At 62.1% G+C, this 43,695-nt stretch carries 41 protein-coding genes and 2 pseudogenes; 23 read left to right on the top strand and 20 right to left on the bottom strand.

Going from position 1 to position 43,695, the window contains the following annotated elements; genetic code table 11:
* The 11 genes from V5B40_RS24420 to V5B40_RS24370 form a co-directional block, all read right to left on the bottom strand.
* A partial coding sequence (locus V5B40_RS24420; protein ID WP_332356971.1) for a transposase family protein occupies positions 1 to 1,237 on the bottom strand: 1,237 nt, incomplete at its 3' end.
* Positions 1,234 to 2,136, bottom strand: coding sequence for a DUF4338 domain-containing protein (locus V5B40_RS24415; RefSeq protein ID WP_332352692.1), 903 nt, complete (start codon positions 2,134 to 2,136; stop codon positions 1,234 to 1,236). The genes V5B40_RS24420 and V5B40_RS24415, both read right to left, overlap by 4 nt.
* Before the next feature lie 184 nt (positions 2,137 to 2,320).
* A complete protein-coding gene (rluB, locus tag V5B40_RS24410) occupies positions 2,321 to 3,295 on the bottom strand; it encodes a 23S rRNA pseudouridine(2605) synthase RluB (protein ID WP_332356970.1) in 975 nt (324 codons plus the stop codon).
* Entirely contained in the window at positions 3,285 to 3,875 is a 591-nt protein-coding gene (gene scpB / locus V5B40_RS24405) for an SMC-Scp complex subunit ScpB (RefSeq protein ID WP_332356969.1), read from the bottom strand. The genes rluB and scpB overlap by 11 nt, the downstream gene beginning before the upstream one ends.
* Positions 3,853 to 4,698, bottom strand: a complete 846-nt coding sequence (locus V5B40_RS24400) for a segregation and condensation protein A (RefSeq protein WP_434735912.1) — start codon at positions 4,696 to 4,698, stop codon at positions 3,853 to 3,855. Before V5B40_RS24400 ends, scpB begins: the two co-directional genes overlap by 23 nt.
* Before the next feature lie 23 nt (positions 4,699 to 4,721).
* Positions 4,722 to 5,924 (bottom strand): tryptophan--tRNA ligase, encoded by a 1,203-nt coding sequence (locus V5B40_RS24395; protein WP_332356968.1) that lies wholly within the window; start codon positions 5,922 to 5,924, stop codon positions 4,722 to 4,724.
* 17 nt (positions 5,925 to 5,941) lie between these two features.
* On the bottom strand, positions 5,942 to 6,595 hold the full coding sequence (locus V5B40_RS24390) for a site-2 protease family protein (RefSeq protein ID WP_332356967.1): 654 nt from the start codon (positions 6,593 to 6,595) through the stop codon (positions 5,942 to 5,944).
* Between the two features lie 10 nt (positions 6,596 to 6,605).
* The gene (locus tag V5B40_RS24385) at positions 6,606 to 7,232 is read right to left on the bottom strand and encodes an L-threonylcarbamoyladenylate synthase (RefSeq protein WP_332356966.1); all 627 of its coding nucleotides are present in this window, start codon (positions 7,230 to 7,232) and stop codon (positions 6,606 to 6,608) included.
* Between the two features lie 15 nt (positions 7,233 to 7,247).
* Positions 7,248 to 8,171 carry a 3',5'-nucleoside bisphosphate phosphatase gene (locus tag V5B40_RS24380; protein WP_332356965.1) on the bottom strand — a complete coding sequence of 308 codons (924 nt, stop codon included), beginning with the start codon at positions 8,169 to 8,171 and terminating at the stop codon, positions 7,248 to 7,250.
* 276 nt (positions 8,172 to 8,447) lie between these two features.
* Positions 8,448 to 8,858: a universal stress protein gene (locus tag V5B40_RS24375; protein ID WP_332356964.1), complete on the bottom strand. Its 411-nt coding sequence runs from the start codon at positions 8,856 to 8,858 to the stop codon at positions 8,448 to 8,450.
* A gap of 520 nt (positions 8,859 to 9,378) precedes the next feature.
* Complete coding sequence (locus tag V5B40_RS24370) at positions 9,379 to 10,212, bottom strand: class I SAM-dependent methyltransferase (protein ID WP_332356963.1); 834 nt, start codon at positions 10,210 to 10,212, stop codon at positions 9,379 to 9,381.
* A gap of 283 nt (positions 10,213 to 10,495) precedes the next feature.
* Here V5B40_RS24370 and V5B40_RS24365 point away from each other — a divergent pair, with 283 nt between their 5' ends.
* The 8 genes from V5B40_RS24365 (at position 10,496) to V5B40_RS25365 (ending at position 16,656) form a co-directional block, all read left to right on the top strand.
* The gene (locus V5B40_RS24365; RefSeq protein WP_332356962.1) at positions 10,496 to 10,768 is read left to right on the top strand and encodes a uroporphyrinogen decarboxylase family protein; all 273 of its coding nucleotides are present in this window, start codon (positions 10,496 to 10,498) and stop codon (positions 10,766 to 10,768) included.
* Between the two features lie 357 nt (positions 10,769 to 11,125).
* Positions 11,126 to 11,350, top strand: coding sequence for a hypothetical protein (locus tag V5B40_RS24360; RefSeq protein ID WP_332356961.1), 225 nt, complete (start codon positions 11,126 to 11,128; stop codon positions 11,348 to 11,350).
* A 239-nt stretch (positions 11,351 to 11,589) separates the two neighbouring features.
* Entirely contained in the window at positions 11,590 to 11,754 is a 165-nt protein-coding gene (locus tag V5B40_RS24355; protein ID WP_332356960.1) for a hypothetical protein, read from the top strand.
* Positions 11,755 to 12,374: 620 nt separating this feature from the next.
* Positions 12,375 to 12,743: a hypothetical protein gene (locus V5B40_RS24350; protein ID WP_332353784.1), complete on the top strand. Its 369-nt coding sequence runs from the start codon at positions 12,375 to 12,377 to the stop codon at positions 12,741 to 12,743.
* Positions 12,740 to 14,242: an IS21 family transposase gene (gene istA / locus V5B40_RS24345; RefSeq protein ID WP_332353785.1), complete on the top strand. Its 1,503-nt coding sequence runs from the start codon at positions 12,740 to 12,742 to the stop codon at positions 14,240 to 14,242. Before V5B40_RS24350 ends, istA begins: the two co-directional genes overlap by 4 nt.
* Positions 14,229 to 14,975: an IS21-like element helper ATPase IstB gene (gene istB / locus V5B40_RS24340; protein ID WP_332353481.1), complete on the top strand. Its 747-nt coding sequence runs from the start codon at positions 14,229 to 14,231 to the stop codon at positions 14,973 to 14,975. Before istA ends, istB begins: the two co-directional genes overlap by 14 nt.
* A 117-nt stretch (positions 14,976 to 15,092) precedes the next feature.
* Positions 15,093 to 16,022 carry a hypothetical protein gene (locus V5B40_RS24335; protein ID WP_332356973.1) on the top strand — a complete coding sequence of 310 codons (930 nt, stop codon included), beginning with the start codon at positions 15,093 to 15,095 and terminating at the stop codon, positions 16,020 to 16,022.
* Positions 16,023 to 16,446: 424 nt separating this feature from the next.
* Entirely contained in the window at positions 16,447 to 16,656 is a 210-nt protein-coding gene (locus tag V5B40_RS25365; protein WP_434735911.1) for a LysR family transcriptional regulator, read from the top strand.
* Between the two features lie 84 nt (positions 16,657 to 16,740).
* On the opposite strand, the gene V5B40_RS24325 is transcribed toward V5B40_RS25365, so the two are convergent.
* A complete protein-coding gene (locus tag V5B40_RS24325) occupies positions 16,741 to 17,496 on the bottom strand; it encodes a hypothetical protein (RefSeq protein ID WP_332356959.1) in 756 nt (251 codons plus the stop codon).
* A 173-nt stretch (positions 17,497 to 17,669) separates the two neighbouring features.
* On the opposite strand from V5B40_RS24325, the gene V5B40_RS24320 reads away from it, so the two are divergent.
* Positions 17,670 to 19,511 carry an IS1634 family transposase gene (locus V5B40_RS24320; protein WP_332356701.1) on the top strand — a complete coding sequence of 614 codons (1,842 nt, stop codon included), beginning with the start codon at positions 17,670 to 17,672 and terminating at the stop codon, positions 19,509 to 19,511.
* An 83-nt stretch (positions 19,512 to 19,594) separates the two neighbouring features.
* Here the strand turns inward: V5B40_RS24320 and V5B40_RS24315 are convergent, their stop codons facing one another.
* From V5B40_RS24315 to V5B40_RS24305, 3 genes are read right to left on the bottom strand one after another with little or no spacing between them, the layout of a single operon-like run.
* Positions 19,595 to 20,734 (bottom strand): efflux RND transporter periplasmic adaptor subunit, encoded by a 1,140-nt coding sequence (locus V5B40_RS24315; RefSeq protein ID WP_332356958.1) that lies wholly within the window; start codon positions 20,732 to 20,734, stop codon positions 19,595 to 19,597.
* 8 nt (positions 20,735 to 20,742) lie between these two features.
* On the bottom strand, positions 20,743 to 23,106 hold the full coding sequence (locus tag V5B40_RS24310; RefSeq protein WP_332356957.1) for an FtsX-like permease family protein: 2,364 nt from the start codon (positions 23,104 to 23,106) through the stop codon (positions 20,743 to 20,745).
* Between the two features lie 19 nt (positions 23,107 to 23,125).
* Positions 23,126 to 23,851: an ABC transporter ATP-binding protein gene (locus tag V5B40_RS24305; RefSeq protein WP_332356956.1), complete on the bottom strand. Its 726-nt coding sequence runs from the start codon at positions 23,849 to 23,851 to the stop codon at positions 23,126 to 23,128.
* 175 nt (positions 23,852 to 24,026) lie between these two features.
* Between V5B40_RS24305 and V5B40_RS24300 the strand changes: the two genes are divergently transcribed.
* The 9 genes and pseudogenes from V5B40_RS24300 to V5B40_RS24260 all read left to right on the top strand — a co-directional run.
* Entirely contained in the window at positions 24,027 to 24,662 is a 636-nt protein-coding gene (locus tag V5B40_RS24300) for a TetR/AcrR family transcriptional regulator (RefSeq protein ID WP_332356955.1), read from the top strand.
* Positions 24,663 to 24,742: 80 nt separating this feature from the next.
* The gene (locus V5B40_RS24295) at positions 24,743 to 25,993 is read left to right on the top strand and encodes an efflux RND transporter periplasmic adaptor subunit (protein WP_332356954.1); all 1,251 of its coding nucleotides are present in this window, start codon (positions 24,743 to 24,745) and stop codon (positions 25,991 to 25,993) included.
* An 80-nt stretch (positions 25,994 to 26,073) separates the two neighbouring features.
* Positions 26,074 to 29,214 carry an efflux RND transporter permease subunit gene (locus tag V5B40_RS24290; protein WP_332356953.1) on the top strand — a complete coding sequence of 1,047 codons (3,141 nt, stop codon included), beginning with the start codon at positions 26,074 to 26,076 and terminating at the stop codon, positions 29,212 to 29,214.
* A 4-nt stretch (positions 29,215 to 29,218) separates the two neighbouring features.
* Positions 29,219 to 30,562: a TolC family outer membrane protein gene (locus tag V5B40_RS24285; protein WP_332356952.1), complete on the top strand. Its 1,344-nt coding sequence runs from the start codon at positions 29,219 to 29,221 to the stop codon at positions 30,560 to 30,562.
* Positions 30,563 to 30,648: 86 nt separating this feature from the next.
* The gene (locus V5B40_RS24280; protein ID WP_332356951.1) at positions 30,649 to 31,755 is read left to right on the top strand and encodes an HlyD family secretion protein; all 1,107 of its coding nucleotides are present in this window, start codon (positions 30,649 to 30,651) and stop codon (positions 31,753 to 31,755) included.
* A pseudogene (locus V5B40_RS24275) lies at positions 31,756 to 32,889 on the top strand (ATP-binding cassette domain-containing protein); the annotation flags it as partial.
* Positions 32,890 to 33,050: 161 nt separating this feature from the next.
* Entirely contained in the window at positions 33,051 to 33,953 is a 903-nt protein-coding gene (locus tag V5B40_RS24270) for a DUF4338 domain-containing protein (protein WP_332352692.1), read from the top strand.
* A complete protein-coding gene (locus V5B40_RS24265; protein ID WP_332352691.1) occupies positions 33,950 to 35,470 on the top strand; it encodes a transposase family protein in 1,521 nt (506 codons plus the stop codon). The genes V5B40_RS24270 and V5B40_RS24265 overlap by 4 nt, the downstream gene beginning before the upstream one ends.
* A 224-nt stretch (positions 35,471 to 35,694) precedes the next feature.
* Positions 35,695 to 36,639, top strand: a pseudogene (locus V5B40_RS24260) (ABC transporter permease); the annotation flags it as partial.
* A gap of 120 nt (positions 36,640 to 36,759) precedes the next feature.
* Here the strand turns inward: V5B40_RS24260 and V5B40_RS24255 are convergent.
* The 4 genes from V5B40_RS24255 to V5B40_RS24240 all read right to left on the bottom strand — a co-directional run bounded on the left by V5B40_RS24255 (position 36,760) and on the right by V5B40_RS24240 (position 39,744).
* A complete protein-coding gene (locus tag V5B40_RS24255; RefSeq protein ID WP_332353729.1) occupies positions 36,760 to 36,960 on the bottom strand; it encodes a hypothetical protein in 201 nt (66 codons plus the stop codon).
* Positions 36,957 to 37,751, bottom strand: a complete 795-nt coding sequence (locus tag V5B40_RS24250) for an ExeA family protein (RefSeq protein WP_332353730.1) — start codon at positions 37,749 to 37,751, stop codon at positions 36,957 to 36,959. The genes V5B40_RS24255 and V5B40_RS24250 overlap by 4 nt, the downstream gene beginning before the upstream one ends.
* Position 37,752: 1 nt before the next feature.
* Positions 37,753 to 39,081 (bottom strand): DDE-type integrase/transposase/recombinase, encoded by a 1,329-nt coding sequence (locus V5B40_RS24245; RefSeq protein ID WP_332353652.1) that lies wholly within the window; start codon positions 39,079 to 39,081, stop codon positions 37,753 to 37,755.
* 129 nt (positions 39,082 to 39,210) lie between these two features.
* Positions 39,211 to 39,744 (bottom strand): DUF6431 domain-containing protein, encoded by a 534-nt coding sequence (locus V5B40_RS24240; RefSeq protein WP_332353731.1) that lies wholly within the window; start codon positions 39,742 to 39,744, stop codon positions 39,211 to 39,213.
* 29 nt (positions 39,745 to 39,773) lie between these two features.
* Here V5B40_RS24240 and V5B40_RS24235 point away from each other — a divergent pair, with 29 nt between their 5' ends.
* From V5B40_RS24235 to V5B40_RS24220, 4 genes are all read left to right on the top strand, one after another.
* Positions 39,774 to 40,601, top strand: coding sequence for an ABC transporter permease (locus V5B40_RS24235; RefSeq protein WP_332356950.1), 828 nt, complete (start codon positions 39,774 to 39,776; stop codon positions 40,599 to 40,601).
* 2 nt (positions 40,602 to 40,603) lie between these two features.
* Positions 40,604 to 40,984 carry a hypothetical protein gene (locus V5B40_RS24230; RefSeq protein ID WP_332356949.1) on the top strand — a complete coding sequence of 127 codons (381 nt, stop codon included), beginning with the start codon at positions 40,604 to 40,606 and terminating at the stop codon, positions 40,982 to 40,984.
* Between the two features lie 40 nt (positions 40,985 to 41,024).
* Complete coding sequence (locus V5B40_RS24225) at positions 41,025 to 41,723, top strand: ABC transporter permease (protein WP_332356972.1); 699 nt, start codon at positions 41,025 to 41,027, stop codon at positions 41,721 to 41,723.
* Between the two features lie 347 nt (positions 41,724 to 42,070).
* Positions 42,071 to 42,193, top strand: a complete 123-nt coding sequence (locus V5B40_RS24220; protein ID WP_332356948.1) for a hypothetical protein — start codon at positions 42,071 to 42,073, stop codon at positions 42,191 to 42,193.
* A 116-nt stretch (positions 42,194 to 42,309) separates the two neighbouring features.
* Here V5B40_RS24220 and V5B40_RS24215 read toward each other — a convergent pair whose 3' ends face one another.
* Positions 42,310 to 42,681: a VOC family protein gene (locus V5B40_RS24215; protein WP_332356947.1), complete on the bottom strand. Its 372-nt coding sequence runs from the start codon at positions 42,679 to 42,681 to the stop codon at positions 42,310 to 42,312.
* 304 nt (positions 42,682 to 42,985) lie between these two features.
* On the opposite strand from V5B40_RS24215, the gene hpnC reads away from it, so the two are divergent.
* A partial coding sequence (gene hpnC, locus V5B40_RS24210; protein WP_332356946.1) for a squalene synthase HpnC occupies positions 42,986 to 43,695 on the top strand: 710 nt, incomplete at its 3' end.

Raw genomic sequence — 43,695 nt, 5'->3', positions numbered from 1 at the left:
AGCGGTGGCGGGCCCCGAGGTTGCAGCGCTCATGGACATTGTCTTGGCTGAGCGGTTGGCTGGAGAGCCAGGCGTGGCGCGATGTTTCGGTGACGGTCCTGGCCTGTTCATCGATCTTCTCCCAGCTTTCCTCACAGACCACCAGATTCAGCTTGAGACGCTGACGCCCGTTGGCAGCGAAGGCGTAGTCGATGTCGTTGACCCAGCTGAAGTGTTGTCGGCGTCTTCCCCAACCGCGCTGCACAACTTGTGGCTTCAGGGCGTGGAGCGCGCGGAACTCCTGCCAGACCGTGGACAAATCCTTGTCCTTGAGCACGATCATGAACTGCCAGTGGGCGCGCAAGCAGCGCCGCATCACCGGCCCGTTGGCGTAGAGGCCGTCGAGCAGGAGCAGGATCGGCAGGCGGGGGAACAGCGTCTTGAGCCGGTCGCTCAAGCGCACAAAGCCGCGCAGCTCGCAGTCCTGCTTTTGCGCTTCGGGTTCGCCCAGCGCGTGTTCGAGGAACTCGCTGAGCAGTGGGATGACCAGGCCGTTGTGGAAGGCAAAGCTGGCCTCGAGGACGTAGACGAAGTACTGGGTGTGACGGGTTTCGTCCTTGCCGACGGTACGTTGCAGGAGTTCCTCCGTCCAGAGGGTGTCGCCAGCGAGCTTCTGTGAGCCGTCGATGGCGATCGGATAGCAGTGGTCGATCAGATAGCGGCGAAAGTTCTTGCCGCGAATCAGCCGCCTCACCAGATCGACGTGGGCCTGTTCGAGCTGTTCAAGGTCAATGTCGCGCAACAGCCGAAACAGGGTGTCGGCGTGTGGCAGGGTATCGATCTCCGGGAACAGCAGGTGGAGGTTGGCCATGAACTGGGGACGGGATATTTCGCGGTTGGTCTCGCGCCGGGAGGAGAACTGAAAGACGAACATCAGCAAGCCGTAGAGCAGAAGCACGGTCAGCTTGTGCCGGCGCTTTTTGGGATCTCTCGGGTCGGGAATTTGTTCCAGTTGAGCGAGCAAGGCGGGCAGCTCTTTGCGCAGGAGGCGCATCTGTTTGCTCACGGCGTCCTCGCGGGCCTTTTGTTCCTCGTCGACGGTCGCGAAGGCCGAGCTTCTGTTGGGCAATGGAGCGGCTGAGTGGGGGACTTGTCCCGTTGCGCGCAGCTTCGCGTTCAGTACCTTCTCCTGCCGTTTCTTCTCTGAGCGCAGCTTCTTGATGGCCACGCGTGTCGGGCGACGGCAAGGTTTGCTCATGACCGCGGGCTCCCCGGCGCGGCACACAACGAGGCGCAAGCATCCGAGGTCAGCGCTTTGACCCACACCTGGCGGGGCGTGCTGTGATAGGACTGGCCAGGGCGGGCCAGCCCGCGCCCGCTGCTTGCCCCAAGCAACTGCCAACCGGCGGCACGGTAGCAGGTGCCGGCATAGTGACGCGGATCGACGAAGGTCTCCAGCAGCAGGGGCTCGAAGCCCCAGTGTTCGAGCCAGTCCGCGCGTGTGCGGCGCGCGAGTTGCCCGAGCACATGACTGGCCAGATGCGGCACCCGGACGTGCGGAAAGATCAGGAAGCGGCTGTTGTTCACCACCCGCGCCAGGTTCTCGCGGCGGGCCTGGGCCGTCCAGCCGATCCACTGATCGCGCACGGCCACCGCGCGGGCAGCACCGGACAGCAGGACGCAGCCCAGCCGCCGGTCGCCCGCCGTGATAAAGTAGCGCAGCCGGTAGCCGAAGGCCCCCTGGAAACCCAGCGGGTGCCAACGCGCCACCAGCGCATCCCACTGCGCCACCCGGGTCGCGTCGCGAACCACTTCCAGGGACACCGGCGCGAGCGCCGACAGGGCGCAGTGCACCGCCGGCTCGGCAACGGGGGCGACGGATGCCGAGGGCGGCGCGCAACGGCGCGGCGGCGAGGGCCTCAACGCAGGCAGTACCAGCAATCCGGCCGCCTGCAAACGCTCCAGGAAGTCCAGGCAGGCGCTGATCTTCGCCGTCCCCGTCAGGGTGGTCCAGCCCAGGTGCTCGCAGACCGTCGCCGCCAACTCCTTGCGTGCCAATCCCGGCAGCCACGCGACCGTCGCGCAGAGCTCGGCAATCTCCGTCGCGCTGAACACGCGACCACAGTGCACCCATTCCCCCGCACTCGTTGCAAGCATCGCAAAACCTCCGACTGAAGCGCAGATTGATTACGCTCCACCTATCCTGCCAGAAGTCCGCCCGGCTGTCTAGCCCTCTTGTGCGAAGGTTTTTTTTGCCTGCCCACCGCAACGCCTTGCCACTACTGGGCCGGCGTCGTCATGCTTCAGCGCTGCGAGCTGACAGAGCTCTCGCGCGGCGTGCTCATCGCTCGCGGCTGCGCCGCGGCGGGCGATCGCCTTCCGGGTTCTCCATGTCGAAGCCCGCCAGCAAGCGCTTCACCTCGCCTTCGGCAAGTTCAAGGACCTGCCCGCGCTTCAAGCTCGGCGGCAGCGCAAGTGGACCGTAGCGAACGCGCATCAGGCGACTGACGAAGACACCGACGGCTTCGAACATGCGCCGCACCTCACGGTTACGGCCTTCGAAGAGCGAGACGCGATACCAGCGGTTGGCACCTTCGCCGCCGGCCTCCTGAAAACTGGCAAACTGCGCCGGCCCATCGTCGAGCTCGACACCCTCGAGCAAACGCTGGCGAGACTCGTCCGTAACTTCGCCGAGAATACGCACCGCATACTCGCGCACCAACTGATAGCGCGGATGCATCAGGCGGTTGGCGAGTTCCCCGGAGGTGGTCAGCAACAGCAGACCACTGGTGTTGAAGTCCAGCCGGCCAACCGCCACCCAGCGTCCGGTGGCGAGGCGTGGCATCGAGGTAAACACCGTCGGGCGATGATTGGGGTCGTTGCGTGAAACGATTTCGCCTTCGGGCTTGTGATAAAGGATCACCCGCGGCAGACGATTGGAAAAGCGCAGACTCACGAGTTTCCCGTTGACCTTGACCCGGTCGCCGGGGCTGACCGTCTGCCCGACGTGCGCCGGCTGGCCATTGACGTTGACCCGCCCGGCGACGATCAGCTCTTCCATCTCCCGCCGCGAGCCGATGCCGCTTTGCGCCAACGCCTTGTGCAGGCGCTCCGGCTTGCTGGGAACGTCCTGGTGGCGGCCACGTTTTGACGGATCAAGGGCCGGGCTCGGCGCCAGCCGGCGACGAGCGCCCTCCTCGGTGGCCGCAGGCGCGGGCGACGCAGCATCGATCGGATGTCGCCGAGGAGCGCCGGCTGCCGCCGGGCGCGGGGAACGAGAAGGGGCGGCAGGCAATCTGCGCTTGCTATTGGCCATCAGCGAGGTCCAGTGTTGAATTGATTTGTTGCAGAGGCGGCAACTCGGCCAGACTGCGCAAGCCGAGGTCGTCGAGAAATTTTCTGGTCGTCGCCAGTAATCCTGGCCGTCCCGGGGTGTCGCGATGACCGACGACATCGACCCAGCCACGTTCCTCGAGCAGCCGGATGACCTGCGTGGCGACGGTGACACCGCGGATATCCTCGATATCGCCGCGCGTCACCGGCTGACGATAGGCAATGATGGCCAGAGTTTCGAGGACGGCGCGCGAATAGCGCGGCGGCTTTTCCGGGTTCAGTCGCTCGAGATAGGGCATGAACTCGGCGCGCGTACGAAAGCGCCAGCCACTTGCCACCTGCAGCAACTCCAGGGGGCGCATGCTCCATTCCTGGCGCAACTCGTCGAGCAGCGCGCGCAGCAGGTCGGCGCCGATCCGCTCGTCAAACACCTTGCCCAGGTCAAACATCGACAAGGGCGTGCGGGTGCTCAAAAGCACTGCTTCGAGCACCCGCTTGAGGTCGGCGGGAGTGCCCGGCAGTGCGTCAGTGCTCGGCGGCTTATCGAGATTCGTTACGCTCATCGCTCAACCTCAGGTAAATCGGCGCGAAGGCTTCGACCTGCGTCATTTCGAGCAGGTGCTCGCGCGCCAGTTCGAGCAGCGCCAGAAAGTGCACCACCAGCACCGGGGCCCCCTGTTGCGGGTCGAAAAGATCGACGAACTCGACGAAGCCGCCGGCGTCGCGCAGATGACGCAGAATCAGCGTCATGTGCTCGCGCACCGACAATTCCTCGCGCTGCACCCGGTGATGCGAGTGCAGCCTCGCCTGGCGGAGAATGCCCCGCCAGGCATTCTGCAAATCCAGCACGCTGACCTCGGGCAGGCGCCGCAACAAGGTCTTCTCGACCCACACCTCGACCCACTCGAAATCGCGCTCGGCCTGTGGCAGCTCGTTGAGCCCATGCCCTGCCAATTTCATCTGCTCGTACTCGATCAGGCGGCGCACCAGTTCGGCGCGCGGATCGTCGGCCTCGTCGTCGGCGTCGACCTTTGGGCGCGGCAACAACATGCGCGACTTGATCTCGATCAGCATGGCCGCCATCACCAGATAATCGGCAGCCAGTTCGAGATTGTGCGTGCGCATCGCTTCAACGTAGAGCAGATACTGTGCGGTCAGCGGCGCCATCGGAATGTCGAGGACATTCACATTGGCCTTGCGGATCAGGTACAGCAGCAGATCGAGCGGACCCTCGAAGGCGTCGAGCATCACCGCCATCGCATCTGGCGGGATATACAGGTCGAGCGGCAACTGCGTCAGCGGCTGGCCGTAGATGCGGGCCAGCGGACTCAGCACTTCAGGAGGCGAAGGCTGTTCTGCTGCGGCCATGGTCGCGCTATCGCTCATTTCCGTGCGCCTCGAAACGGTGCTCAGCTGTAGTTCAAGCCCATCGCGTCGCGCACGTCGCGCATCGTCTCGCGAGCGAGCTGGCGCGCCTTGTGGTTACCTTCGGCGATGATCTCCTGCACCAGGCGCGGGTCGTCCAGGTACGGCTGCGCGCGCTCGCGCATCGGTGCCTGCTCGGCGAGAATGCCATCGATCACCGGCTGCTTGCAGTCCAGACAGCCAATAGCGGCACTGCGACAACCCTGCTGCACCCAGGCCTGGCAGGCCGCGTCCGAATACACCTGATGCAATTGCCAGACCGGACACTTGTCCGGATCACCCGGGTCGTCGCGACGCACGCGCGCCGGGTCGGTTGGCATGCGCCGTACCTTGTGTGTCACCGACGCCGCATCTTCACGCAGGGTGATCGTGTTGCCATAGGATTTCGACATTTTCTGGCCGTCGAGGCCGGGCATCCGCGACGCGGCAGTGAGCAGCGCGCCGGGCTCGACGAGAATCGTTTTGCCGGTGCCTTCGAGATAGCCACAGAGCCGCTCGCGGTCGGCGTGCTCGAGACCGGGAACTTCGTCGAGCAGCGCGTGCGCACGCTCGATGGCCGTCTTGTCACCGTTCTGCTGAAAATAGGTGCGTAGCTGCGTATAGGAGCGGGCGCGCTTCGACCCCAGCTTCTTGACCGCCTCCCTGGCCTTGTCCTCGAAGCCCGCTTCGCGTCCGTAGAGGTGATTGAAGCGCCGCGCCAACTCCCGCGAGAACTCGATGTGCGGCACCTGATCCTCGCCCACCGGCACCTTGTCGGCACGATAGATCAGGATGTCCGCCGACTGCAGCAGCGGATAACCGAGAAAACCGTAGGTCGACAGGTCCTTGCTCTCGAGCTTTTTCCTGCTGGTCCTTGTAGGTCGGCACCCGTTCCAGCCAGCGAGCGGGGTCATCATCGACAGCAAGAGATGCAATTCGGCGTGTTCGGGCACCTGCGACTGGATGAACAGCGTCGCTCGTTGCGGATCGACACCGGCCGCCAGCCAGTCGATGACCATGTCCCAGGATGCGGCGACGATGCCTTGTGGATCGTCGTACTGGGTGGTCAGCGCATGCCAGTCGGCGACGAAAAACAGGCAGGGATGCTGGTGCTGCAGCTCGACCCAGTTCTTGAGCACGCCGTGGTAGTGGCCAAGATGCAGGCTGCCGGTCGGGCGCATACCGGAGAGGACTCGTTCTGCGTACATGTTCGCTCTCTGGACGTTCAGCCGGAAAATTGAAAAATGAAGTAAATCATGCCCATCACGGCACCCATCACCGGCATCAGGAGCTTGCTCAAAATGCCGGTAAACAACAACAGCAGCAGGATCGGGAAGCCGAAGCGCTCGAGCTTCGCGAAGCGCCAGGCGAGATCTCGCGGCAACAGGCTGACCGCGATACGACCGCCGTCGAGCGGTGGCAATGGAAAGAGGTTGAGCACCATCAAGGCCAGGTTGACCAGGATGCCGACTTCCGCCATGCGCGCCATCGGTACGCTGAAGAAATGGATCGGCAGTGTCACGGCCAGCTTCATCAGCGTCGCCCAGAACAACAGCATGACCAGATTGGCGGCCGGCCCGGCGGCGGCGACCCACAGCATGTCCTGCTTGGGGTGGCGCAAGCGGCCGAAATTGACCGGCACCGGCTTGGCCCAGCCAAACAGGATGCCACCGGTAGACAGCAGCAGAATGATGATCGGTACCAGGATCGTGCCCACCGGATCGATGTGCTTCAGCGGGTTGGCCGTGATGCGCCCCTCCTGCCAGGCCGTCGGATCGCCGAAATGGCGCGCCGCGTAGCCGTGCGCCGCCTCGTGCAGAGTGATCGCCAGAATCACCGGCAAGGCGGCGATGGCGACGGTCTGGATCATTTCTTGCATGGAGACTTCCTCAATCGAGGCCGAGGGGCGCCAAAGGCCCCAGTCCGGCGCGGACCAAGGTCGGCAGCGCAGCGGTCAGATCGACAACGGTCGTCGGCTCGATGCCGCAATTGCCGCTGTCAAGGATGAATTCGAGCTGGCTTTCGAGCCGCTCCTGAATTTCCCAGCCTTCGGTCAGCGGTCCTTCGTCGCCGGCAATAATCAGCGTCGAAGTCAGCAGCGGCTCGCCAAGCGCTTCGAGCAAGGCCAGGGTGACGGCATGCGCCGGCACGCGCAGGCCGATGGTCTTCCGTTTCGGGTGCAGAACGCGCCGTGGCAACTCCCGTGTTCCTTCGAGAATGAAGGTGTAGCTGCCCGGCGTCGTCGCCTTGAGCAAGCGATAGGTGGCATTGTCAACGCGTGCGAACTGACCAATCTGCGACAGGTCGCGGCACATCAGCGTCAGCAGATGGCGCTCATCGACACCACGGATACCGCGAATTCGCTCGACCGCCGCCTTGTCGCCGAGTTGGCAACCGAGGGCGTAGCTGGAGTCGGTCGGCAAGGCGATGACGCCGCCCTGGCGAATAATTTCCGCCGCCCGCTTCAGGTGTCGCTGCTGCGGGTTATCGGGATGTATCGAAACGTACTGCGCCATCGCTCTCTCCCCGGCTCAAAACGCTTTCCAGATGGGTTTCAGCCCATCCGGCAAGGCAGCCAGTTGCCCCAGATCAAAATAGCTCTCGCCCGGTCCGTGGAAATCGGAGCCCCGCGAGGCCAGAAAGCCATACTCCCTGGCGTAGCGCCCGAAAATCTCGACGTGCTCCTGCGTGTGGCTGCCCGACACGACTTCGATCGCCTGCCCGCCGAGATCCTTGAACTCGGCCAGAAAGCGACGCATTTCGGCACGCGAAAGCTTGTAGCGCCCGGGATGCGCCACCGCCACCAGCCCCCCGGCGGCATGGACCCAGGCCAGGGCATCGGCGAGAGTCGCCCAGCGGTGATCGACATAACCCGGTCGACCGGGAACCAGATAGGACTCGAAGACGCTGCGCAGATCCTTGGCCGCGCCGGTCTCGACCAGAAAGCGTCCGAAATGCGCACGACTGATCAGGCTGGGATTGGCCGCGTAGCGCATCGCACCGTCGAACGCGCCCGCAATACCTATTTTCTCGAGCTCGGACGACATCCGCTGTGCACGGTCCACGCGCCCTGCGCGGATACTTTCCAGACCGGCGTTGAGCGCCTGATGGCTACTATCGAAAGCGTAGCCAAGAATATGAATCTGCAGCGCCTGCCACTCGATCGAAATCTCGACGCCGTTGACGAAACCCATGCCGGCCGCTGCCGCTGCCGACCGCGCCGCCAGCAAACCTTCGAGCGAATCATGGTCGCTCAGCGCCAGCAGGTCGACGCCGTTGGCGGCCGCCCGAGCGGCGACATCAGCTGGCGCCAGAAGGCCGTCGGAGCAGGTGGAATGGCAATGAAGATCGCAGTTGAACACGGCAGGAGATAGGCCCAGGCAGCGCAAAATCGTAAACCACGCATGATAGCACAGCCGCCGGATGGCTCCCCGCGCCGGGCTCGCCTTGTCCATCCAGGCACCCACTGCCGAGCGGCCTCGCGCCGCTTACACGCCGCTTTTACGCCGCAATCCCAGGCCAAACAGGTGGCCACTTGCCCTTGCAGTGCCGATGATTTCTGGCGCACTACAGGCTATGCCCGGGACACCCTAAGCGCAGCTCCGGAGGCTACCTTTAGCTTTGATGTGTTTTCCCCCCGCGAGAGGAAGACAGCAAACCGGGCTCCGGATTTCAGTAGGTCGGGAGCCGGTTCTCGAGATCCTGGAGCGACGCCAGGACAAGAAACGGGTCTAGCGAACCACCAGTACCGAACAGTTCGCGTGACGCACTACCTTGGCCGCGGTCGAGCCGAGAAAGTAATCCTGGAAGCCGGGTCGATGTGACGCGATGATGATCAAATCGACGTTTTTCTCCTTGGCCACCTTGAGAATGGTGTCGTAGGAATGGCCGACTCTTACATCAACATCCATGTGCATGCCGCTGGCTTTGGCTATCACTTCCAGTTCGGTTTTCGTCAATTCGACTGATTTCTCGAACTGACCTGCCGGCAGGTCGATTGCTGCCCAGTACGGAATGTCTTCCACCACATTCAGCAAAATGACCTTCGAGCCCTGCGCGCAGTGGCTCGCGGCAAGATCGACGTTGGCCGTACCTTCGACGACGTGCGCCATGTCGATGGGTACCAGAATAGTCTTGTACATGTTGATGTTCCTCTTCTTTTCGGCCTGAATGAACCTGCGAATAGACGCGCATGCCAGCTTCACCGGCAAGTATTGCCGACGCAAGGCGCCGAAGTCAATCACTTCACGGATTGAGGACATGAAAGCGTCAGAAACCGCCAGAAAAACTTCCCTGCCTCCCCGAACACACGCCAACCAACAAGGGGAGCGCCGTGAGCGTAGATGGCGCTGTGAAGGACGGCGCCCGGCGAAGCATGGCTGTTACGGCGTCCGAGACGCTAACGGTCATGACATGTCGGGATACCCCGGATCATGAAAGTCATGACCGTTTCCCCCTCCACTTGCAGTGCGCATTCCGGCTTGCACGCCGGAATCGTTCGACGAGCAGGGAGCATGCTCCCTGAATTCCACGTCTCACCCCCGACCCTTCTCCCGCGAGGGGAGAAGGAAGGTTCGTGAGTCGCTTGCGCGACTTTCACGTTAATACCCGCAACGGCTTTGGGGTATCGCCATGGAGGAATGGCCATCCGGACCGCGCGCGCTAAAACTGATAGACATCATAACGAATCAGCCGGCTTTCCAAAAAATATCGCGGCTTGTCAAACAGCGGTTCAGCTTTGCGAGGCCTCTTAATAACCAGCCTTGCGACTTTCACTTCGGCAGCCCGTTTTGCAACATCAACGGAATCCAGATCCGGGCCCACAAGCTCTCGAAAAATCTGCATTTCCTTTTTTGGAAGCGCATCTTTTTTTGTTTCTGGAAACATGGGATCAAAATAGAAACTTTGTTTCCTGAGCTCCGCTTGCGACAACCGGGAAAGCACATTCAGACTGTTCTCATTAATAAACTGAATCGTTTTCACCTCTGGTCTCGTCGACAGTTTTTGTGCTTCCACAAGCATATACCACAAGACCGCGCACCGCTCATAGGCCTGAACCTGAAAGCCCAACTGTGACAAGAGCACTGAATCGCGGGACAATCCACAACTGAGGTCCACGACTCTAGTGATACCTTTTTCTATTCCCAGCGCCCGGGCAAGGAGGTTTTTTCTTCCAATTTCTCGTTTTCGATAATTAATCTGATCAAGATCGAAGTCAATCTCGAAGGCCAGCCCGTTCTTGTTATCAAGCCGCAACCTTTCTCCGACAATCAAATATAAACCTGTTCCCAGGCTGGAAGCAGATTCCAACAGCTGACTTGGCTCGTCCCCAGAAAGACAAACAAAACCTAGAGCTTTACTGAAAAGCTCGGCTTTTGATTGCCAAATCGGCGACGCTGCCATGATTAGCGGAGAGTTCATTGAAAAAACACTTTTAACAAGATAGAAGAAAATTTCTTCGGTGATCGACAACGCGACTGCCAGAACAAAAATCAACTAAGCTTCGTCCCTGACCGTTGTTGTTCCTGACGCCGCAAGAATCCAACGCTGCCAACCAGAGTATATGAGCCTTCATCAAGCGCCGGCAATCCGGCATTTGGGTCCGGGAGTCCGTGAAAAGTCCTGCGACCACAGGCACGAGTTCTCGCACGACGGACGATGAGCGCTCGTCTTGCTTGAACCTGGACCTCGGCGCATTGGTAGCTACCAGCAGGCAAATGCACTGGTTAACAATTCGTGCTCCGGCAGCGGTTGGGGCTGCGCTTCGTCCTCGCGCAGGATGGCGCCCTGGCCCTGGCTCTCCCAGAGCGGGAGCGCACGGAGTCCCGATTGGAGCATCGACATTGGTGAAGCGCGCCGGCGCGTCGGCCACAAGCTCGCGCTGCAAGGCAAGATCGATCTCAATGGGCCCTTTGCCTCGCCGGACAAGATTGGCGGCGAAGCGCAAAAAATTCTCGACGGCTATGGTTCCGGGAATACCGGCCCCGTCGTCAACCGCCAACCGACAACCGCGGGCACGGCATTTCACAACTTTCCCCGCCTGTATGTGTAACAGCGCTCGTCGAAACGGTGCACCGCTACAGCAAGATTCTGAGAGCAGGAACGTAAACCTTTACACGCCCCCTTGACTTATGCACAGAAAGTGATTCGTCGTAACAGAACCGACACAAATCCTTTCCAAATCAGCAGCTTATTTTTATCTAGTTGATTAATAACAGTAAATTATGTGCCTTATTTTACGGCCAAGTAAGCCGCCACCTTGCTATCAGGGCGTTTGAAGGGTTTTTGGGCAACTACTTCACAGACTTATCCACAGAAAATGTGCACAACTGCGAATAAATTCATGAGCCTGTCCGTCCCGGGTCCGCTGATCAGCCGCGAGCAGCTGTAGCGGGGAGAGCTGCAACAGATGCTGCGCGAGATGGCCAGTCGCGAATACGCCATTCCTGGCACTCGTCGGCGGCATCTGAGCGAGAAGACGATTCAGGCCTGGTACCTGGCGTTCTGCGACGGTCGGATCGACGTCTCGCGCCATGACGAGCGAGTCCGCGCTAGCGTCCGCGGCAACATCCATGCGCGCGATGTCGGCCTGGCGCTGCAGGCGCAGATCAGGGCCGTCGCGCTGCTTGCGTAAAATTTTCCCAACGAGCCCTCAGGCCAGGCTGGAAGCGATGCGCCTTCGCGGTGCAGAAAATACCGTGTCCGGGCCCGCGATGCACCTCCCGGGAGCATACCTGGCAGCGCCGCACCTGCTGAAGAAAATTTATCGTATAAAAGCAGTGCAGTAGGAGTTGTGAAAATCCGTAGCAAGCCGTGCAACACGAGCATGATTCTTGCTGCAGGTCTGATAACCGTCTTCTGGAAGTCAGCCCGATGAACAATGTATACCGCCTCGAACCTGCCTCGACCTGTGCGCAACTGCCGACGGAGGGAACGCGACGAGTCATCGCCGACGAAGAACGTGTGCTCTATGTCGCGGCCAACCTGAAACTGGTCGCCACCGGCGGACATGAAACTGGATTTTCTTGGGTTTCTTGATGTTCTTCGAGGGCTTGATCTAGAGCTGGTTTTTCTTCGCTGCTTGGGTCTTCTTTGGTTTTCTTTCCAGATCGTGTAGTAGCCCGTCCTGTGATGAGGCAGGAGGGGACGCGAGATGGACAGAGAGAAGCAGGACCCCTGCGTGAATTGCGGTCAGGCGTTTGTGCCGGACAGGCGTAACGCGCGGCATCAGCGTTATTGCGGGTCCGCGGCGTGCAAGGCAGCGAGCAAGCGGGCCAGCCAGGCGAAATGGCTCGCCAAGAACCTCGACTATCATCGCGGACCAGAAGCCGTGGCGCGGGTCAAGGCCTGGCGACAGGAGCATCCTGGATACAGCCACCGTAAGCCGGCACCGCTGATCGAGTCCGCGATACAAGACACCTTGCTGTTCGAGCCCGACGCCTCGGCGCCCCTGCCAGCCGAGGCCTCGCTGCCCCTGAAGAAATCTTGTAACGCTTCCACGACGGAACTGGCGCCACCGTTACAAGATTTCTTGAACGCCCAACCCACTGTTCTTATTGGCTTAATCGCCCATATCTGGGGCAGCACGTTACAAGATGACATCGCCTCGGCCGTGACCCGGCTGCTACAACTGGGACAGGACATTCGAGGAGGCTCGTATGAACAGTCCGACGAAGCGACTATTGAATCCGCAACGTCAGCGGCAGGTGCCCGCGCACTTCAGCTGGCTCGATCATCGGCTGGTGCGGGAACACTACATCGAGAAGGCTGACGTTGGCGCCTGGGCGCTGTACCTGTTTCTCGTCACCGTCGCTGATGCCTGCGGTCTTTCCTACTACAGCGAGGCCAGCCTCTGTCGGCGTCTGCAGATGGATGCCGGTCGCCTGGCCCGCGCCCGCCGGGATTTGATCGCCCTCGACCTGATCGCCTACGATCCACCTTTGTACCAGGTCCTGAGCGTGCCCGAGTACGTGCCGGTCGACACCCGTCTGGCGCGGCTGCGCGCTGTTCTGGAGGGCCGGCCATGATCGACTATGCCACGTGGTGCGCCATTCGCGAGGGGGTGGCCAGTCATCTGACGGCCCCCCAACTTGCCGATAGCCTGGACCTGGACGTCAAGACCGTCCGCCACTGGATGGACCGCCCGTATGCGCCGCGGGCGCCCGTGCCGCGAACCAGCAAGCTCGATCCCTACAAGGGGCGCATCGTCGGCTGGCTCGATGCGCATCCGCTCACCGCCCAGCAGGTGTTTCAACGCCTGCGGGATGCTGGCTACGAGGGCGGCATCAGCATCGTCAAGGACTACGTCCACAAGATCCGCCCGCCCCGGCGCGAAGCCTTCCTGACCCTGGCCTTCGCCCCGGGAGAAGCGGCCCAGGTCGACTGGGGAGAATACGGCACGATCTGTGTGGGCAACACCCGCCGCCGCCTTTCCTTCTTCGTCATGGTGCTGGCCTGGAGCCGGAAGATGTACGTCGAGTTCACGCTCTCGCAAACGATGGAGCAGTTTCTGGCGGCACACATCAACGCCTTTGCTGCCCTGGGGGTGTCGCGCAAGGTCATGGTCGATAATCTGCGCAGTGCGGTCTTGCGTCATGTGCGTGGCGAACCGGTGCAGTTCAATCCCCGCTATCTCGATTTCGCCCGCCATTACGGCTTCGAAATCGTCGCCTGTGCGCCGAGAAAAGGAAATGAGAAGGGACGCGCGGAAAGGGGCGTCGCTTATGTCAAAACCAATTTCCTGGCCGGCCTGGAGCTGCCAAGCTTCAGCGCGCTCAATGCGGCCGTCAGGCTGTGGCTGGAGACGGTGGCCAACGTCCGCCTGCATCGCGAAACGCAACGCCGGCCGGAAGATCTCTGGGTCGAGGAGCGCGCTCATCTGCAGCCGGTCAATCCCCGGCTGTTCGATGTCGGTCGGGTCCTGGCCGTTCGTGCCAACCGACAGTTCCGGGTCACGCTCGAGAGCAATCGCTATTCCGTCCCCGCCCGCCTGGCGGGACGACCGGTGACGATGAAGGTCTATCCGGATCGCGTCTGTGTCTATCACGACGGCGAGTTGGTCGCCCGCCATGGTCGTTCGTTCGAGCGCCATCAGGACATCGAGGACCCCGATCATCCGAAGGCCTTGATCGCTCAACGCCGGCATGCCCGCGATGCGCTGGTACTGAAGCGCTTTCTGGGTCTGACGCCACTGGCAGAGAAGTATCACGCGGGCTTGCTCGATCGCCGGGGGAATGCGATGGCGCATGTGCGCAAGATCGTGGCGCTGGTCGAGATCCATGGCGACGACGCCGTCGTGCGGGCGATGACCGACGCCCTGGCCTTCGAGGCCTTCAGCAGCGAATACATCGCCCATCTGATTGATGCACGTCGCCGCCAGTTGCCCGAGCCGAGCCCGCTTCATCTTATCCGCCGGCAGGATCTGCTGGAGATTGAACTGCCACCGGCGGACTTGTCTGCTTATCCGGACATCCCCACAGGAACTCATCCGCAAGACAATTCAGGAGGCGATCATGACCATGACTGAGGCGGTTCTGGCGAAGCATCTGGGTCGTTTGCAGCTGCCGTATTTCGTCCAGCACGCGCCGGACTTGATGACTCAGGCGGCCCGCGAGTCGTGGTCTCATGGTCGCTTTCTGGAAGGCCTGGTGGCCGGCGAGGTCGCTCGCCGCGATGAGGCGCTGATTGCCCGCCGCATCCAGGCCGCGCGCTTGCCCGGGATCAAGACGCTCGACGGCTTCGACTGGTCATGGCCGAAGAAGATCAATCGCGCGCAAATCCAGCATCTGTTTCGGCTCGACTTCGTGCCGCCGCATGGCAACGTGATCCTGCTCGGCGCGGTCGGCGTCGGCAAGACTCATCTGGCCATTGCCCTTGCTCATGCGGCCTGCCTGCAGGGCCTGACGACGCTGTTCACCACCGCCGTCGATATCGTCAATGCGCTGGCCGCAGCCCAGGCCACCGGCGGGGTCAAACGCGAGATGGCCAGACTGCTCAAACCGGCCGTCCTCTGCGTCGACGAATTGGGCTATCTGCCGATCGACAAGTTTGGCGCCGATGGCCTGTTTCAGGTGATCAGCCAGCGCTATGAGCGCGGTTCGACAATCATTACGTCGAACAAAGCGTACAAACAATGGCCGGAGATCTTCAACAACGACAGCACCCTCACCGCCGCTTTGCTCGACCGCCTGCTGCATCATGCCGAGACGCTGGTCATCGAAGGTTCCTCTTACCGCATGCGCGAGCAGCACGACGCCTGATTTAGAACCCGTTCTCTACCAGCCGGCTCCGATCGCCCTCACTCCGGGGGCTCGGCCCTCCTTCTGCGTGCTCAAACCAAAGCTTCCACGCCCCGGAGCCCGCGTTCCTCACACCAGATTTATGTCGGCTCGTGGACGCCGCTTTCGCCCCGGCGCGGACAGCTCTACGACGGCTACTGGATCAAGACCTATCCGGTACCGGTCGATTCGCTGCAAGGCAAGAAATCGTTGATCGAAGCACTCGCCCGGCGGCTGTTCAATCACACCGAGCATGGACTCAACATTCCTGGCTGCCGACTGGGCGAAGCGCGGCAAAGTTACGCGACGGAAACCGAGCCGGCGCGGCGGCGGGTCAAGGCCGGGATGCTCGCCGGCGCCCTCTTCAACCGCGCCACCGACATCTTCAGGCGACTGGTCGAGTTGCAGGCAGATGGCATCGAAATTCTCTGTGACAATGCCCTGATGCGCGAATGCGGCCATTGCCTGCTCGAAGCCATGGAACTCGGCGGCTGCGTCCTGCACCGCAGCGGCGAGGAAGGAATCGACGAATTGTGGGGCGAACCTTTCCGGGCCTTCTCGATACCTGTCGAGGACTTCTACGAGAGCCGTTACGTCAAGATCGGCCAGAGCATGCGCGACATCGACCTGATCGCCGCGGCGATGATCAGCAGCTTCAGCCGTATTCCCACTTTCGAGACGGTCGAAACACCGATTCGGGACTTCGCCAACGCGGCCAAGGTAACGACCGAAACACTACGCACCGACCCGGGCATCTTCGACGTCTGGTCGCACCTGGTCACCGCCGGTGAACGACTGGCAAACTTCACGCCGCAAGCTGCCGCGGAAGCGGGCGAAAAGCGCCCAGGCAGCCCGCTGCACAGCCTATCGGATGGCTTGCAGCTGCTGCGCAACGGCCGCGACCTGGTGTTCTATATCGCGCGCGCGCGCACGCAAATGCCCAAGAGCACGCACGAATACATTGAACGCTGCGAGGCCTACCTGAGCAGCGGTCGCGTGTCCTTCATGCCGGCGGCGCTGCCCGCTTGAGGCGCACCTGCATACCCACCCGGCTGCCGAAACAGAAGTTTGTGAGATGCAGCGGAAAAGAAAACCTGGCTTAGGCTTGGGTCGCTCTCGCCCATCGTCGACCTAGAGGTTTGTCATTTCATGTCCTCGGGCGGGCGTCGGCCACGAACGGTGACTCGAGCAGCAGCAAAGGCCCGCCAGATGCGGGCCTTTGCCTGGCTTCCGTCAGCAGGCTCGGGGATGAGAGCCTTGCGATCCCACTTTCTGTAGAAAGTGTTTCCTCGGCGAACGGCGACCGGGTGGGCCTGGGTTCTGGCAGCGGGTGGCTGCCGTTGTTCGTGTTGGTCAGATGGCGCTATTAGACCCCAACGACTCGTATCTGCAAAACATTGAATAGAGATAGTCGCATCTCGAATCACGATCGCATGCGTACCATAGCGTCACCATGACACTCCGGCAGTTGCGATATTTGGCGGCCGGGACCAAGCACGGCAGCTTCTCGAACGCGGCCGAGCAGGTATTCCTCGCTCAGTCCGCACTCAGCCCTCTCAGCCATCGACTGCTGCCGGTGGTGCCCGGCATCAACTGGCGGCCGGCACGCTGTACGCCGTTCCCGTCCGCCGCGGCGCCCGTCGCCCGATCACGGCAGATCTGACGAAGAACCTCTGTACGACAAACGTCTAGCAGGATGGGATGCGGTACTCAATCCGACGTCACACCCTGAAAGGGTCGCTTTCGGTCAAACCGCCGAATGAGCGCAATCGGCCACAATCGGCCATAGCAGTCGCGCAACATGGAACTGCACGAACGGCGGGTAACACATCAGATAGCGGCCGGCCGTGAAGCCGGTCGGCCCGCTCATCGGCCGCTGCGGTCGTTTGTAGTTACGCCCAAGTCCGACCGTAACAGTTACGAAATCTGTCATTCGGCAGCACAAAATCCAGGAATCGCTCGCGCAACAAGGGTCTGGAAAGAGGACATCAACGTAGCATTGATCTCCTACCATGTGGGTAATCGTTAACCCGCCTTCGGCAATGATCGCTTCAGCAATGTCGCCAATGGCCTCGAACTGTTGACGGTCTGTCCACTCTCCGTAGCTTTCGGACAGTTCCTTGAGCAACTGGAAGGGGTTGTCGAAGTACGGGGCGAACCAGTGCCCTTGTAGTGCTTCTTGAGTTCTTGGCCGATCATGTTCTCTAAGGCCTTGTCCGTGCATGGTTCCAACTAAATAGGCAGCACCATTTATGAGAACGCCATAAATGTTGTACTTCTCAGTCGCAATAGAGCCAAGATCACTGTGATAGCGATCGGCCGAGATGGCATCGTTTGCGTTGACTCGTGCAGAGAAAAGAACCGGCAAAAATGTCTCGTCATTTACGGGCGGCAAATCAGCGCGCAGTTGCCCGGTCAATGTTCCGTTGCTCGACCCGTGCACCATCCGCAAGTCCAGGGCTGGGGTAAAGAACGATGCTGGCGCCAGCGTCAAGACTGCCAAGAACCTGCGCTAGCCTCCCTTTAACACCTCGCTGTCATATTTCGGGTTTTTCTAGCCCGCGCTGATTTTAAGTCGTTGATTTGAAAGAGGCGGTTTTCCGGAGGTGAAATGTTGTGCCATAATAGTTTTGCCGTTCTGGTTTTTTCCCTTGCATTTCTTGTACGATCGTGGGCATGTATATCCGACAGACACGAACGAACAACAAGGTCACCGGCGAGGGCTACTTCACCTACCGGCTGGTGCGTGGCGAACGCATCGCAGGCAAGGTCCGTCAGATCACCCTGCTGAATCTCGGGCGTTATTTCGCAATCAAGCAGGAAGACTGGCCGATACTGTGTCGTCGTATCGAACAGTTGCTACAGCCCCAGGAAGCGCTGCTGCCGTTGTCATGCACAGGTCATATCGAAAGTGCGGCCCAGCGCTACGCCGGGCAGCTGATCGTGCGGGCACCGATGAGCGACGCGTCGGCGACAGAGGCCAGCGACCCTGCCGAAAACCCGCGTCCGCCGGTGACATTCGTCGAAGTCGATGTTGACTCGCTGCAAACGATGCAGCCGCGTTCGGTCGGCGTCGAGCACGTCGGCCTGCATGCGCTGGCCGAACTGGGCATCATCGACCAGTTGCGGGAGTTGGGCGTTAATGGCGTTCTGTGGGCGTCGATTATCGGCAATTTGATCGGCAGAATGGCCCATCCGGGCTCCGAGCGGGCAACCTGGAACTGGCTGCAGACGCACAGCGCCTTGGGCGAACTGATCGACGTCGACTTCCTGTCGATGTCACACATGGGTCTTTACCGGGGTTCGGACATCCTGATGAAGCATCGGGAGGTGATTGAAGCACGTTTGTTTGGCCGCGTTCGCACGCTCTTTGGTTTGGAAGAGACGATCACGCTCTACGACCTGACCAACACCTACTTCGAAGGCGAAGTCCCGAGCAATCGCAAGGCCAAGCGTGGCCGTTCCAAGGAGAAGCGTAGCGATTGCCCCTTGGTGACCCTTGGCCTGGTGCTCGACGGCAGTGGTTTTGTGCGCCGCTCGCAGACCTTCGAAGGCAATGTCAGCGAAGCCGGCACGCTTGCCGGCATGCTGACCGGCTTGGCCGCCCCGGCAGGGGCGCTGGTGATCATGGACGCGGGCATCGCCAGCGAAGCCAATGTCGCCTGGCTGGTCGAACACGGTTATCGCTACCTGGTCGTTCGTCGCGGGGGAACCCGGCAGTTCGATGAAACACAGGCGATCACGATCGAGACCGCCGACGAGCAACCGTTGCACTTGCAGAAGACGCTCAGTGAAGACGGTCAAGAGCTTCAGTTGAATTGCCATTCACCGGGTCGCCAACTCAAGGAGGAGGCAATGCTCGAATCCTTCAGCCAGCGCTTCGAAGCCGGATTGCAGCAAATGCTCGATGGCCTGGCCAAACCGCGTGCCGAGAAACGCCCAGACAAATTGCTCGAACGACTCGGTCGACTGAAGCAGAAGAGTCGCGGCACCAGCCAGCATTACACGGTAAACCTGGTGACGGACGAGTCGGGCAAGCGCGTCACCGGGATCACCTGGCAGAAGGTGCCCCGCGAGGGGAGCCAGGCGACACACCCAGGCGTTTATTGCTTGCGTACCAATCAACTCGACTGGGATGAAGAGCGGCTCTGGCGCACCTATACTCTGCTGACTGACCTGGAAAGTGTGTTTCGCAGCCTGAAGAGCGAGCTGGGCTTGCGCCCGATCTACCATCACAAGGAAGATCGCGCCGACGGCCATCTGTTCATTACCGTGTTGGCTTACCAGTGCGTGCAGTTCCTTCGCGTCAAGCTGAAGGCGGCTGGCATTCACGACAGTTGGACGACTTTGCGCGAGACCCTCTCGATGCAGTGCCGGACGACGACGACTTTCCGCCAGCGCGATGGCCGCACGCTCCATGTCCGCAAGGCCACCAACGCCGAGCCAGAGCAAATGGCCATCTATCGCGCCTTGGGCATCCACTCACAACCCGGAGGACTCCGAAAACTGATCGCCTGACAGCACATTACGCGCTTGTTGTGCCATTAGAAATTCATTTGCCCTGCAAGCAATTGATTATGCAAGAGGTTTTTTGGGGTAGGTTAAACAGGGGCTAGCGAGCCATTGTTGCGCCCCGCTGCAACCGTCTTCAAGTGAGCGCGCCCCTCCCTGACCGTGAACACTGCCCATTCGCCGTTGTGACGGAAGAGCGCGCTCGATGGTACGGTCAGCGCGCTCGGGTCCTCCCAGACGACGATCCGGACGTTTACGCGAAAGCCATGGCCGAGACTGTTCCGCTGCTCCGTTTCGTTGCCGAACTTGATGATCACATTGACCCGCTGTTCTTCGACACCGAGTGCGGAGACCTTGGTGAATCCCCAGGGTTCGACGCGTTCGACGATACCGCTCAAAGGTGATGATCCACCCCAGTTGTCGATGATCACCCGGTTCCCGGCAGCGACCTGGACCGCATCGCTCGAAAGTAGCTCGGCGACGATTTCGAGATCGTTCGAGATGTCGCCGATCTCCAGGATCGGGACGCCGGGGGCAAGCGTGGCTTCGCTTTCCTGCATGACGCGCAGGATTTTGCCCGAGACGGGAGCGACCAGCGGAATGGCGCTACTCGCCGTCGGTGCTCCGGCAAGGGTTTTCGCATTGCCGCTGAAGCCGATCAACTGGGCGCGCGAAATGGCGATTTCGGCACTGCGCATGGCGATGGAAGCTTGCGCCGTTTCCAGCGCTGCCTTGCTTGCGTCCGCCGTACGCTCGGCGAGGTCGAGCGCCGCCTGCGAGACCATTCCGCTGGCCCGCAACTTGCGTGCGCGCTGCAACTCGATCTCGGCGAGTTGCCTGTCGGCGAGCATCTCCTTGCGCTCCGCGCGTGCCATGTGTAATGACGCCTCGGCCGACTTCACAGCGGCTGTTGCCTGCTCACGCGTCCTGGCATCGAGGACCGACGGGAACTCCGGCAACATGCGGGCAATGGTCGTCCGTCCGCTCTCCACGACGTCGCCGGGCTCCATATCTACCCGGAGAAGTCGTCCGGCGACCGGCGTCGACACCACATACGCGTCGCGCACACGCGTCTTGGCCTCTTCGTCAATCGAGACCAGCATCGGCGCGCGGGCCACCTCGCCGATATCGACCATGATCGCGCGTGGCCAGAAAGCGTAGGCGAGTGCGACCGCCAGCAGCGTGACCACGCCAACGATCATCGATGTTCGTGATGCTCTTTGTGCCATGACTGAACTTACTCCCTTGTCTTGAGGGCGAATACCATGTCGATCCGGTCGACATCACGCTTGACCAGCCAGCCCGATGCCACTGCCGCGACGAGCACGGCAATGGCGGCAATTCCATAGCTTTGCGGCACCACCAGCGCCGGAATCCGGTAGAGATCGGTACTGAAGCCTTCGGCAACCAGCAAGGAAAGGTAGTAGCCAAGCACTGCACCCACGGGCAGGGCCAGGAAGGTGATCAGCGCGAGTTCACCGAGCAGGACGAATGCTGCCTCGCCCCTGGTGAAGCCGATGACGCGCAGGCTGGCCAGATCGCGTGCACGCTCTGCAAAGGCGATGCGCGCACTGTTATAGACGATGCCAAAGGTGATCAGCGCGGCGATTGCGGCCATGACATAGCGAATGGCGCCCGCGCTGGTGTCGAGCAGTTTCTTGAATGCGGCGCGCGCCTCGCTACGCAGGCTGACTCCGGCCACTGCCGGCATGTCCTTGAGCTGCCGATAGAGCGCTTCGCTTCGCTGCCCATCGATACGCAGGTAGGCGCCTGAAACCCGGTTCGGCTCCATCAACACCCGATTCAGCGCGCTTATTTCCATATACGCGGTGGCGCCAAGCAGGGTTTGCGCAACGCCAACCACCGGCAGTTCGAGGACAGGCCGACGGCCCTCACGGACCTCGATAGACAGTACCTCGCCAGCCTCGATATGCAGAAGCTTGGCGAGTGCGGCGGTCAGAATCAGCCCGTCCCTGCGGACGAAGACGGCCGCCATTTCCGCGTCGACAACCCGGTTGAGGCGAGGCTCGGCGACCAGTCCGCTGACCGCGCCGCGGTAGCTGTAGCGCCCGTTTCGCAGGACCGCAGGTACGACACGGAAGCCTTCGGCCTCGATAATCCCCTTCATTCGTTGCAACTCAAGAATCGCTTTGTCGGACAACGGCTCGTTGAAGCTGACGGTGACATCGCTGCGGTCAATGACGCTGAAGCTAAGCTCCACCGTTTCGTCGAAACCGCTCATCACGCTCAGCATCGCCACCGAGAGTGCCATGCCGGCGGCGATTCCCAGTACCGCCGTCGCGGCCCGCCCCGGTTCACGTGTCAGGCGGCGTACGACCATGCGGCTCGGTTGGTCGAGGACGGCCGTCAACAGCTCTCCCAACTGTGCGCTTCGGCTGTAGTCGGGGGGCGTCGGCGGGCTCATGGCCACCGCTGGCGTCAGCGCAAAGACTTTTCTCAGGACGAAGATGCCACCAGCCGATGCGGCAAGCACACTGGCGACGACACCAACCAGGAAAGCGCCGGGTGCGACCTGGAAGACCAGGAACGGAAACTTGTAGTAGCTCTGGTAAACCACTGCCAGGCTGCGCCCTGCGAGGACGCCGGAAAGGCAACCCAGCAGAGCGCCGCCGACGGCGATGGCCAGAACGAAGCGCGCATAGTGGGCGCCGACTTTCCAGTTCGAATAGCCGAAAGCCTTGAGCAGGCCGATCTGTCCTCTCTCGGACAGAATCATCCGCGAAATCACGATCGACAGCAGGAAAGCGGCAACAGCGAGAAAGACCGGCGGTACGGCCCTGCTCGACACCTTGAGGCCGTTAATCTCTTCGCCGATGAAGCGGTTCGACAGTTGCTCGGCACGACCATAGGCGCCGAGACCGCCATAGGGCTTGAGCATCCGGTCGAGTCGGGCCAGGACGTCCGACAATTCGGCGTCGCGAGTCAGCGACAGCAGCGCTTCGTTGAACGCACCCTTGACATCGTAAGCCGCGCCTAGCGCCGTCTCGCTCATCCAGATGACGGCGAAACGCGCATCGTCCGGCGCCAGTTCGCCTGGCGCCACCGCGTAGAGAAACTCCGGCGCCTGGGCAAGCCCGACGATCCTGAAGACGCGCCGTACGCCGTTGATCGTCGCCGACAGTTCATCTCCTGGAGTCAGCGCGTGCGCCTTGGCGAAACCTTCGAGCAGGAGAATTTCATCATCGTGCTCGGAATTGATGCGCCGCCCCTCGGCGAGGTAGATATCGTTGAGGCGCGGGGTCCCGACATCGGGCAAGGACACCGCTTGCGCGCGAATGGGCACGGCGATTCCCGGCAGGTCGATCAAGGCACCGCCGACCACGCGACCTTGAACCGCGGCGACCCCCGGGATCTCGGCCATCTCCTTGAGCAAGTGCGCCGGCGCACGCTTGACCGGTGCGAAAACGTCGGCGAAACGATAACGCTCGTAGTAGGCACGTTTCGTCTCTTCCAGGGAATTCACCAGGCCATCCATCATCACCAGCATCAGGACGCCGACCGCGATGACCAGGGCGATAGCCAATGCCTGCCCCTTGACTCGCCACAGGTCTCGCAACAGCTTGCGGTCAAGTGGCTTCATGATGTACAGACGTCGGCGATCACCACTCGATCTCCTCGGCCGACTTCTTCGCCTCATTGACGACGATCTCGCGGATGCGTCCGTCGGAGAAATGGACGACGCGGTCGGCCATCGCCGCTGTCGCTGCCGCGTGCGTAACGATCAGAACCGTGGTCTGGAGATTGCGGTTCACGTCCTGCAGCACACGCAGAACGGCGCGCCCGGTCGCGCTGTCGAGCGCGCCGATTGGCTCGTCGCAGAAGAGGACTGTCGGCCGCTTGGCGATCGCTCTGGCAATCGCCACCCGCTGTTGCTCGCCACCCGAAAGTTGCGCCGGAAAGTGATCGATGCGTTCCTGCAGGCCGACGAGTGCCAGCGCTTCGGACGGATCGAGGGGATCGTCGGCAATTTCCGTCACCAGTTCGACGTTCTCGCGAGCAGTCAGACTGGGCATCAAGTTGTAGAACTGGAAGACGAAACCCACGTGCCGCCGACGATAGCGGGTGAGTTGGGCATCGCTCATGGCGGTGAGATCGTCGTCGAAGAAGTGCACCGTGCCATCGCTTGCCTGGTCGACCCCGCCGAGAATGTTCAGCAGCGTCGATTTGCCACTGCCCGACGCACCGAGCAGGACCACCAGTTCCCCGCTGGGAAGCTCAAGGTCGACGCCGCGAAGCGCGTGAACCGCTGACGGACCCGAGCCGTAAACCTTGGTCACACGTTCCGTCCGGAAGGCTGCGGCAGTCTTTGTGGCAGATTTGGACATGTTGAGAGGATGCGGCCCTTCCGCAAGAAATTTCCCTGTCGCTGTCGATAGTCGTCGGCGTTCCCGCATTGCGGTGAGGGTGCTCCGCTATAGTGCGGCGCAAACACGAGACTTGCCTGAAGATAACATAAGTCGTATAGTGACCGCCAGTCACAGTTTCTATTGGTTGAGTTCAATGGGTATACAAGAGCGAAGGGCGAGGGAGTTCGATCGCCGCGAGAGCGAAATTCTCGCGGCGGCCTTGAGCCTTTTCACGCGCGATGACTGGGAGCTGGTGACGGTCGAGGAGATCGCCAGAAAGGCCGAAGTAGGCAAAGGAACGATTTACAAACACTTCGAGAGCAAGGATGAAATCTATGCGCGCCTCGCGCTCGAGTTTCATCGCAGACTCTCCTTGCAACTCCAGCAGGTCGATGCTTCGCTGCCCGTATTGACGCGTTTTCGCGAGATGACGCGGCTCGCCTGGGAGGCCCATCTTTCCGGCAAGGAACTGCATCGCGTGGTGCTCTACTGTGGGCGCGCCGAGTTTCGACAAAGTTTGCCGGCGGCACTCGCAGATGAATTTGCGGTCGTCGAAGCGGTGACCAATGAGGCGATCCACGCCAACATCTCACGCGGCGTCGAGGAAGGCCTGTTTCCGCGCAAACCGCTCGGAATGCTGCTGTTCGGGGCGCAATCGGCGTTCTGGGGTGCGGTGCAGCTGATCTGGAGTGGTTATCTGGGCGAGCCCGACCAGGCGCGGTACTGCGACGAGATCACCAACTTCATCCTGGCCGGGCTGATCTACCAGGATCGGCGCTTGCCGGCATGACGTCTTTTTCGCCCGCCCTTTTTTCGCTCAAACGTGACCGCCGGTCGCAAGAAGACTGCTATTTCTAAAAAGAGAGATCCATGAATACTGACCCATCAAGAAGCAAGCTGTCGGGTGCCGCCGAGGCTGATCAGAGCTCGGTGGGAGCCACTCGCACGAGCCGCAGCAGTCGCACGACGAGCACGACCCGCAAGCTGGCCATCACGCTAGCCGTCGTGCTTTGTGTCGCAGCGGTGCTGTACGTTCTCGGTATGGCGGGCGCGCCGTCGCTTGCTGCGCCGGCAGACGTTCCGGTGCCGGCCGCGGTCGAGCTTTTGTCGCGCGATGTCGCCGAAGCAACGGCACAGGACCTGCAACAAACCATCCCTCTGACCGGGACGATTCAGGCGCTGAACCAGACCGAGATCCAGTCGCAGCAGACGGGCGAGATCCGGGAGGTTCTCGTGCGTGAGGGCGAGCCGGTGCGACGCGGACAGGTTCTCGCCCGGCAGGATACGACTGAACTCGAAGCCAAGCTGCGCGACAAGCTCGGAGCACTCGCGGTCGGCCAGGCGCAACTGGCCCAGGCCAAGAAGAACCTCAACGCCAACGCTTCCCTGTTGCAGAAGAAATTCATCTCGCAGAACGCGTTCGACAACGTACAGAACAGTTACGAAATCAACGAGGCGACCCTGGTTTCGCTGCGGGCGCAGGTCGAGCAGGCACGCAAGGCACTGGCCGAAGCCGTCATCCGTTCGCCGATCGACGGCGTCGTCGCTGAACGTATCGCTCAACCGGGGATGGCGGTCGCGGTCAACGCCAAGCTGTTCGCTGTGCACGATCTTTCCCTGATGAACGTCGAAGCCCTTGTTCCGGCGAGCGATATACCGCGGGTGACGGTGGGGCAAACGGCAAAACTGTCGATCGAAGGATTCGGTGAGCGTGTCTTTATCGGCAAGGTCGATCGGATCAATCCGGCGACGGAGCCGGGATCGCGCTCGATCCTGGTGCACCTGTTGGTCGCCAATGGCGACGGGCAACTCAAGGGCGGCATGTTCGCCCAGGGTGTCTTGAACGTGTCCAGCACTGTCTCGGCGATTGTCGTGCCAGTCGCGGCTGTTCGCCAACACGAAGGGCAGGCGACGGTCTTCCGCATCGTGTCGGGAACGCTGGTCAAGCAGGCGGTGGAGTTGGGCATGCGTGATGCCAGCGGCGATGTCATCGAAATCAAGTCCGGCCTCGCCGCCGGCGCGTGGGTGGTGGTCGGCGATCTGGCCGGACTGCAGAGCGGACAAGCGGTACACGTGGTGGCGGCAGCAGAAGCGGTAGCGTCAGCGGAGCCGCGTCCTTGAGGTATTGACGCGCTTGCGACACCAAGACGCCGGCAATCGGCTTTCCCGAATCAGCAACAGAATTTCAGGTAGAAACCAACATGTGGATCACCCGCGTCAGTATCAACAATCCTGTCTTTGCAACCATGATGATGATGGCGCTGCTGGTCCTCGGACTCTTTTCCTACCAGCGTCTCAACGTCGACCAGTATCCGGACGTCAGCTTTCCGATTGTCGTCGTCCAGACCGAGTATCCGGGCGCGTCACCGGAGACCGTGGAGTCCGACATCTCGCGAGTAATCGAGGAAGCGGTCAACACCGTCAGCGGCATCAAGACGGTCAGTTCGCGCTCCTACGAGGGCAGTTCGCAGGTGGTGGCCGAATTCGACCTGACGACCGATCCGGCCGTTGCCGCGCAGGATGTTCGCGACAAGGTCGCGCTCGTCCGCCCGGGCTTTCGCCGCGAAATCAAGGAACCAAGAATCACCCGCTACAACCCCGACGATGTGCCGATCATCTCGCTCGCTGTGGACTCGACGTCGCGCGATTTACGCGAACTGACCACCATGACCAACCAGATCATCCGCAAGCGCGTCGAAACCGTCCGCGGTGTTGGCCGCGCAACACTGGTCGGTGGCGTCATGCGCGAAGTGAAGATCTACCTCAAGCCGGACCAGATGCGTGCCCTCGGCGTCGGGGTGGACAAGATTCTTGAAACGATCACCCGGGAAAACCAGGAACTGCCCGCGGGTAGTATCGACACCGGTCGCGAGGAAACGCTGGTCAAGGTGCGCGGGCGGATCGTCGAGCCTCGTCAGTTCGGCAGCCTGATCGTTGCGCAGCGCGGCGGGGCGCCGATACGACTCGACCAGGTCGCGCGCATCGAAGACGGGCAGGAGGAAGAAACGACGGCGGCGCTGGTCGATGGCAAACCGGCGCTCAGCCTCGACATCGTCAAGGTCCAGGGCGCCAACACGATTGCCGTCGCCGACGGTGTTCGCGAGATGGTCGCCGAACTGCGCAGCGTCCTGCCGCCCGACGTGAAACTGCAGGTGGTTCGCGACGCCTCGACGGGCATCAGCAACTCGGTCGCCGATGTCAAGGCGACGCTACTCGAAGGTGCAGTGCTGACCATCGCCATCGTCTTCCTCTTTCTCAATTCCTGGCGCAGCACGGTGATCACCGGCCTGACCTTGCCGATCGCGCTGATCGGCACTTTCCTGGCCATGTACGCCTCTGGCTATACCTTGAACACGATGACTCTGATGGCCCTGTCACTCAGCGTCGGCATGCTCATCGATGACGCCATCGTCGTTCGTGAAAACATCGTTCGTCATCTGGCGATGGGCAAGAGTCACCATCAGGCGGCGCTCGAAGGCACCAGGGAAATCGGCCTCGCAGTCTTGGCGACCACCTTCACCATCGTCGCCGTCTTTCTGCCGGTGGCCTTCATGGGCGGCATCATCGGGCGTTTCTTCTTCCAGTTCGGGATGACCGTTTCTGCGGCGGTCCTGCTCTCGCTTTTCGTCAGCTTTACCCTCGACCCGATGCTGTCCAGCATCTGGGCCGACCCGCCGGCGACCGAAAGCAAGCGCCGGAGCCTCCTCGGCCGGCTTCTGGCGGTGCACGGCAAGGTGCTTGACGCGACCCATGTCGCTTACGGAGCCTTGCTGCGCTGGGCCATGGGCCATCGCAAGTCCGTTCTGGCGCTGGCCGCCTCGGTGTTTTTCGGCAGCTTCGCACTGGTACCGTTGATCGGCTCCGAATTCGTTCCGGAGGCGGATCTTGGCGAGGCGCAGGTGGGAATCAAGACGCCGGTCGGTTCGTCGCTGGAATACACGCGCGCCAAGACCCAGCAGGTGCAGGCGGCGCTGGCCGAGTTTCCGGAAGTCGAGTATTCCTATGCCACCGTGAATAGTGGCAGCGCGACCGGCAAGAACGCGGCCACGATCTACGTCCATCTCGTCGCGCACAAAGAAAGAAAGCGCAGCCAGAAGGAACTGCAGGAACCGATTCGCCAGCGCCTGAACCGCATCGGAGGCATCGAGGTCAGCGTCGGCACACCCGGCGGAATGAGCGGCGGCAAGCCGATTCAGGTGAGCATACAGGGGGCGGAAATCGAAGAACTGGAGCGCTTGTCGCAGGCGGTGATGAAGGCGATGCGGGCGATTCCCGGCCTGGTAGACATCGATTCCAGCCTCGAAGCCGCCAAGCCGACGCTGGCGGTGGACATCAACCGCGAACTGGCCAGTGACCTTGGCGTCGGTATCGAACAGATTGGCAATGCCTTGCGCCCGCTGGTGGCGGGTGAAACGGCCGGGGCCTGGAAAGCGCCGGACGGTGAGAACTACGACATTACGGTGCGCCTGCCGCGCGAGGCGCGCACCAGTGTCAGCGATCTCGACAAACTCTACCTGACGAGCACCCTGGTCGATGGCAATGGCAGTCCGCAGATGGTGCCGATGCGCCAGATCGCCACCTTCACGCCGACGCTCGGCGCATCGCAGATCAATCGCAAGGATTTGCGCCGTGAAGTCCTGGTCGGGGCCAACGCCTCCGGACGACCCGCGGGTGACTTGGGCAAGGAGCTGGGCGTCGCTCTGGAAAAGATCGACCTGCCACCGGGCTACCGCTTCGTGATGGGCGGTTCGACCAAGGACATGCAGGAAACCCTCGGTTACGCCGCTGCCGCGCTGGCGCTGGCGGTGATCTTCATCTACCTGATCCTGGCGTCGCAGTTCGGCAGCTTCCTGCAACCGATCGCGATCATGGCTTCGCTGCCTCTTTCACTGATTGGCGTCTTCCTGGCGCTGCTGATTGCCGGCAGTACGCTGAACATTTTCTCGATCATCGGTTTCATCATGCTGATGGGCCTGGTGACCAAGAACACCATCCTGCTGGTCGATTTCATCAACCAGGCGGTCAAGGCCGGCAAGAGCCGTTACGAGGCGATCATCGAAGCAGGCAACGTCCGCCTGCGACCGATCCTGATGACCACCGTGGCGATGATCTTCGGGATGCTGCCGCTTGCCCTCGGCCTCGGTGAAGGCGGTGAGCAGCGCTCGCCGATGGCCCATGCGGTCATTGGCGGGCTGATCACCTCGACCCTGCTCACCCTGCTGGTGGTGCCGGTCATCTATTCCTACCTGGACGATCTCGGCACCTGGATGGCAAGCAAGTGGGCGGGCCATCCAACGCATCCCCTTGATCCGGCCGACGTGCCAGTACTGAAAGCGAGTTAACGATATGTCTAGAGCACTCCACCCGGGACGGCTCAGCCTGCTGCTGGCCGGTCTCTTCTCTGCACTGCCCGCGTTCGCCACCGACCTGCTGCAGGTCTATCGCTATGCGCTGGCGTACGATGCCCAGTACACGGCGGCGCGCGCGAGCGCCGCTGCCGGACGCGAGAAGCAGCCTCAGGCACTGGCTGGCCTTTTGCCGACCATTGCCGCCACGGGCAACACCTACTGGAACGACAGCACCTACAAGGGCAGCATAAGCGCCCTGAACGACTCGTATCACAACAAGTACAACAGCCACAGCTACGGGGTCAGCCTGACGCAGCCCCTGTTCCGTTGGCAGAATTTCGTGCAGTACGACCAGTCGAAGCTGCTGGTCCTACAGACCGAGGCCAACTTCGCACAGGCGGGGCAAGACCTGATCCTGCGCGTTGCCCAGGCGTATTTCGACGTCCTTGTCGCCGTCGAGAACCTGCGCGCGGTGCAGGCCAACAAGACGGCCATCGCACAGCAGCTTGAGCAGGCGAAAAAGAATTTCGAGGTCGGCATTGCAACGGTCACCGACACCTACGAATCCCAGTCGCGCTTCGACCTGGCGACAGCGGAGGAAATTGCTGCCGAGAACGAGCTGGAAGTGAACCGTTATGCACTCCGCGTGCTGATCGGCACGGATCCCGGCGAACTCAATCGGCTCAAACCGACAGCGATCATGGCGCCACCGCAACCGGCAAGCATGGAGCAATGGGTGGAGGCCGCCGAACGCGACAGTTTTGTCGTGCAGGCGCAGCAGGCAGCTACCGAGGCAGCGGCCAAGGCTGTAGAGATCAACCGGGCTGATCACTATCCGACGGTCGACGTGGTCGCCAGCTACAATCAGAACAACGGTCCCGGTCAGTTTGGGGTCGGCTCGATCGACAACACGACTTCGCAGATTGGCCTGCAGCTGAACATCCCGATCTTTCAGGGCGGAGCGGTCAACTCGAAGACCCGCGAAGCGATTGCCCGGCGTGACGCCGAAGCGGCCTCTCTGGACAATGCGAAACGCAGCGCCGCACTCAGCGCCCGCCAATCCTACCTGGGGGTGGTCAACGGTCTCGCGGGAGTACGCGCACTGGAAGCCGCACTGGTCTCAAGTCTCAGCTCGTTGGAATCGAACCGCCTGGGCTACGAAGTGGGCGTGCGGATCAACATCGATGTGCTTAACGCCGAGAACCAGGTCTACGTCACCCGGCGGGATCTGGCCAGGACCCGCTTCGATACGCTGCTCGCCCAACTGCGCTTGAAAGCGGCTGTCGGCGCACTCGGGGAAGGCGATCTGGAGCAGATCAATTCTCTTTTCGAGGCACCATGACCACCCGCCTCTATTGCACCGGGCTGGAACCGGGTTTCGATTTCTGATCGAAACCTGTTCCGCACGCGCCAACAGGAGAAATCGACATGTTCAAGACAAGCGACGGAAGAATCACCAAACTCGGCTGGGCAGCGATCGCTGCCGCCGTGCTGGGTATCGGCGCTGCCTACATGCTCAGGCGCGACGACACCGACGCGCTGCCGCCCCAGTTCGCTACCGGCAACGGCCGCATCGAGGCGACGGAAATCGACCTCGCCACCAAGTTCGCCGGGCGTCTGAGCGATGTACTCGTCAGCGAAGGCGCTTTTGTCGAAGCCGGGCAGGTTCTGGCGCGAATGGACACCGTGGCGCTGGATGCCCAGGTGCGCGAAGCGCAGGCGCAACTGCGCCAGGCGCAAAGCGCCCAAAGTTCGGCGGCAGCCGTGGTGGCCCAGCGGCAAAGCGCTCGCGCCACCGCACTGGCAGTGGTGGCGCAGCACCGTGTCGACCTGGCGTTCGCCCGCAAACAGCTCGAACGTACGCGCCAGCTGGTGGAGGAAAAGTTCTACTCCGCGCAACAGCTCGATGTCGATGAAAGCGAACGGCAAAGCGCCGCCGCCCTGCTGGTCGCCGCGCAGTCGGGCGTGGTGGAAGCGGACGCGGCGATCGCGGCGGCGCGCTCGCAACTGGTCGAGGCACAGTCCGGCATCGATGCGGCACGGGCAACACTGCAACGCATCGAAGCAGATGCCGCCGATGCCCAGCTCTCGGCGCCGCGCAACGGTCGTGTGCAGCATGTGCTGGCCCAGGCGGGCGAAGTGCTGGGGGCCGGCGGCAAGGTGCTCTCGCTGCTCGATCTGTCCGAGGTCTACATGCGCATTTACCTGCCGGAAACCGTGGCCGGCAAGCTGGCGATCGGCGGCGAGGCGCGACTGATTCTCGACGCTGCGCCAGGATTCGTCATCCCGGCCACGGTATCCTTCGTTTCGGCGCAGGCCCAATTCACGCCCAAGACGGTCGAAACCGCCAGCGAACGACAGAAGCTGGTGTTCCAGGTCAGGCTGCAGATCGCTCCCGAACTGCTCAAGAAGCATGAAGCCCAGGTCAAGACCGGTCTACCCGGCGTCGCTTTCGTGCGCCTCGATTCGACCACGCCCTGGCCCGAACATCTGCGTTCAAGGGTGCCGGCAGACCCACCGACGAGTGAGCCCTGAGTGGTCAGCGTAGCGACCGCAGCCCCGGTTGCCCGGCTTGCCGGCGTCAGCCACCGCTACGGCAAGACTTTCGCCGTCGACGGCGTCGACCTGGAGATTCCGGCCGACTGCATGGTCGGCTTTATCGGCCCGGACGGCGTCGGCAAGTCCAGTCTTCTTGCCCTGCTGTCGGGCTCGCGCAAGCTGCAAAGCGGTGGTGTCGAGGTGCTGGGCGGCAGCATGGCGAGCGCCGTTCACCGCAGCGCAGTGTGCCAACGCATCGCCTACATGCCGCAGGGCCTGGGGCGCAATCTCTATCCGACCCTGTCGGTATTCGAGAACCTCGATTTCGTCGGCCGCCTGTTCGGTTATGGCCATGGGGAACGCAACAAACGCATTCATGAACTGCTGACGGCAACCAATCTGCTGCCCTTTGCCGAAAGACCCGCCGGCAAGCTCTCCGGCGGCATGAAGCAAAAGCTCGGCCTTTGCTGCGCACTGATTCACGATCCTGACCTCTTGATCCTCGATGAACCGACCACCGGCGTCGATCCGCTGTCGCGGCGCCAGTTCTGGGAACTGGTCGAGCATATCCGTAGTAGCCGCGCCGGCATGAGCGTGCTGGTCGCCACCGCCTACATGGAGGAAGCCGAACGCTTTGACTGGCTGGTGGCGATGGACGCCGGCAAGGTACTGGCCACCGGCAGCCCGCAAGAAATCCGCCAGCAGGCCAGTGCAGAGACACTGGAAGCAGCCTTCATCGCCTTGCTGCCAGAGGGTAGGCGCGGCAAGCATCGCGGCCTGATCATTCCGCCGCGCGCACCGGATGGCAAGGACATAGCCATCGAGGCCCGCCACCTGACGCGGCGTTTCGACAGTTTTACGGCCGTGGACGATGTGAGCTTTCGCATCGAGCGTGGCGAGATTTTTGGCTTCCTCGGTTCCAACGGCTGCGGCAAGACCACCACCATGAAGATGCTGACCGGCCTTCTGCCGGCAAGCGAAGGCAGCGCGCTGCTATTCGGCCGCGCCGTCGATACCAAGGACATGGCCACGCGCAAGCGCGTCGGCTATATGTCACAGTCTTTTTCGCTGTACAGCGAACTGACGGTGCGGCAGAACCTCGACCTGCACGCCCGCCTGTTTCACCTGCCCAAGATGCAGCGCTGAAGCATGACGACGCCGGCCCAGTAGTGGCAAGGCGTTGCGGTGGGCAGGCAAAAAAAACCTTCGCACAAGAGGGCTAGACAGCCGGGCGGACTTCTGGCAGGATAGGTGGAGCGTAATCAATCTGCGCTTCAGTCGGAGGTTTTGCGATGCTTGCAACGAGTGCGGGGGAATGGGTGCACTGTGGTCGCGTGTTCAGCGCGACGGAGATTGCCGAGCTCTGCGCGACGGTCGCGTGGCTGCCGGGATTGGCACGCAAGGAGTTGGCGGCGACGGTCTGCGAGCACCTGGGCTGGACCACCCTGACGGGGACGGCGAAGATCAGCGCCTGCCTGGACTTCCTGGAGCGTTTGCAGGCGGCCGGATTGCTGGTACTGCCTGCGTTGAGGCCCTCGCCGCCGCGCCGTTGCGCGCCGCCCTCGGCATCCGTCGCCCCCGTTGCCGAGCCGGCGGTGCACTGCGCCCTGTCGGCGCTCGCGCCGGTGTCCCTGGAAGTGGTTCGCGACGCGACCCGGGTGGCGCAGTGGGATGCGCTGGTGGCGCGTTGGCACCCGCTGGGTTTCCAGGGGGCCTTCGGCTACCGGCTGCGCTACTTTATCACGGCGGGCGACCGGCGGCTGGGCTGCGTCCTGCTGTCCGGTGCTGCCCGCGCGGTGGCCGTGCGCGATCAGTGGATCGGCTGGACGGCCCAGGCCCGCCGCGAGAACCTGGCGCGGGTGGTGAACAACAGCCGCTTCCTGATCTTTCCGCACGTCCGGGTGCCGCATCTGGCCAGTCATGTGCTCGGGCAACTCGCGCGCCGCACACGCGCGGACTGGCTCGAACACTGGGGCTTCGAGCCCCTGCTGCTGGAGACCTTCGTCGATCCGCGTCACTATGCCGGCACCTGCTACCGTGCCGCCGGTTGGCAGTTGCTTGGGGCAAGCAGCGGGCGCGGGCTGGCCCGCCCTGGCCAGTCCTATCACAGCACGCCCCGCCAGGTGTGGGTCAAAGCGCTGACCTCGGATGCTTGCGCCTCGTTGTGTGCCGCGCCGGGGAGCCCGCGGTCATGAGCAAACCTTGCCGTCGCCCGACACGCGTGGCCATCAAGAAGCTGCGCTCAGAGAAGAAACGGCAGGAGAAGGTACTGAACGCGAAGCTGCGCGCAACGGGACAAGTCCCCCACTCAGCCGCTCCATTGCCCAACAGAAGCTCGGCCTTCGCGACCGTCGACGAGGAACAAAAGGCCCGCGAGGACGCCGTGAGCAAACAGATGCGCCTCCTGCGCAAAGAGCTGCCCGCCTTGCTCGCTCAACTGGAACAAATTCCCGACCCGAGAGATCCCAAAAAGCGCCGGCACAAGCTGACCGTGCTTCTGCTCTACGGCTTGCTGATGTTCGTCTTTCAGTTCTCCTCCCGGCGCGAGACCAACCGCGAAATATCCCGTCCCCAGTTCATGGCCAACCTCCACCTGCTGTTCCCGGAGATCGATACCCTGCCACACGCCGACACCCTGTTTCGGCTGTTGCGCGACATTGACCTTGAACAGCTCGAACAGGCCCACGTCGATCTGGTGAGGCGGCTGATTCGCGGCAAGAACTTTCGCCGCTATCTGATCGACCACTGCTATCCGATCGCCATCGACGGCTCACAGAAGCTCGCTGGCGACACCCTCTGGACGGAGGAACTCCTGCAACGTACCGTCGGCAAGGACGAAACCCGTCACACCCAGTACTTCGTCTACGTCCTCGAGGCCAGCTTTGCCTTCCACAACGGCCTGGTCATCCCACTGCTCAGCGAGTTCCTCGAACACGCGCTGGGCGAACCCGAAGCGCAAAAGCAGGACTGCGAGCTGCGCGGCTTTGTGCGCTTGAGCGACCGGCTCAAGACGCTGTTCCCCCGCCTGCCGATCCTGCTCCTGCTCGACGGCCTCTACGCCAACGGGCCGGTGATGCGGCGCTGCTTGCGCGCCCACTGGCAGTTCATGATCGTGCTCAAGGACAAGGATTTGTCCACGGTCTGGCAGGAGTTCCGCGCGCTCCACGCCCTGAAGCCACAAGTTGTGCAGCGCGGTTGGGGAAGACGCCGACAACACTTCAGCTGGGTCAACGACATCGACTACGCCTTCGCTGCCAACGGGCGTCAGCGTCTCAAGCTGAATCTGGTGGTCTGTGAGGAAAGCTGGGAGAAGATCGATGAACAGGCCAGGACCGTCACCGAAACATCGCGCCACGCCTGGCTCTCCAGCCAACCGCTCAGCCAAGACAATGTCCATGAGCGCTGCAACCTCGGGGCCCGCCACCGCTGGGGCATCGAAGCGGGCTTCCTCGTCGAAAAACATCAGGGCTACCACTACGAGCATGCCTTTGCCCTCGACTGGAATGCCATGAAAGGCTATCACCTCCTCATGCGCCTGGCGCATGTGTTCAATACCCTGGCACGCTTCACCCGACAGCTACGCGATCTCTATCAGCAACTCGGCGTGCGCGGTGCCATCGCCTTCATTCGAAGCTCCTGCGCCGCCCCCTGGCTCGACCCAGCACGAATCCGCGCGCTCCTCGCCGCTCCATTCCTGCTTCAACTTGAGTGACCTCACACAGGCGTACCCGAAACATCCTCTCGAGCGCGGCGTACGCCGCGTTCGGAAAGGCTCGCCTGGCGATCGTACCGCCGTCCAAAAAATTCTTTCGGCATCCTCCTGGCTGACTCCACCACCCGTCCTTTGCCGCTAGCCAACCGCAATTTGACCGCCTCGACCGCAAAAGCGGGCGTTACCGGCAAATGAGCCTGATTCGGCTGGGTCATGCGTCAGGGCTGCCCAAGATGCAGGTCGCTGGACGGGTGACGGAAATGGTGGCACGCTTCGATCTCGGCGCATTCGTCGATCAGCGCCCGGAGAGCCTGCCTCTGGGCATACGCCAGCGCCTGTCACTGGCCGTGGCGGTGATCCACAAACCGGAAATGCTGATTCTCGACGAGCCGACCTCCGGCGTCGACCCGGTGGCCCGCGATGAATTCTGGCAACTGCTCGTCGAACTCTCGCGCAATGACGGCGTGACGATCTTCATCTCGACGCACTTCATGAACGAGGCAGCGCGCTGCGACCGCATTTCGCTGATGCATGCCGGGCGGGTGCTGGCGCAGGGTCCTCCGGACGAACTGGTGCAGGCGCGGGGCGTGGAAAACCTGGAACAGGCTTTCATCGCCCGCCTGGAAGAAGCGACGGCGGACTCAGCCGATGGATCGCACCCGACTGTCCTTGAAGAGGCCCCGCTGGTAGCGAGCCAGGAAGCGCCGGCAAGGCCTGCGCATGCCACGGGCTGGTTCAGCCTACGCCGACTATGGGCCTACGCCCGCCGCGAGACGCTGGAAGTCAGGCGCGATCCGATCCGCCTGGCCTTTGCCCTGTTCGGTCCGATCCTGTTGATGATCGTCTTCGGCTACGGCATTTCCTTCGACATCGAGAAATTGTCGTTTGCCACCCTCGACCGCGATCAGAGCGCGCAGAGCCGTGCCTACCGCGAGAGCTTTGCCAGTTCGCGCTATTTTGACCAGCAGACAGCGATCATCGACTACGCCGACCTGGAAACGCGGATGCGCAGCGGCAAACTGAAAGTGGCCCTGGAAATTCCGCCGGGCTTCGGCGCCGACCTGCAACGCGGCCGCCCGACCGAGGTCGGCGCCTGGGTCGACGGGGCCAACCCCTCGCGCGCGGAAACCAGCAAGGGCTATGTCGAAGCGGCGCACCAGGCCTTCCTCGCGTGTTACGTCCTGCGCTGATTTAGAGCCCTCGGCCCAAGCTTTTCGAGGTTGAAACGCTGGCCGAGTCCCACGCTGCGACGGGAACATCTATCCCGGCGGCAGCGTGGGATGAAGGCGCTACCGAGGCGGCAGCGGCGTGGTCCGCCAGGGGGCTTCGGGATCGTACAGATTCATCTGCCGCTGGTGGTAGCGGCGCAGCTGTACGAAGTAACGGCTTTCGCATGCGACGGCGAGCTGGTTAAGGAATTCACTGAGCACTGCCGCGCTTTCATCGGAGAGCCCATCGGGGAACAACGGGAGAGCAGAGCGGCGGCTCATCGCAATTCCTCGATCGCCAACTGCAAGAGATCGTCCGGCAGATGATTGAGGCCGCGTGGTACCGCCAGGCGCATCGCCGTGCGCAGAATTCTCCCGGCGTGCCGCGGTAGCCCCTTGCTGGCCTGCCGCAAGATCTCCAGACCCGAATCGCTGAGCAGCGTATGCGTGCAACCGGCGCTCTTCAGGCTGTGCTGGATCAGTTGCGCAAAGCGCTCGCGTTCGAGCACCGGTTTGAGCTGCACGCGTACCTGAACGCGCCCGGCCAGCGCCGCATACGGCGCCCGCTCCAGTGTTTGCGCCAGTGCCGGATGGCCGATCAACCAGACCGACATCACATCGCGTGTATCAAAAGCGAAGTTGAGAAAGGCCGGCAAATCGCGGAAGAACTCCAGCGGCAGATTCTGCGCCTCGTCGATGATCCATACCGGCACCAACTGGCGGCCATCGACCAGTTGCAGGATGCGCTCCTTCAGATCGCGCCACAGCTGCGCCCGCCGATAGCCCGCTTCCACTCCCAGAGCGCGCGCCAGACCGCGATAGATATCGAGCCGCCCGAAATCCGTCTCCGCCTGATAGATCACCAGGTGGCGATGCGGATTCAGGCCGCGGGTCAGCTGGCGCAAGGCGGCCGTCTTGCCCACTCCCGGTTCGCCGGTGATCAGGCCGACTCCGGGCGAGTGCAACAACCAGGCGAAGCGCTCCGCCAACAGCCCCAGCGCACCGTCATCCCACAACTCGGCCGCTTCCTTGCCCAGCGGCGAATGCCGCAAACCAAAGTGTTGCAAGTCCATTTCACTCCCCCTTGCAGTCGTAATATTGCTGATAGATCAGCTCGATCAGATTCGGGCCGCTCTTCGTCGGGGGCGCTGGGTCAGTGTTCGCCGGGTCCGGCTGGCGTCGCCGACGTGTGGCGTTGGCCAGTGCATCGAGCGGCGTCGCCGCGCCGATCGCTTTCCCTTCCTCGTCCTCGACGCCGATCACTACCTCGGTATGCGGATCGACCACCAGAGACACCGTTTGACCGGAGAGCTCGAACGGCACCTCGAAGCGTTTGCCGTGATACGACACCGTGCCATCCTTGCGCACCAGACGGCTGACGCGATGCCGGAACAAGAGATCGAGCTTCGCCGCCAACGGCCCGAGCGGGCGAATCCTGGACAGGTCCTGCTGGTAACGTGCCAAAGGGCTGATGCCGTCCAGACTGGCATGCGGGCGGCGGTGATAAACCTGCTCGAGCCAAGCCCACAAACGCGCGTTGAGATCGTCCAGGCTGGCGATATGGCGCTCGTCGAGTTCGCTGAGAAACTGATCGCGGCAGGTACGGTGCCAGCGCTCCAATTTGCCCTTGCCCTCGGGCGCGTACGGCCGGCAGTGAATGAGATGGATGCCCAGCCGGGCGCAGATCCCCTGCAAAGTTTCGGCGCGATAGGCGGCGCCATTATCAACGACCAACTTGAGCGGAATGCCGCGCCTGAGCACCGCCTGCTTGAGCACGCCTTCGATGTCCAGAGCGGTCTCGCCAGGGCAGAAGGCGCTGTGCGTGAGCAACCGGGAAGCGTCGTCGAACAGTGAGACGAGATAGCTCTTGGCGAGTTTGCCGCCGATCGGGACGCGTGGGCCGTGCATCACGTCGCCATACCAGATCGCCCCCGCGGTCGCGGCGACAAAGCTGCGTTTCTCTTCCGGCAGGCTGGCCGAGCCGCTGATTCGTGACAGACCGTGCTGCTGCAGCAGACGGTGAATGGTCGAGCGGGCGAGGCCGCCACGGGCGACGGTGCCGGCCGCTTCGAGCAATTGGCGAATCTGGCACAGCGAGCGCCGCGGGTTGTCGCGCTTGGCGGCAAGAATGGCGGCCTGGGTGGCGGCGGAGAGCTTCGATTGCCCGCGGTCGGCGCGTACCTTGGGCGTCAGCCCATCGAGCTTGTGGAGGCGCCAGGCGTAGTACCAGGCCTGAATCGTCTTCTCGCTCAGATGCCGCCGACGGGTGCCGGGAATGGCGTATTCGCGGCTGGCCAGCTCGCGCAGAATCTGTTGCAGTTCTCCCCGCTCCAGCCGCTCGCGGCTAATCAGCGGACCCAGGACGGACAGGCGAAACAGGGCTTTCGGATCAATCGGGTTCATGACCACTCCTTGTGATAAATCGGAGAGGTGATCAAACCAGAAGGACCCGGATAATGACAGGAGCAAACTGTGTGGGGACCCCGCCCGGGCGGGGTCTGCCCTGTCCGCCGCTCGTTCAGGATCAGGACATCACGGGATGTTCAGCTCTTGATCAAGGAGGGTCATGGCTTGCACCAGGCCCATGGATTCGAATACCCGACGCCAGAAAGCGCCGAAGTCGGCGGCCCGCCCGAGTTCGGCACAGCGGGCGCGCAGGTGAAACTCGAACAGCAGGCTGCTCTTCTGTAGCCAGTCCCACCAGCGACCGGCGGTACGCCGGTCCGGCAGGCTGCCGAGTGCACGGCGCCGATCGGAGCGTTCGCTCAACTGCCGTTCGAGGTGGGCTTGCTGCACCGACCAGTCATACCAGCGGCGCGGTGCGATGCACGCCGGCAGACGTGAACAGGTGCGCCGACAACCAGAGCAACGGTAGCGGCAGATCGGTATCGGGTTGAGGGAAACCTGCCCGGCTCGTCGGTCGGCCTTGCGCTCATAGTGCCCGTGTGGCCAAAGGATCTTGAGCCCGCAATGCGGGCAGCACGGCGGCCGATACACTTCGGGGGCTTGCCTGACGGCCTCAAGATGCTGCTCGATCGTGTCGATGCCGGCTACAATTCGCTGCATGGGCTGGGCTCTCTTCTATCTCGGTTGTCTTGATAACTTCCCACGATAACAGAGGTGTCCCGGCCCATCTTTCGTTCACGTCGTCCCAGCCTCGTTCAGGCAGCACGCCTTCCTTCGCTCTCGCCGTTCATGGGATAGGCGACGCCGTCAGTTACTGGAGAGCGGCGGACGTAACACTCGCGGCCCGGCCCGGCGCTGCGCCTGCCGTACTGCCGATTCGCGTCGAGACGCGCTTCCGCTACAACCCGACTTTCGACAGCGTGTATGCCATGGTGCCGAGCATCATGATGCTGCTGCTGATGTTCAGCCCGGCGATGATGACGGCCCTGGGCGTGGTGCGCGAGAAGGAAATGGGCTCGATCACCAATCTCTACGTGACGCCGGTTACCGGACTGGAGTTCCTGCTCGGTAAGCAGTTGCCTTATGCCGCCATCGGCCTCATCAACTTCGTCTGCCTGCTGGCACTGGCGCTGTTCATGTTCCAGGTGCCGATCAAGGGCAGCGCGCTGACTCTGGCGGCCGGGGCTGCCTTGTACGTCGTGGCCACCACCGGCTTCGGCCTGGTCATCTCCACCTTCGTCACTTCGCAGGTGGCCGCGATCTTTGCCGCCGGCATTCTCACCATGATGCCGGCGGTGCAATTTTCCGGCATGTTCACGCCTCTGTCCTCGCTGACCGGTAGCGCCCGCAGCATGGGCCTGGTCTTTCCCAGCACTTATTTTCAGCAGATCAGCCTGGGCAGCTTTACCAAGAGTCTGGGCTTTGTCGAACTGTCGAACAATCTGCTGGCGCTGGCCGCCATCATCGTCGCCTACCTCGCCCTGGCACGCCTGTTTCTCGCCACGCAGGAGAAATGAGCGTGAAACAGTTTCTCGACAATGTTTATCGACTAGGTATCAAGGAACTCTTCAGCCTGCGCCGTGACCTGATCCTGGTGTTCCTGATCGTCTATTCGTTCAGTTACGGTGTGTATACGCCGGCCAAGAATGCCGCTTTCGGCATGATCAATGCGTCGGTCGGCATCGTCGATGAAGACCGCTCGGCGCTGTCCCTGCGCATCCGCGACGTGCTGCGCGCGCCGTATTTCCTGGAACCGGGCACGCTGGCGGTGCATGAGATCGACCGCGCCATGGATAGCGCGCAATTCACCTTCGTCATTGACATTCCGCCCAATTTGAAGCCGACATCAAGCGCGGTCGCCAACCGGAAATGCAGATCGTCACCGATGCCACGGCCATGACGCAGGCAGGCACGGTGTCGGCTATATCCAGAGCATCGTGATGCAGGAAGTCGCGGCGCTCACCGGTGCGCGAGCGGTGAGCGTACCGCCAGCGGTCAATCTGGTCATGCGCACCAAGTTCAATCCCAATCTGGAATCCGCGTCCTTCATGGCGGTGATGCAGATCATCAACAGCATCACCATGCTGGCGATGTTCCTGACCGGTGCGGCGATCATCCGCGAACGCGAGCACGGCACCATCGAGCACCTGCTGGTGATGCCGTTGACGCCGACCGAGGTGATGGCGGCCAAAGTCTGGGCCAACGGGCTGGTCATCGTCGTGGCCGCGACGCTTTCGCTCAGCGTCATCGTGCAATGGCTGCTGGAACTGCCGATCGCGGGCAGCATTCCGCTGTTCGTCGCCGGCGTGGTGATCTACCTTTTCTCGATTACTTCGCTGGGCATCTTGCTCGCCACGCTGGGGCGCTCGATGCCGCAATTCGCCTTGCTCGCCTTCACCGTAAATATCGTCATGAACCTGCTCTCCGGCGGCAATACCCCCCTGGACAGCATGCCGGCCGGAATGCAGGTGCTAATGCAGATATCACCCGCGACCCACTTCGTCAGTTTCTCGCAGGCTATCCTTTATCGTGGCGCAGGCATCGACGTGGTCTGGCGTGACTTCGCGGCGGCGGCGGTGCTTGGTGTGCTGTTCGTCGCCGGCGCGCTGTCGCGCTTCAGAAAGACGCTGGCGGAATGAGCTGGCAATGCACAACCCGCGCTCGCAGCCTGGCCGCAATGGCCGCGACCAGAATTCTGGCACCGCTCGAAATTCCGAGTGCCGACAAGCGGTGAAGGATAGGATCCGGCGGTGGCGAGCTTGCTGTCGCCGGCGACGGCCGGATTCAAGTCAAGGTGGCCGAGCGGCCGGCCACGCACAAACCAGCGCCACCAGCCCGGCCACGTCCGACGACAATTCGCACCGCAGCGACGTCACGCGAGCCACTGGACGAGGCGACCCTTGTTCGACCCCATCGTTGTGTCGAACCGTTGTGTCGAACCGCGGCTTGCGTGGCCATGCAGTTGTAGCGAGGCTGCTAAAAGGCGATGCTGCCACTCAAGGCGATCATCGGCGATGGCAGGCCGGAGTCGGCCGGTAGCGACCGCCAAGATCGAAGAGTGGTCGGCGACCTGGTGACGGTAAGCTATCCGCCCCTCTCCTGCCCTTGAGTTCTTGTTGGCGTCGGGCAACAAACGACCCAAACTCGACGCATGGAATCCGAACAAGCAGCCGTTTGAAGTGAAGCGATCGAGCAGACCTGGCTTTCCCAGGCCTGCGATCGGCCTTAGCCGAACTGGAAGAAAGCGATCTTGTTGCCGTCCGCATCGCGGATATAGGCGCCGTAGAACACATTGGGAACACGCTGACCGGGCTCGCCTTCGGAACTGGCACCCAGAGCGATTGCTTTGCGGTACAGCTCATCGACTTTTTCCTTCGAGCCGGGATTGATGGCGACCATGTTACCGTTGCCGGGGCTAGGGTCGTTTTTATCGTAGGGGACGCAGATGCTGAGCATGGGGGCGTCCATACTGCTGCCGAGAAAGGCGATGCGACCCATGTCCATCAACACCTTGGCGCCCAGGTCAGCGAGCAGTTCGCTGTAAAACGCCTTGGCCTTGTCCATGTCTCTTACACCGATGGTTACGTATCCGATCACGTTTGTAACTCCTTGCTGGGGTGGGTTTTGCGAGCTGAGCACAGTAGCGGAAAATGCCTGGCGGTGAAAGCAGGAATCGTCGCCAGCCAGCCCGTCCCGTGTGCCGGGGGCGGCCCCCCGCACAACAGGCACTTTCCACGGTTCCCACAATTCCCGCGATTCCTTTCCATGGCCGATTTATACTGCCCTCCCGAGCCGATGTTCAGGAGAGAAAGCCACCGCCTGACTCCCTGCGTGTTGCCTGAGAGAACCCCTTCAAGCTGAGCGCTTCACCGCAACCGGCCTTGCCCACCAGCCGCTACCGATGCCCGTCGATCACTACGAAAATTTCCCGGTCGCTTCGCTGCTGCTGCCCAGACACCTGCGCCGACCCATAGAGGCCATCTATCGTTTTGCGCGCGGCGCCGACGACATTGCCGACGAAGGCGACGCCAGTGACACGGCACGTTTGCAAGGGCTCGCCGACTATGGCGAAGAAATCGGACGCATCGAACGCGGCGCAGCACCTCTCCGGCCAGCGTTCAACGAACTGGCCGAGGTCATCGCCGAATGGCAGCTGCCGACGCCCTTGTTTCGCGACCTGCTGGATGCGTTTGCGCAGGATGTGGTCACCAAGCGCTACGCCGATTACGCGCAGTTGCTCGACTACTGTCGGCGCTCGGCGAATCCCGTCGGCCGCCTGCTGGTGCATCTCGTCGGGCGTGCCAGCGAAGAGAATCTGCGCCGCTCGGACTGTATCTGCACGGCGCTGCAGTTGATCAATTTCTGGCAGGACGTGGCCATCGACTGGCAGAAGGGCCGCGTCTACCTGCCGCAGAGCGACCTCGAACGCTTCGGCCTCGGCGAGGCGCAGATAGCCGCGGGACGCTGCAGCGCCGAATGGACAGCGCTGCTCGCCTTCGAGGTTGAACGCACACGGGACTTGATGAACGCCGGTGCAGCGCTGGTACACCAGCTGCCGGGCCGCATGGGTTGGGAGATACGCTTGACCGTGCACGGCGGCCTGCGCATCCT

The organism is Candidatus Accumulibacter meliphilus, assembly GCF_036625345.1.
GTDB classification, from domain to species: Bacteria; Pseudomonadota; Gammaproteobacteria; order Burkholderiales; family Rhodocyclaceae; genus Accumulibacter; species Accumulibacter meliphilus.
Note: the sequence above shows the minus strand (reverse complement) of the source record. Positions and strands in the feature narration are given on the sequence as shown.

Coding starts and splice junctions, on each gene's coding strand:
- V5B40_RS24315 (WP_332356958.1), bottom strand. CDS start 20,734: ATGGCACAAAGAGCATCACGAACATCGATGATCGTTGGCGTGGTCACG.
- V5B40_RS24415 (WP_332352692.1), bottom strand. CDS start 2,136: ATGCTTGCAACGAGTGCGGGGGAATGGGTGCACTGTGGTCGCGTGTTC.
- V5B40_RS24365 (WP_332356962.1), top strand. CDS start 10,496: ATGGCGCCCTGGCCCTGGCTCTCCCAGAGCGGGAGCGCACGGAGTCCC.
- V5B40_RS24375 (WP_332356964.1), bottom strand. CDS start 8,858: ATGTACAAGACTATTCTGGTACCCATCGACATGGCGCACGTCGTCGAA.
- scpB (WP_332356969.1), bottom strand. CDS start 3,875: ATGAGCGTAACGAATCTCGATAAGCCGCCGAGCACTGACGCACTGCCG.
- V5B40_RS24360 (WP_332356961.1), top strand. CDS start 11,126: ATGCTGCGCGAGATGGCCAGTCGCGAATACGCCATTCCTGGCACTCGT.
- V5B40_RS24380 (WP_332356965.1), bottom strand. CDS start 8,171: ATGGACAAGGCGAGCCCGGCGCGGGGAGCCATCCGGCGGCTGTGCTAT.
- V5B40_RS24285 (WP_332356952.1), top strand. CDS start 29,219: ATGTCTAGAGCACTCCACCCGGGACGGCTCAGCCTGCTGCTGGCCGGT.
- V5B40_RS24270 (WP_332352692.1), top strand. CDS start 33,051: ATGCTTGCAACGAGTGCGGGGGAATGGGTGCACTGTGGTCGCGTGTTC.
- rluB (WP_332356970.1), bottom strand. CDS start 3,295: ATGGCCAATAGCAAGCGCAGATTGCCTGCCGCCCCTTCTCGTTCCCCG.
- V5B40_RS24390 (WP_332356967.1), bottom strand. CDS start 6,595: ATGCAAGAAATGATCCAGACCGTCGCCATCGCCGCCTTGCCGGTGATT.
- V5B40_RS24385 (WP_332356966.1), bottom strand. CDS start 7,232: ATGGCGCAGTACGTTTCGATACATCCCGATAACCCGCAGCAGCGACAC.
- V5B40_RS24250 (WP_332353730.1), bottom strand. CDS start 37,751: ATGGACTTGCAACACTTTGGTTTGCGGCATTCGCCGCTGGGCAAGGAA.
- V5B40_RS24350 (WP_332353784.1), top strand. CDS start 12,375: ATGAACAGTCCGACGAAGCGACTATTGAATCCGCAACGTCAGCGGCAG.
- V5B40_RS24255 (WP_332353729.1), bottom strand. CDS start 36,960: ATGAGCCGCCGCTCTGCTCTCCCGTTGTTCCCCGATGGGCTCTCCGAT.
- istA (WP_332353785.1), top strand. CDS start 12,740: ATGATCGACTATGCCACGTGGTGCGCCATTCGCGAGGGGGTGGCCAGT.
- V5B40_RS24280 (WP_332356951.1), top strand. CDS start 30,649: ATGTTCAAGACAAGCGACGGAAGAATCACCAAACTCGGCTGGGCAGCG.
- V5B40_RS24295 (WP_332356954.1), top strand. CDS start 24,743: ATGAATACTGACCCATCAAGAAGCAAGCTGTCGGGTGCCGCCGAGGCT.
- V5B40_RS24245 (WP_332353652.1), bottom strand. CDS start 39,081: ATGAACCCGATTGATCCGAAAGCCCTGTTTCGCCTGTCCGTCCTGGGT.
- V5B40_RS24290 (WP_332356953.1), top strand. CDS start 26,074: ATGTGGATCACCCGCGTCAGTATCAACAATCCTGTCTTTGCAACCATG.
- V5B40_RS24240 (WP_332353731.1), bottom strand. CDS start 39,744: ATGCAGCGAATTGTAGCCGGCATCGACACGATCGAGCAGCATCTTGAG.
- V5B40_RS24220 (WP_332356948.1), top strand. CDS start 42,071: ATGCTGCCACTCAAGGCGATCATCGGCGATGGCAGGCCGGAGTCGGCC.
- V5B40_RS24265 (WP_332352691.1), top strand. CDS start 33,950: ATGAGCAAACCTTGCCGTCGCCCGACACGCGTGGCCATCAAGAAGCTG.
- V5B40_RS24305 (WP_332356956.1), bottom strand. CDS start 23,851: ATGTCCAAATCTGCCACAAAGACTGCCGCAGCCTTCCGGACGGAACGT.
- V5B40_RS24300 (WP_332356955.1), top strand. CDS start 24,027: ATGGGTATACAAGAGCGAAGGGCGAGGGAGTTCGATCGCCGCGAGAGC.
- V5B40_RS25365 (WP_434735911.1), top strand. CDS start 16,447: ATGACACTCCGGCAGTTGCGATATTTGGCGGCCGGGACCAAGCACGGC.
- V5B40_RS24225 (WP_332356972.1), top strand. CDS start 41,025: ATGCAGGAAGTCGCGGCGCTCACCGGTGCGCGAGCGGTGAGCGTACCG.
- V5B40_RS24310 (WP_332356957.1), bottom strand. CDS start 23,106: ATGAAGCCACTTGACCGCAAGCTGTTGCGAGACCTGTGGCGAGTCAAG.
- V5B40_RS24320 (WP_332356701.1), top strand. CDS start 17,670: ATGTATATCCGACAGACACGAACGAACAACAAGGTCACCGGCGAGGGC.
- V5B40_RS24355 (WP_332356960.1), top strand. CDS start 11,590: ATGAACAATGTATACCGCCTCGAACCTGCCTCGACCTGTGCGCAACTG.
- V5B40_RS24400 (WP_434735912.1), bottom strand. CDS start 4,698: ATGAGCGATAGCGCGACCATGGCCGCAGCAGAACAGCCTTCGCCTCCT.
- V5B40_RS24395 (WP_332356968.1), bottom strand. CDS start 5,924: ATGTACGCAGAACGAGTCCTCTCCGGTATGCGCCCGACCGGCAGCCTG.
- istB (WP_332353481.1), top strand. CDS start 14,229: ATGACCATGACTGAGGCGGTTCTGGCGAAGCATCTGGGTCGTTTGCAG.